Annotated in this window: 52 protein-coding genes (1 of these 52 running past the window's edge); 22 read left to right on the plus strand and 30 right to left on the minus strand. The window is 56.3% G+C overall.

The genetic code is table 11. From position 1 onward, the window contains the following. Positions 1–238: 238 nt before the first annotated feature. On the minus strand, positions 239–1,612 hold the full coding sequence (locus ABIE02_RS14500; RefSeq protein WP_032614082.1) for a PTS transporter subunit EIIC: 1,374 nt from the start codon (positions 1,610–1,612) through the stop codon (positions 239–241). Between the two features lie 275 nt (positions 1,613–1,887). On the opposite strand from ABIE02_RS14500, the gene ABIE02_RS14505 reads away from it, so the two are divergent. Next, on the plus strand, positions 1,888–3,087 hold the full coding sequence (locus ABIE02_RS14505) for an enolase C-terminal domain-like protein (RefSeq protein ID WP_032614084.1): 1,200 nt from the start codon (positions 1,888–1,890) through the stop codon (positions 3,085–3,087). Here ABIE02_RS14505 and ABIE02_RS14510 read toward each other — a convergent pair. Then, entirely contained in the window at positions 3,075–3,794 is a 720-nt protein-coding gene (locus ABIE02_RS14510) for a GntR family transcriptional regulator (RefSeq protein ID WP_032614086.1), read from the minus strand. The genes ABIE02_RS14505 and ABIE02_RS14510 overlap by 13 nt on opposite strands. 35 nt (positions 3,795–3,829) lie before the next feature. Beyond that, a complete protein-coding gene (locus ABIE02_RS14515; RefSeq protein WP_419720661.1) occupies positions 3,830–4,669 on the minus strand; it encodes an alpha/beta hydrolase in 840 nt (279 codons plus the stop codon). A gap of 190 nt (positions 4,670–4,859) precedes the next feature. Between ABIE02_RS14515 and ABIE02_RS14520 the strand changes: the two genes are divergently transcribed. Next, entirely contained in the window at positions 4,860–7,763 is a 2,904-nt protein-coding gene (locus ABIE02_RS14520) for an autotransporter domain-containing protein (RefSeq protein ID WP_336994992.1), read from the plus strand. A 118-nt stretch (positions 7,764–7,881) separates the two neighbouring features. Further along, entirely contained in the window at positions 7,882–8,529 is a 648-nt protein-coding gene (locus ABIE02_RS14525) for a DUF2238 domain-containing protein (RefSeq protein ID WP_077226762.1), read from the plus strand. 79 nt (positions 8,530–8,608) lie between these two features. Here ABIE02_RS14525 and ABIE02_RS14530 read toward each other — a convergent pair whose 3' ends face one another. The 6 genes from ABIE02_RS14530 to ABIE02_RS14555 form a co-directional block, all read right to left on the minus strand. Then, the gene (locus ABIE02_RS14530) at positions 8,609–9,757 is read right to left on the minus strand and encodes an acyltransferase family protein (RefSeq protein WP_163604255.1); all 1,149 of its coding nucleotides are present in this window, start codon (positions 9,755–9,757) and stop codon (positions 8,609–8,611) included. A gap of 356 nt (positions 9,758–10,113) precedes the next feature. Further along, positions 10,114–11,091 carry an ABC transporter ATP-binding protein gene (locus ABIE02_RS14535; RefSeq protein WP_336994991.1) on the minus strand — a complete coding sequence of 326 codons (978 nt, stop codon included), beginning with the start codon at positions 11,089–11,091 and terminating at the stop codon, positions 10,114–10,116. Next, a complete protein-coding gene (locus tag ABIE02_RS14540; protein ID WP_077226759.1) occupies positions 11,088–12,065 on the minus strand; it encodes an ABC transporter ATP-binding protein in 978 nt (325 codons plus the stop codon). Before ABIE02_RS14540 ends, ABIE02_RS14535 begins: the two co-directional genes overlap by 4 nt. Then, a complete protein-coding gene (locus tag ABIE02_RS14545; protein ID WP_032614097.1) occupies positions 12,058–12,903 on the minus strand; it encodes an ABC transporter permease in 846 nt (281 codons plus the stop codon). Before ABIE02_RS14545 ends, ABIE02_RS14540 begins: the two co-directional genes overlap by 8 nt. Before the next feature lie 6 nt (positions 12,904–12,909). Next, positions 12,910–13,863, minus strand: coding sequence for an ABC transporter permease (locus ABIE02_RS14550; protein ID WP_336994990.1), 954 nt, complete (start codon positions 13,861–13,863; stop codon positions 12,910–12,912). Between the two features lie 58 nt (positions 13,864–13,921). Then, positions 13,922–15,511, minus strand: coding sequence for an ABC transporter substrate-binding protein (locus ABIE02_RS14555; RefSeq protein ID WP_336994989.1), 1,590 nt, complete (start codon positions 15,509–15,511; stop codon positions 13,922–13,924). 257 nt (positions 15,512–15,768) lie between these two features. On the opposite strand from ABIE02_RS14555, the gene yghU reads away from it, so the two are divergent. Beyond that, the gene (gene yghU / locus ABIE02_RS14560; RefSeq protein ID WP_336994988.1) at positions 15,769–16,638 is read left to right on the plus strand and encodes a glutathione-dependent disulfide-bond oxidoreductase; all 870 of its coding nucleotides are present in this window, start codon (positions 15,769–15,771) and stop codon (positions 16,636–16,638) included. Positions 16,639–16,715: 77 nt separating this feature from the next. On the opposite strand, the gene ABIE02_RS14565 is transcribed toward yghU, so the two are convergent. Beyond that, positions 16,716–17,414 carry a molybdate ABC transporter substrate-binding protein gene (locus ABIE02_RS14565; protein ID WP_336994987.1) on the minus strand — a complete coding sequence of 233 codons (699 nt, stop codon included), beginning with the start codon at positions 17,412–17,414 and terminating at the stop codon, positions 16,716–16,718. Next, a complete protein-coding gene (locus tag ABIE02_RS14570) occupies positions 17,414–18,466 on the minus strand; it encodes an ABC transporter substrate-binding protein (protein WP_336994986.1) in 1,053 nt (350 codons plus the stop codon). The genes ABIE02_RS14565 and ABIE02_RS14570 overlap by 1 nt, the downstream gene beginning before the upstream one ends. A gap of 166 nt (positions 18,467–18,632) precedes the next feature. Between ABIE02_RS14570 and ABIE02_RS14575 the strand changes: the two genes are divergently transcribed. Then, a complete protein-coding gene (locus ABIE02_RS14575; RefSeq protein WP_032614143.1) occupies positions 18,633–19,616 on the plus strand; it encodes a sensor domain-containing diguanylate cyclase in 984 nt (327 codons plus the stop codon). Beyond that, positions 19,613–20,329, plus strand: coding sequence for an L-fucose operon activator (fucR, locus tag ABIE02_RS14580; RefSeq protein ID WP_285126336.1), 717 nt, complete (start codon positions 19,613–19,615; stop codon positions 20,327–20,329). The genes ABIE02_RS14575 and fucR overlap by 4 nt, the downstream gene beginning before the upstream one ends. Here the strand turns inward: fucR and ABIE02_RS14585 are convergent. Further along, positions 20,326–21,873 carry a methyl-accepting chemotaxis protein gene (locus ABIE02_RS14585; RefSeq protein WP_117386435.1) on the minus strand — a complete coding sequence of 516 codons (1,548 nt, stop codon included), beginning with the start codon at positions 21,871–21,873 and terminating at the stop codon, positions 20,326–20,328. The genes fucR and ABIE02_RS14585 overlap by 4 nt on opposite strands. A gap of 516 nt (positions 21,874–22,389) precedes the next feature. Here ABIE02_RS14585 and ABIE02_RS14590 point away from each other — a divergent pair. Continuing rightward, positions 22,390–24,972, plus strand: coding sequence for an autotransporter outer membrane beta-barrel domain-containing protein (locus tag ABIE02_RS14590; protein WP_280713513.1), 2,583 nt, complete (start codon positions 22,390–22,392; stop codon positions 24,970–24,972). 43 nt (positions 24,973–25,015) lie between these two features. On the opposite strand, the gene yghX is transcribed toward ABIE02_RS14590, so the two are convergent. Next, entirely contained in the window at positions 25,016–25,903 is an 888-nt protein-coding gene (gene yghX, locus ABIE02_RS14595; protein ID WP_336994985.1) for a YghX family hydrolase, read from the minus strand. Between the two features lie 82 nt (positions 25,904–25,985). On the opposite strand from yghX, the gene ABIE02_RS14600 reads away from it, so the two are divergent. Then, positions 25,986–27,026, plus strand: coding sequence for an aldo/keto reductase (locus ABIE02_RS14600; RefSeq protein ID WP_032614104.1), 1,041 nt, complete (start codon positions 25,986–25,988; stop codon positions 27,024–27,026). Positions 27,027–27,138: 112 nt separating this feature from the next. On the opposite strand, the gene ABIE02_RS14605 is transcribed toward ABIE02_RS14600, so the two are convergent. Together ABIE02_RS14605 and ABIE02_RS14610 are read right to left on the minus strand one after the other, a co-directional pair. Beyond that, entirely contained in the window at positions 27,139–27,627 is a 489-nt protein-coding gene (locus tag ABIE02_RS14605) for a TIGR00645 family protein (protein ID WP_032614105.1), read from the minus strand. Positions 27,628–27,708: 81 nt separating this feature from the next. Further along, complete coding sequence (locus ABIE02_RS14610; protein ID WP_032614107.1) at positions 27,709–28,212, minus strand: ESA_00282 family adhesion-associated protein; 504 nt, start codon at positions 28,210–28,212, stop codon at positions 27,709–27,711. 105 nt (positions 28,213–28,317) lie between these two features. Between ABIE02_RS14610 and ABIE02_RS14615 the strand changes: the two genes are divergently transcribed. From ABIE02_RS14615 to ABIE02_RS14625, 3 genes are all read left to right on the plus strand, one after another. Continuing rightward, positions 28,318–28,722, plus strand: a complete 405-nt coding sequence (locus ABIE02_RS14615; protein WP_032614110.1) for a hypothetical protein — start codon at positions 28,318–28,320, stop codon at positions 28,720–28,722. Further along, positions 28,715–29,176: a cytoplasmic protein gene (locus ABIE02_RS14620; protein ID WP_336994984.1), complete on the plus strand. Its 462-nt coding sequence runs from the start codon at positions 28,715–28,717 to the stop codon at positions 29,174–29,176. The genes ABIE02_RS14615 and ABIE02_RS14620 overlap by 8 nt, the downstream gene beginning before the upstream one ends. Before the next feature lie 118 nt (positions 29,177–29,294). Further along, complete coding sequence (locus tag ABIE02_RS14625; protein ID WP_032614114.1) at positions 29,295–30,191, plus strand: SDR family oxidoreductase; 897 nt, start codon at positions 29,295–29,297, stop codon at positions 30,189–30,191. Positions 30,192–30,302: 111 nt separating this feature from the next. Here the strand turns inward: ABIE02_RS14625 and exbD are convergent, their stop codons facing one another. Both exbD and exbB read right to left on the minus strand, forming a co-directional pair. Next, a complete protein-coding gene (exbD, locus tag ABIE02_RS14630) occupies positions 30,303–30,728 on the minus strand; it encodes a TonB system transport protein ExbD (protein WP_032614116.1) in 426 nt (141 codons plus the stop codon). A gap of 6 nt (positions 30,729–30,734) precedes the next feature. Continuing rightward, a complete protein-coding gene (gene exbB / locus ABIE02_RS14635; RefSeq protein WP_032614119.1) occupies positions 30,735–31,466 on the minus strand; it encodes a tol-pal system-associated acyl-CoA thioesterase in 732 nt (243 codons plus the stop codon). A 251-nt stretch (positions 31,467–31,717) separates the two neighbouring features. Here exbB and metC point away from each other — a divergent pair, with 251 nt between their 5' ends. After that, positions 31,718–32,905: a cystathionine beta-lyase gene (metC, locus tag ABIE02_RS14640; RefSeq protein ID WP_103792842.1), complete on the plus strand. Its 1,188-nt coding sequence runs from the start codon at positions 31,718–31,720 to the stop codon at positions 32,903–32,905. 141 nt (positions 32,906–33,046) lie between these two features. Next, positions 33,047–33,706 carry a DedA family general envelope maintenance protein YghB gene (yghB, locus tag ABIE02_RS14645; RefSeq protein WP_032614124.1) on the plus strand — a complete coding sequence of 220 codons (660 nt, stop codon included), beginning with the start codon at positions 33,047–33,049 and terminating at the stop codon, positions 33,704–33,706. 70 nt (positions 33,707–33,776) lie between these two features. Here yghB and ABIE02_RS14650 read toward each other — a convergent pair whose 3' ends face one another. Further along, the gene (locus tag ABIE02_RS14650; RefSeq protein WP_336653823.1) at positions 33,777–34,673 is read right to left on the minus strand and encodes an AraC family transcriptional regulator; all 897 of its coding nucleotides are present in this window, start codon (positions 34,671–34,673) and stop codon (positions 33,777–33,779) included. Positions 34,674–34,868: 195 nt separating this feature from the next. Between ABIE02_RS14650 and yqhD the strand changes: the two genes are divergently transcribed. Continuing rightward, on the plus strand, positions 34,869–36,032 hold the full coding sequence (gene yqhD, locus ABIE02_RS14655) for an alcohol dehydrogenase (RefSeq protein WP_336994983.1): 1,164 nt from the start codon (positions 34,869–34,871) through the stop codon (positions 36,030–36,032). A 106-nt stretch (positions 36,033–36,138) separates the two neighbouring features. Then, positions 36,139–36,966, plus strand: coding sequence for a 2,5-didehydrogluconate reductase DkgA (dkgA, locus tag ABIE02_RS14660; protein ID WP_032614132.1), 828 nt, complete (start codon positions 36,139–36,141; stop codon positions 36,964–36,966). 41 nt (positions 36,967–37,007) lie between these two features. Here dkgA and ABIE02_RS14665 read toward each other — a convergent pair whose 3' ends face one another. From ABIE02_RS14665 to ABIE02_RS14690, 6 genes are all read right to left on the minus strand, one after another. Next, positions 37,008–37,409: a carboxypeptidase-like regulatory domain-containing protein gene (locus ABIE02_RS14665; RefSeq protein ID WP_191152200.1), complete on the minus strand. Its 402-nt coding sequence runs from the start codon at positions 37,407–37,409 to the stop codon at positions 37,008–37,010. Between the two features lie 141 nt (positions 37,410–37,550). Next, on the minus strand, positions 37,551–39,725 hold the full coding sequence (locus ABIE02_RS14670; protein ID WP_032614136.1) for a YgiQ family radical SAM protein: 2,175 nt from the start codon (positions 39,723–39,725) through the stop codon (positions 37,551–37,553). 458 nt (positions 39,726–40,183) lie between these two features. Beyond that, positions 40,184–41,596, minus strand: a complete 1,413-nt coding sequence (gene ftsP, locus ABIE02_RS14675; protein ID WP_032614145.1) for a cell division protein FtsP — start codon at positions 41,594–41,596, stop codon at positions 40,184–40,186. A 59-nt stretch (positions 41,597–41,655) separates the two neighbouring features. After that, positions 41,656–42,393 (minus strand): 1-acylglycerol-3-phosphate O-acyltransferase, encoded by a 738-nt coding sequence (gene plsC, locus ABIE02_RS14680; RefSeq protein ID WP_032614146.1) that lies wholly within the window; start codon positions 42,391–42,393, stop codon positions 41,656–41,658. 194 nt (positions 42,394–42,587) lie between these two features. After that, positions 42,588–44,846: a DNA topoisomerase IV subunit A gene (gene parC / locus ABIE02_RS14685; protein WP_163604265.1), complete on the minus strand. Its 2,259-nt coding sequence runs from the start codon at positions 44,844–44,846 to the stop codon at positions 42,588–42,590. 120 nt (positions 44,847–44,966) lie between these two features. Beyond that, complete coding sequence (locus tag ABIE02_RS14690; RefSeq protein WP_032614149.1) at positions 44,967–45,368, minus strand: YgiW/YdeI family stress tolerance OB fold protein; 402 nt, start codon at positions 45,366–45,368, stop codon at positions 44,967–44,969. A gap of 138 nt (positions 45,369–45,506) precedes the next feature. Between ABIE02_RS14690 and qseB the strand changes: the two genes are divergently transcribed. The 6 genes from qseB (at position 45,507) to ABIE02_RS14720 (ending at position 49,739) form a co-directional block, all read left to right on the plus strand. Further along, the gene (gene qseB, locus ABIE02_RS14695; RefSeq protein WP_032614151.1) at positions 45,507–46,166 is read left to right on the plus strand and encodes a quorum sensing response regulator transcription factor QseB; all 660 of its coding nucleotides are present in this window, start codon (positions 45,507–45,509) and stop codon (positions 46,164–46,166) included. Beyond that, positions 46,163–47,512 (plus strand): quorum sensing histidine kinase QseC, encoded by a 1,350-nt coding sequence (gene qseC / locus ABIE02_RS14700; protein ID WP_336994982.1) that lies wholly within the window; start codon positions 46,163–46,165, stop codon positions 47,510–47,512. Before qseB ends, qseC begins: the two co-directional genes overlap by 4 nt. Before the next feature lie 105 nt (positions 47,513–47,617). Beyond that, the gene (locus ABIE02_RS14705) at positions 47,618–48,199 is read left to right on the plus strand and encodes an NAD(P)H-dependent oxidoreductase (RefSeq protein ID WP_032614156.1); all 582 of its coding nucleotides are present in this window, start codon (positions 47,618–47,620) and stop codon (positions 48,197–48,199) included. A gap of 29 nt (positions 48,200–48,228) precedes the next feature. Continuing rightward, positions 48,229–48,543, plus strand: a complete 315-nt coding sequence (locus ABIE02_RS14710) for a putative quinol monooxygenase (RefSeq protein WP_032614615.1) — start codon at positions 48,229–48,231, stop codon at positions 48,541–48,543. Positions 48,544–48,732: 189 nt separating this feature from the next. Beyond that, positions 48,733–49,173: a peptidoglycan-binding protein LysM gene (gene lysM / locus ABIE02_RS14715; protein ID WP_032614158.1), complete on the plus strand. Its 441-nt coding sequence runs from the start codon at positions 48,733–48,735 to the stop codon at positions 49,171–49,173. A gap of 38 nt (positions 49,174–49,211) precedes the next feature. Continuing rightward, on the plus strand, positions 49,212–49,739 hold the full coding sequence (locus ABIE02_RS14720; protein ID WP_163604267.1) for a hypothetical protein: 528 nt from the start codon (positions 49,212–49,214) through the stop codon (positions 49,737–49,739). 21 nt (positions 49,740–49,760) lie between these two features. Here the strand turns inward: ABIE02_RS14720 and ABIE02_RS14725 are convergent, their stop codons facing one another. The 3 genes from ABIE02_RS14725 to ABIE02_RS14735 are packed head-to-tail and all read right to left on the minus strand — an operon-like array spanning position 49,761 to position 54,061. Further along, positions 49,761–50,948, minus strand: coding sequence for a glycoside hydrolase family 88 protein (locus ABIE02_RS14725; RefSeq protein ID WP_336994981.1), 1,188 nt, complete (start codon positions 50,946–50,948; stop codon positions 49,761–49,763). A 28-nt stretch (positions 50,949–50,976) separates the two neighbouring features. Next, on the minus strand, positions 50,977–52,221 hold the full coding sequence (locus ABIE02_RS14730; protein ID WP_072250816.1) for an oligosaccharide MFS transporter: 1,245 nt from the start codon (positions 52,219–52,221) through the stop codon (positions 50,977–50,979). Positions 52,222–52,252: 31 nt separating this feature from the next. Further along, positions 52,253–54,061 carry a DUF2264 domain-containing protein gene (locus tag ABIE02_RS14735; protein WP_336994980.1) on the minus strand — a complete coding sequence of 603 codons (1,809 nt, stop codon included), beginning with the start codon at positions 54,059–54,061 and terminating at the stop codon, positions 52,253–52,255. 166 nt (positions 54,062–54,227) lie between these two features. Here ABIE02_RS14735 and ABIE02_RS14740 point away from each other — a divergent pair, with 166 nt between their 5' ends. Then, complete coding sequence (locus ABIE02_RS14740) at positions 54,228–55,067, plus strand: AraC family transcriptional regulator (RefSeq protein WP_336994979.1); 840 nt, start codon at positions 54,228–54,230, stop codon at positions 55,065–55,067. Between the two features lie 94 nt (positions 55,068–55,161). Here ABIE02_RS14740 and parE read toward each other — a convergent pair whose 3' ends face one another. The 3 genes in view from parE to cpdA are tightly spaced (at most 28 nt apart) and all read right to left on the minus strand, a layout consistent with a single transcriptional unit that may run on beyond the window. Then, positions 55,162–57,054 carry a DNA topoisomerase IV subunit B gene (gene parE, locus ABIE02_RS14745; RefSeq protein ID WP_032614175.1) on the minus strand — a complete coding sequence of 631 codons (1,893 nt, stop codon included), beginning with the start codon at positions 57,052–57,054 and terminating at the stop codon, positions 55,162–55,164. A gap of 28 nt (positions 57,055–57,082) precedes the next feature. After that, positions 57,083–57,664 (minus strand): esterase YqiA, encoded by a 582-nt coding sequence (yqiA, locus tag ABIE02_RS14750; RefSeq protein ID WP_032614177.1) that lies wholly within the window; start codon positions 57,662–57,664, stop codon positions 57,083–57,085. Beyond that, a protein-coding gene (gene cpdA, locus ABIE02_RS14755; protein ID WP_032614179.1) for a 3',5'-cyclic-AMP phosphodiesterase crosses the window boundary here: on the minus strand, positions 57,664–57,671 show its 3' end. 820 nt of this gene lie beyond the right edge of the window; the window shows 8 of its 828 coding nt (coding positions 821–828); its start codon lies off the right edge, out of view — the gene reads right to left on this strand; its stop codon occupies positions 57,664–57,666. The genes yqiA and cpdA overlap by 1 nt, the downstream gene beginning before the upstream one ends.

A 57,671-nucleotide genomic window follows, 5' to 3' on the forward strand; every position in this document is an offset into this window, starting at 1 on the left:
ATTATTTCACGCTTTTCTCTTCAACCGGCCCGGCTGTTTGTGTGAAGTGATTCACATCTGCCGTGTCGATGGAGGCGCATTATAGGGAGTTCTCTTCAGGCCGCAACCCTTAAATGACAGAAAAATGACTGACTGCTGCATTCCCCAGCAAAACCCCGCCTTATACGCATTTGCCCACAGAGTTATCCACAAACACACTCAGATTCCCTGCGACATACACGCTAAGACGGGGCCAGAATCACTCTGCGACTTGCTCTTTCCTCACCAGAATGGTGGTTAAGGTAAAGGAAAGCACCAATGAGATCGCCACCCCTGCCAGAGCAAAGACAAAATACGGGCCTATATAAGCAGGCAAACTGAAGATGCTCGACAGAATGTAGCCATAGAGACGCACACCGAAGAAGGCAATAAAGGCTGAAGCCAGGGAGCTGGCCACCGTCGCGGCGATGAACGCTTTCTTGTAACGCGTCAGAACACCAAAGAGTGCCGGCTCGGTAATGCCCAGCAGCGCAGAGATGCCTGCCGATAGCGTAACGGTTCTTTCCTGACGGTCCCGGCTCAGACGCCAGATAGCAAATGTCGCCCCCGCAATCGCCATATTGGCCATAAACATCATCGGCATCAGCATGTCGTAGCCGCGGTCGCTAAAGTTTTGCAGAGCAATCGGCGTCATCGCATGGTGCATCCCGGTCAGGATCGCCACCGGGCGGATGGCACCAACGATAAGCCCGGCAAAGCTGGCCGACACGCTAAACAGCCCCTCTATAAAGAAGGCGAGTCCTTTACCGAGCCAAATTCCAATCGGGCCGATTACCACCAGCGCCGCCAGCGCACCTATAAAGAGGGTAAGCGTGGGCGTGAACACCGTTTTCAGAACATCCGGCATGATGCTGTCTACCCAGCGATGGATATAGCTCAATGCCAGCACGGAGAAGATCACCGGTATGACGCTCGAGGCATAGTTAAAGACGGAGACCGGGATCGCATTCATTAACCAGAGGGCACTAACCGCCCCCTCCTGATGGGTCGCCAGGGCTTTCGCTGCTTCTATTAAAGAAGGGTACATCAGACAGGCGGCCACTGCCGCGGCGAGATACTCGTTGGTCTTAAAGATCTTCGCCGCCGACACAGCAAGAAAGAACGGCAGGAAATAGAAGACGCCGCTGGCGATCAGGTCGATAACCATGACGGTGTCGCTTTTCGCCGAAACCACCTTCAGCGCGATCAGCCCGGCCAGCAATCCTTTGATCATCCCGGCACCGGCAATAGCCGGAACAATCGGGCCAAACACCCCCGAGACGGTATCCATAAAGAGGGACACCAGGCTTTTACGCCCCTTTGTCGCCGTCGGCGCTTTCTCATTCCCCTGCCCGAGCACATTAAGCATTTGCTCGTACCAGCTGTTTACCTTTGGCCCAATAATCACCTGAAACTGATCGCTCTGGAGCTGCGCGCCGAGTACGCCAGGCAGATTTTTGATTGCGGTCTGGTCAACCTTATTATCGTCGATTAAATCAAACCGTAGCCGCGTCATACAGTGCCAGACTTTATTAATATTCCCCTGGCCGCCTACCAGACGAATAATATTATTGATGGCTTCTTGCGTCCCCATAAAGACTCCTGCCGGTATGGTTGTTGTTTTAGTGATGCCACGAGAATAGATAAACCATCCAGACAAAACAAACCAATAAAAGTTGATGTCGCTCACATTTAACCACTACCAGAGCCATAAAACCGCTATCAATCCAAAATTGGTATGGTTTTTAATTAAAATACATTCAAATAACTGACCAAAATAAATATTAAAAAAAACGGTTTACCTGTAAACATTTTTAGGGCGATGATATTCCTGTTCCGTATTTCCACAGCGCAGCAAAGGAGTTTTTCGTGACGCCTGTGATTATCAATAATATCGAGTGTTTTATTACCCGGCCGGACCGACATAACCTGGTGACTGTCCGGGTAACTACCGGGCAAGGGCTGGTAGGACACGGTTGTGCCACCTTTCAGCAACGCCCGCTGGCGGTTAAAACGCTCGTGGATGAATACCTCAAACCGCTGCTGGTAGGCCGGGATGCCAGTAACATCGAAGATCTGTGGCAAATGATGAACGTTAACGCCTACTGGCGTAACGGCCCGGCGATGAATAATGCCATCTCCGGCGTGGATATGGCCCTGTGGGATATTAAAGGGCAGCTGGCTGGCATGCCGCTGTATCAGTTGCTGGGCGGTAAATCCCGCGATGCGATCCCGGCTTACAGCCACGCCAGCGGCGAAACGCTGGAGGAGCTTTTTACCTCCGTCGATCAACTGGTGGCGCAAGGCTATCGCCACATCCGCTGCCAGCTTGGTTTTTACGGCGGCACGCCATCGGCATTGCATGCCCCCGAGAACCCGACCCCGGGTGCGTGGTTCGATCAGCATGAATATATGCGTAATACCGTGGAAATGTTCCGCGCCCTGCGCGAAAAATATGGCTGGAAGCTCCATTTCTTACATGACGTCCACGAACGTTTATTCCCGCAGCAGGCCGTACAGCTGGCAAAACAACTGGAGCCTTACCAGCCCTACTTTATCGAAGATATTTTGCCGCCACAGCAGAGCGCCTGGCTGGAACAGGTTCGCCAGCAGAGCTGCGTGCCGCTGGCAATGGGTGAGTTATTCAATAACCCAGCTGAATGGCACGATCTTATCGTGAATCGCCGCATCGACTTTATTCGCTGCCACATCTCGCAGATCGGCGGTATCACACCCGCGCTGAAGCTGGCGCACCTGTGTCAGGCTTTCGGCGTACGTCTCGCCTGGCATGGCCCCGGTGATATGACCCCCATCGGCGTGGCGGTGAATACGCATCTGAACATTCACCTGCATAATGCGGCTATTCAGGAATTTATCCCGCGCTCCGCCACTACCGACAGCGTGTTCCCTGGCGCGCCAGAGGTGAAGGACGGGTTTATCTATCCCCCAACAGCGCCCGGCATCGGCACAGGCTTTAATGAAGAGCTGGCTCTCGCGCACCCGGTGGTCTATCGCCCACACGAGTGGACGCAAAGCCGCCTGCCGGACGGCACCCTTCATACGCCCTGATTTTGTCGCCAGGCTAAATTATCGCGGTTATACGGGCTGACCCAGGTGCAGGTGTAGTTGATATCAATAATATCGCTCACTTCGAAGACCCGGCCTCCCTCCAGTATCCCGCGATTATTAATATGCATTGCCGGGCTGCCTTTTTTGCAGCCCAGAATGACTGCCTGTTCACGACTGACGCTGACCGCCCGGTAGGTCGTCAGCATATGTGAAATGATCAACCCTTTGCTAAGTACGTACTGCTGGATGGAACGCTCAATCGCCTGCTGATTAAGGTCCGGGAAATCTGCAACCGGCATGCTGGACACTTCCAGCTGTACAGGCTGGTCATCGACGTAGCGCAACCGGCAAAAGTGCCAGATAAAACTCTCTTCATCGATGCCGAAGATTTGCTGCGCCACGCGATCGGGCCTCTTCTTATGCAGGCTAATCATCCGGTAGCGCATCTGATCGAATCGTTTTTCAGTGATCGAGTTGTAAATCAGCGGGTTATTACGCGCATGCTCGTTGATCCAGATCCCCGATCCCTGCACGATCCGCACCACGCCAATACTGACCAATTTTTCCAGCGCCTGGCGGATAGTAAAACGCGAGACACCATACTCTTCAGCCAGCTGTCTTTCAGGGGGAAGCTTACGTGGCCCCGCCGTGGTGTCCTGGTAGATTTTGCTCAGCAGATCCTGGGTGACAAACTCTTTCTTTTTCATTGTTTGGTCCTGACGTCATTCACGTTGTTCACACCTCAGCACTCCGGCACTCCCTGTGCCAGTAATCCCGGCCAGACTGCCCCCCAATCCGAACCATGCTCCATTCCGCTGACCACTTCCGTTTGCACGCACTTCCCCCCCACTGCCTGTTGAAAACGTCGGGCGACAGCAGGCGGCACGGTGGTGTCGGCCCCGCCACTGTAATGTATCTGCGGCAGGGCGCGAAGCGCGGGAGCACGATCGATTGCATTCTCAGCCGTGGGCATCGGCGTGACATGGTGAATGGCATTCACATACGCCACATCGAGATTGCCTGCCACCGTGCGCAGAGAACGCACATCGCTCCGGCGTTCCGCCAGCAGCGCAGCAATATTGCCGCCCCCGGAGTAACCCACCAAATCGAGCTGTACCCCAGGATAGCGCAGCACTATCTGGTTGAGCGCCTCGCTCATTGCATCAATCACCACGGGGGAGAAGCGGTCCTGCGTCCAGATATTTACGCGGCAGTTATCCGGTAAGGGCGGCCCAATGAACTGGCAGGGCCGGGCAAGATAAAACACATTTGCCTGCTTATCTGCCGCAGCCAGCTTCAGGCCCGTGGGATTACGCGGCGTCGGATTATCGGACGGGGTTGTGCGGCTCTTCCAGGCAAAGCCATCTCCTTCGATGTAAACCCGCAGGGAGTGAACCGGCGGCGTGATTCGATGCCATGTCACAATCGGGAAAAGCTCTGTGTCAAATTTCTCACTGGTAAGACCACTATCGCTGGCTATTTTTTGCGCAGAGATGTACGGATCGACGGAAATACACCCTGCCAACAATAAAGATAAATTAATCAATACCGTTCCCTGCAAAAAGTGAGGATATATCCTCATACCGCCACCAGCCTTAACGCAAATTACTCACATGACAATTTATTGAGAATAAATTCAAGCGGAAATAATTAAGCACTGCTTATTGTTTTCGGCAATGAAATGTATATTCTGCGCCCGAAGATATCGGATTAATCCGAAGAAATCACCGCTGCATTTTGCAAAAACATCGCAACTTTAATGATGGTACACCATGGAAAAGAAACGTCTTAGCCAGCTTATCTCTCTGCTGGTGGCATCAACGACCGCGCACGCCTACGCGACATCTCCAGAATTAATTATCAGTGCCCCGACCAGCAATGTGCAGATCGCTGACGCCAAAGAGTTAGTGCATATCACTCAGGCGGGAAGTGTCACTGGTGCCCCGGGTTCAGCATTAGACGTTAATTCGGGCGTGAGTGTCACCACGCTAACCAATGATGGTTCCATCACCGACGTGATTAATACCCCCTTGTTCTTAAGCAGCCATGTGGTGCAGATTGATGGGACAGTAGGTGAGCTTAACAATAACGGAACCATTGCCAGCCTTAATCAGTACCAGAATGGCAGAGTGGTTGCGGTAGGTGAATCAGGTGTAATTAACACCTTCACCAACAGTGGCACCATTAAGGGTGTTCAAAACGTCTATAACTACTACGACTCAAATTCCAATAATAACGGCACGATAGACAATGCCGGGACCATTACTACTTTACTGAATACCACCGAAGGTAAAATCTTCGGTACTCGCGCCATCAGTAACCAGGGAACCATTGATAACCTGACCAATGCCGGTCTGATCGCTTTTACCCCATCCGAAAATAATATTTACTCGGGTCAAAACAGCGCCATTTTCAATAATGGGACGATCGGCACGTTGCACAACACCGGTACGATTGACGGTGGGACTTCTGATGATTACGACCGTTCCGGGATATATAATAAGGGCACCATTAATACCCTCATCAACGATAATAAGATTAATGGCAGCTTCACCGGTATCTATAGTAACGGCGGCATTAGCGAGATCGTTAATAACGGTGAGATATCAGGCAAGTCGAATGGTATGTATCTCTGGAATTATTACAACCAGAGCGCAGCGGTGCACATTGTCAACAATGGCCAGTTAACCGGCAGTGATTTTGCGCTGCTTGTCGGCAGTAATAACAGCGATGGCGCGACCCTGACCAACACTGGCGATATTGCCGGTAATATTTTCGCCTTGAATGGGACACCATTAATCATTAACGGTGGCACCACTACCACGGGCACGCTGGCCGGTATCGACGGCGCGACAGGCACCCTTATCGGCTCAGATATCATCTTTGGCTCCGGCTCCCTGCTCCTGAACGATAATATCGTGACCAGCATGCCTGAATACGGCCTGATGTCACTGCAGATGAGCGATGAAAGTCCTGCATCAAACGGCACCGTGGTGAACGAAGCGGCTTCCCTGCAGGTGAACAACAGCATCAATATCGCCGGTGATTACCATCAGAAAGCAGCCGCAACGCTGATTTCCGGTGTCTCCGATCTGACGGATGCCCGCGGCGATCTGCTTGCCGATACTGGCTATGGCCGTCTCAACGTTAGCGGCAATGCCATTGTCGATGCAGGTTCCAGCATTAAACTGCTGCGCACCGGCAGCACTTACCAGTTTGCTGAAGGCCAGCGTTATGTGGTGATCAATGCCACCGGCGCAGAAACCGACTACCACGCCGATCGGCTGAATTATAAAGCCCTCGGCTACCGGGGTACGGTCAATGGATCTGTTTATGACGCTACTGATAGCAAGGCCCTGGTATTAACCCTGGGCGCAGAGCCGGTCGTTATCGCGCCGGTAGAACCTCAGCCTGAGCCAACGCCAGAGGTTACGCCGCCGGTAGTGACAGAACCCGACGTCACCACCCCGATCGTTACGGTGCCAACACCGCCGACGCCGCCAGCGGAACCGACTCCGGCTCAACCGACTAAACGTGGCTATGCCACTATCCCGAGCGCCACGGCAGCACTCGGCGGGCTGGCGCGCTACTCCGGTATCGCCTCCCCGCAGCTGTTAGATCTCTACAACGCCTCTCTGGCGATTGAAGGTAAACAGGAAGCAAACCGCGCAGGCGAGCGTCTGTCCACCAGCCAGAATCTCAACACCAGCGCCGCAGCCACCGTGGCGACGTCCACCGCGCAGGCAGTGGTGGGTGCTCACATTGATGCCGTGCGTAACCCGCAAGCCTCCGGCGTCAGCGGCGTGGCGACCGGTGATGACTACGCCAACAACTGGATCGTCTGGGGTCAGCCGTTCGGTGGTTATGCCCGCCAGGACAGCACCGACAACGTTAGCGGTTACACCGCGAAATTTGGCGGCCTGATCATCGGTGCCGATCGCGCGCTGGGTGATGACTGGCGTCTGGGCGCTGCCCTGAACTACAGCAACACCTCCGTACACGGGAAAGACAACCTGAGCGGCAACAACTCCACCGCCGATAACTACGGGGTGATTGGTTACGCGGGTTACACCGGCAATCCGTGGTACCTGAACCTCTCTGCGGGTCTCAACCGTCAGAACTACAGCTCGGTGCGTCGCGCTGATTTCACCGGCTTCTCCGGCGCCGCCCACGGCAAGTTCAACGGCCAGTCCATCACCCTGCAAAGCGAGCTTGGCTATCCAATCACTCTGCCGACTGACGTGGTGCTGACCCCGCTGGCGGGCCTGACCTATGGCTATCAGCATGTGGATGGTTACAGCGAAACTGGCGGCAACGGCATGGCGCTGGATGTTAGCAGCACCCACTCGCAGTCTGTGATGAGCGACATCGGCGCCCGCATCGAGAAGACCTTCGCCACCGGCATGGGTAACCTGACGCCGTTCGCCCAGGTCTCCTGGATCCACCAGTACGATAACCGTCAGGTCAGCAGCCATGCGACCTACGCCGCCGATGCCATCGGTGAAACCAGCTTTATCACCAAAGGCGCTTCTCCAGTAGAAGATATGGCAGGCGTGGCCGTAGGCACGACCCTGTATAACGCCAACGATCTGAGCCTCGACGCACGTTATGACCTGCAGGCCGGCGACCGCTACCAGGCGCACACCTTCAGTCTGCGTTTACGCAAGTCGTTCTGATTGTTATCAATAATAACGGGGCCGTGAGTGGCCCCGTTTTTTTATGCTTCTTCGCCAAACATTGTGTTTTTCGCCGCGTCGGTCAATAGTGTCTGTTTTTACTCAACAGTTAACGCTCATGACGCAAACTGCACTCTCCTCTGGATTAAAGGTCGGCGCGCTGCTTCTGCTGCTGATCCTGATTTACACCGGTCTGTATACCTCGGACCGCATCACCTGGCTGATGGAGGTGACGCCGGTCATCATCATCGTGCCGCTGCTGCTCGCCACCCAACGGCGCTACCCGCTGACTCCCCTGCTCTACACGCTGATCTTCTGGCACGCCATTATTCTGATGGTGGGCGGAATGTACACCTACGCCAAAGTGCCCATCGGTTTTGATGTTCAGGAGATGTTCCACCTGAGCCGCAACCCGTATGACAAGCTGGGGCACTTTTTCCAGGGTCTGGTTCCTGCGCTGGCAGCCCGGGAGATCCTGGTGCGCGGCGGCTACGTCACTGGCCGCAAGATGACGGCTTTTCTGGTGTGCTGTATTGCGCTGGCGATAAGCGCCACTTACGAGCTGATCGAGTGGTGGGCGGCGCTGGCGATGGGCCAGGGCGCGGATGATTTCCTGGGGACGCAGGGCGATCCCTGGGATACGCAGTCCGATATGTTCTGCGCCCTGCTCGGTGCACTTACCACGGTGCTGGTGCTGGGACGCTGGCATCAGCGCCAGTTAACACACCTCAGAGCAGCCGATAAAAGAGGTACTGGCGATTATTGATGATAATGAACGCGGTATGTCTGCGTCATGCCTGGTGATTCAGGCATGACGTTTACCAATGCAGGTGGCTAGCGTTCTTTCAAATTGGCGATCGGGTCTCCGCTTTTTTTGCCGAACGCATCGAGAGCTGGATAAAAGGTTTCTCGATATATTTGTAAGTTGCTGCGGAGAGCAACAATATCGTGATAAACCCAACTGATGAGAAAATCATATAGATTTTAACATCCACACTCAGGCCAGAACTTTTCAGGGCATAATTCATGCAGTACCAGCCGATACCATGCAGAAGATAGATGCTATAACTGATCTCTCCAAGCCTGACAATAGCCCGGTGAGTTAATAAGCCAAACAAATCCGCGCCATTAACAATAAAAATAAACAATAACGTCAGAGCCGGGAGTGAATAAAGGCTATACGGGGTGTTGTAGAATAAGAAAGCCAACACGACACACACTACTGCGCTGAGATCGTAATGTAATTTCGTCATTGTGAACGAAGGAACGAACGCCCGCGCTAAAAATCCGCATGAAAAACAAGCCAGGAAGACACCGTATCCGGGATTTATTCCATGCACAACATATGCGGAAAGGAATAAACAGATTAACGCGCCGGTTAAGGGCATAGCTTTCTGTCTCAACAGGATCACTAATGGTAAACTGAAATACAATGCCCACTCCCAGAACAATGTCCAGGTCACGCCCGCATTAATCAGCGTCGCATCAGCCATTCCCAGCACGGCAGGCTTCACACCCGTTACGCCGCCATCAAACCAGAACAGGATAGTGTATCTAAAATCAGTAAAATCCAGGTTATGTCGTCTCGTATAAGCTGCGATTGCTACGCAGCATAACGATGAAACAATGAAGATCGGCACAATGCGCAGAACTCTTTTAAAATAAAAGAGATCCCAGCGTTCGGGCTTCATACCATAAAATAAATATCCAGAGAGAATAAAGAACATCATCACGGCTGCAGAGCCTATCCGAAGATTGAGAGGATAATCATTCAGATTTTCCAGAACCCAACCCTTACCCTCGAAATAAAAATAACTGAGGCCGTAATGGTGAAAAACCACAAATACGGAGAGAAAAAAGCGCAGGCCATCAAGGTTCTTTCTGCGGCTATCATTGTTAGCATCAATAAAACGAAAAAATTTACTACTGAAAATACAGCAAGATACAACAAGAATAGAAATCATCCACAGCAATAACGCACCTTGTTCAGGCATTTATTTTAACCCTCATTAATACTTACCAGAGAAGCATTCTTTTTTGCATCAGGAGCAATCAAGCATTGATGCAGGCTATCATTCAGGCGAGAGCTTACCACATCTGATTCGTTTCGATAGGCGTCGTGAATGCCGCTACCCCACGCAGCATCTGGTATTTAAAGGGTGTCAATATCCGCGCAATTGCCCATCGGATTGTCTCTTAATCCGTAAGTAGAGTCCGGTGCTGACTTATTCCATTATCATTTCGCTGGCAGCATCGAGTGACCGTAATTTTTTGCCATTAAACAGACGTCAGAAGTGCCCTTGCGCATATTCAGTGCCTGTAGGTGCGCCATCTGCTGCTCTTAATGCCCTCACACCTTAAACAACCAGCAGGCCGTGAAATGGCCTGGGGCGATCTCCTGCATCGCGGGCGCTTCGCGTCGGCATACCGGCATGACGTGCGGACAGCGGCTGCAAAACTTACAGCCCGGCAGCACGGAGGTCGGGCCGGGGATCTCCCCGCGCAGGGTAGCCTGCTCCAGATTGCGGATCCGCGGATCGGGCTGCGGCACCGAGGCTAACAAAGCCCGGGTATAGGGGTGCGCCGGATGCTGATACAGGGCGTTGGCAGGGGCCACTTCCATCAGCTTGCCGAGGTACATCACCCCGATACGGGTTGAGATATGGCGCACCATCGACAGATCGTGGGCGATAAACAGATAAGTCAGCCCCAGCTCCTGCTGCAGATCCTGAAGAATATTCACCACCTGCGCCTGCACCGAGACATCCAGCGCCGACAGCGGCTCGTCGCACAGCACAAACTCCGGGCGCACCGACAGCGCGCGGGCAATGCTGATGCGCTGGCGCTGGCCGCCACTGAACTCATGCGGAAAACGCTGAAGATGTTCCTGCTTAAGCCCGACTTTATAGAGCAGGGTTTCAGTACGCTCCCGCTGCTCCTCGCGGCTATAACCGTGGATCTGCATCGGCTCGGCCACCAGCTGCTGCACGGTCATTCCCGGATTCAGCGAGGAGTAAGGATCCTGAAAAATGGCCTGCATCCGCTTGCGCAGCGGCTTGAGCTGTTTTTCGCTGGCCTGGGCAATTGCCTGTCCGGCAAAATCAATCTCGCCGGAAGTGATATCAAACAGACGTAAAATGGCGCGCCCAAGGGTCGATTTCCCACAGCCGGACTCCCCCACCAGGCCAAAGGTCTCCCCCTGCTGAATCTCAAAGCTGACGCCATCCACCGCTTTGACTGCCACTCCTTTGCGCAGCAGACCGCCGTTAAGGGTAAAGTGTTTATGCAGGTCCCGCACGCTTACCAGCGGGGTATGTTGTTCGCTCATGCCTGCACCTCCTTATCGGCCAGAAGCCAGCAAGCTGCACGATGCCCGGGGTCCGTGATGTAAAACGCGGGCTGGCGCTCACACTGCGGCATTCGGTGTGGGCAGCGTTCAGCAAACGGGCAGCCCGGGGGCGGATTCAACAACCCTGGCGGCGAGCCTTCGATAGGCGACAGGCGATGGCTGGTCTGTTCCGGGTGCGGCAGGGATGCCAGCAGCCCCTGGGTATAGGGGTGCGCCGGGCGATAAAAGATATCCTCCACGCTCCCCTCTTCCATCACCAGCCCGCCGTACATCACCACCACCCGGCTGCACACCTGGGCCACCACGCCCAGATCGTGGGTGATCAGCAGGATGGCGGTATGGGTTTTCAGTTGCAGGCTTTTTAACAGCCGCAGGATCTGCGCCTGGATGGTGACGTCCAGCGCAGTGGTAGGTTCGTCGGCGATCAGCAGTTTGGGATCGCAGGAGAGCGCGATAGCAATCATCACCCGCTGGCGCATACCGCCGCTGAACTCGTGCGGGTACTGATCGTAACGGCGCTCTGCTTCGGCAATGCCCACCTTCTCCAGCATGGCGATGCTCGTCGCCCGTGCGGCTTTTTTGTTTAAGCCTTTATTGCGCATCAGGATCTCAGACATCTGTCTGCCGATAGTCACCACCGGATTGAGCGCGGTCATCGGATCCTGAAAAATCATCGCGATCTGGTTCCCGCGAATGGCGCGCATCTGCTTCGGGGTTTTCTGCGCCAGATCGTCATTGTCGAAACGGATCTGTCCCCCGGTGATACGCCCGTTGCTCCCCAGCAACTGGATGATTGACTTGCAGGTGACACTCTTCCCGCAGCCGGATTCGCCGACAATGCCAACCAGCTCTCCCGGCTGCACGTGAAAGCTCACCCCGCGCACCGCGTGGACATCGCCATCGCGGGTGCGGAAGGTGGTTTGCAGGTTGTCGAGTTCAAGTAAGTTATTCATCGCGGTTCGCTCCCGGCTCAAAGGCGGTGCGGAACACGTCGCCTAACACGTTAAAACTGAACACCGTCAGCAAAATCAAGATGCCGGGGAACATCGCCAGCCAGGAGGCTTCGCCGATATACGATTGGGCGTTATTAAGCATGCTGCCCCAGGACGCGGCGGGAGCCTGCACCCCGAGTCCAAGGAAACTGAGGGTCGACTCCATCAGAATGGCCGAAGCAATATTCAGCGTGGCGGCGACAATAATGGTCGGCAGTACGCCAGGGATGATATGGCGCAAGATAATCCGCAGCGGATGTTCCCCCGAGGCGCGGGCATAGAGCACATACTCGCGCTCTTTGACGGACAGCGTTTCGGCACGCACCAGTCGGGACATATTCATCCACGTCAGCAGGCTGATGATCATGATGATGTTATCCACGCCGGGCTTCAGGTAAGCATTAAGCACCAGCAGCAGGAAGAAGGCCGGGATCGCCATCAGGATATCCACCGCGCGCATCATCAGGTTATCCAGCCAGCCGCCGAAGTAGCCGCTCAACGTGCCGACCAGGGTGCCGATCAGCGTCGAAAAGAGCATCGCCAGACTGCCGACCATGAGCGAGATCTGGCCGCCGTAAAGCGCGCGGGTAAAGTAGTCGCGTCCGTATTCGTCGGTGCCGAACCAGTGGGCACCATCGGGCGGCAGCGTGCGCGCCCCCAGCGACATCTGATCCGGATCGTAAGGACTCAGCCCCGCGCACAGGGCGGCAACGACAAAAATAAAAAGTACAAACAGAGAGAACTGCGCCGGACGATTGCGGCGCAACTGGTGACGAACCTGTTGCCAGCGTCTGCTCATCCGGGGTTACCTCAGGGTACGTATGCGGGGATCGGCGAAGCGATAGAGCAGATCGGCGATCAGGTTACCGACGATCAGCATCAGCGACGAGAGCATGATGATCGCCATAATCAGCGGGTAGTCGAGGGAGGTGATCGACTGGATCCCCAGTAATCCCATGCCCGGCCACGAGAAGACGCTCTCGGTGACATAGGCCCCTACCACCAGCTCGCCAAACGACAGGCCAAACAGCGTGAACACTGGCAGCAGCACGTTTTTCAGTACATGCCGGAACAGGATACTGGAACGCGTGGCCCCGTAAGCCAGCTGGGTCTGCACGTAGTCCGCAGAGAGCTGCGAGAGGGTGTTGGATCGGATGTAGCGCATGTAGCTGGAGAGGTTATAGAAGGTCAGCGCAATGCAGGGCAGCACGCCGTGGCGCACCACATCCAGCCAGTTGTCCTCCATGCCAATGGTGCGCATCCCCATGCTGGGGAACCAGTTGAGCTGCACGGCAAAGACGGTGATCAGCAGAATGCCAAACCAGAAGATCGGCACCGAGATGCCAATATAAGCGAACAGGTTCAGAACATGATCCAGCCAGCGGTGCTTAAACGCGCCGGCCAGCAGCCCCAGCGGGATAGCGAGGATAATCGCCATCAGCAGCGAAGCCCCCATCAGGCCTAACGTGGCGGGAATACGCTCACCAATCATTACTAACACCGGGCGGTGATAGATCAGCGAATACCCCAGATCGCCCTGCACTATGTTTTTCAGCCACAGAAAATATTGCGTCACCAGCGGCTTATCCAGCCCCAGACTCTGGCGGATACGCTCAATATCCTCGGGTGCCATGCGCGGGGTGATGTAGGCCGCCACCGGATCGCCAGGGGCGAGTTTGACCAGCAAAAACGCCACCAGCGAGATAAAGAACAGCATCGGCACCAGTTGCAGCAGGCGACGCATCAGTAATGTGTTCACGACATGCCCTTACGACTTACCCCACACAAAGCCCCGATCGGTTGACCGGGGCGACAGCTTATTTTTGATAGATTTTTGACAGATCCTGGAACAGATAGACCGGCTTCGGTTCCGCCTCTTTGGTGCCGCCAAAGCGTTTATCTACCGCAACGGTGGCGTTGGTATAGGCAATCGGGTAGTACGTCATGTCGTTGGCCACGGTTTGCTGAATTTGCTTGTAGATATCAGCGCGTTTTCCGGTGTCGGTTTCTACCGCACCTTTATCCCACAGGGCATCGAACTGCGGGTTCTTATAGTGGGCATAGTTGTAGGCTTCATTGCTCATGAACAGCGATTTGTAACCATCCGGCTCGGCACCCATGATGTAGCCACCGAGGTTCAGCTCCCAGGCGGTGTTGTTCATGTCGAGGCTGCGCTGGGACATGGCGTTAGAGTCGAGCGGCATCAGCTCCACGTTCACCCCAATCCCCTTCAGCGCCTGCTGAATGTAGAGCGCCTGGCTCTCCTGGGTTTTGTTGGTGTTGACGTAGGCCAGACGTAGCTTGAGGTTTGCCGGTGCGCCGGAGGCCTTCAGCAGGTCTTTGGCTTTTTGCTGATCGAAGGTGTACTGCTCAACGTCATTGGTCTGATAGAGCGTATCCGGTGTCAGGAATGAGGCGGCCGGTTTGGCGTAATCCAGGGAGGTGAACGCGGTCTGGGTCAGCTCGTCTTTATTAATGGCGTAGGCAATGGCCTGGCGCAGTTCCTTACTCTTCATCACCGGCACATTCTGGTTGAAGGTCATGTAGGCCAGACGCCCTTCCGGGTAGACCACAAAGTCAAACTTGCCGGTGTTCTTCAGGCGCGACACATCCTGCGGATCGACCATTTTCAGGTTGATCTCGCCGTTTTGCAGCGCAAGGTTGGCGGAGTTGCTGTCTTTGGCGAAACGGTAGGTTACGGCGTCGAGCTTCGCTTTACCGTTCCAGTAGTCGTCAAAGCGGGTCAGAGCATAATACTGCCCGGCGCGGTACTCTTTAAATTTGAACGGCCCGGAACCGACCGGGGCATCGTTTTTGGTGCTCTTTTCCAGATCGGCTTCATTCGCGAAGACGTGCTGCGGGATCGGGTAGATCTGCACCAGGGTACCGGTGAAGGCGGCGCTCACCTGCGGCAGCGTGAACTTGACGGTGCGATCGTCCACCTTGCTCACCGCCACCGGCTTGCCGCCGTAGGTAAACATACTGCGGAAGAAACTGTGCTGTTTCTCCTCCAGCAGTTTATTGAAGGTGAAGACGACGTCGTCGGCGGTCAGCGGCTGGCCGTCCTGCCATTTCAGATTGGGTTTTAGGGTCAGGGTGTAGCTGAGGTTATCGGCAGAAGGCGTCAGGCTTTCGGCCAGACCCCATTCGATTTTGCCATCGTTAAAGCTGTAGAGCGGAGCATACAGCGCCTGCATGATCGTCAGGGTGGTTCGGTCGCTGGCATACAGCGGGTTAACCGCTAACGGATCGCCGGAGGTGATGCCGATAATCAGTGAGCCGCCCTCTTTTGGCGTATCGCTTTTGGCAGCCGGGGCCGACGCAGCGTCGTTATTTTTGGCATCATCACAGCCCGCGGCGACCAGGGCCAGCGCGACCAGAACAGCAGAAACGAATGGCTTACGCATATCTCACTAACTCCTTGCCTTGAAAGTTTTTTTAACTGCTCATTTTTATTTTTTACCGATATCTGTTTGCGCATCATATTCAGCTTTAGGCGCTTTCGCATTAACAATGAAAATGCGATTTTTGATTAAGCTTATAACGAATTTGATATATATAAGCGCAATGCGGAATAGCGCATAACCTTATGCGCTCAGTTCGTTAAACCGTTCACGGATCTCCTGCTAAACTGCCTCAACACATCCCAAAAAGGCAGATCAACATGTCCGACAACAACTACCAGCCAGCGAAAGTCTGGGAATGGAAGCAGAACCCCAACGGTGGCGCATTCGCCAGCATCAACCGTCCGATCTCGGGCGCTACCCATGACAAAGTGCTGCCAGTCGGTTCGCACCCGCTGCAGCTGTATTCTCTGGGCACGCCAAACGGCCAGAAGGTGACGATTCTGCTGGAAGAGTTACTGGCGCTGGGCGTGACCGGTGCGGAATATGACGCATGGCTGATCCGTATTGGTGAGGGGGATCAGTTCTCCAGCGGGTTTGTTGAGGTCAACCCGAACTCCAAAATTCCGGCCCTGCGCGACCACTCCACCACACCGCCAGCCCGCGTGTTTGAATCCGGCAATATCCTGCTTTATCTGGCGGAGAAATTCGGTCACTTCCTGCCAAAAGATCCGGCGGGCCGGGTAGAAACCCTGAACTGGCTGTTCTGGCTGCAAGGCGCCGCCCCGTTCCTCGGCGGCGGTTTTGGGCACTTCTATCACTATGCGCCGGTGAAAATTGAGTACGCGATTGATCGCTTCACAATGGAAGCCAAACGCCTGTTCGACGTGCTGGATAAACAGCTGGCGCGCGGTCGCTACGTGGCGGGGGAAGAGTACAGCATCGCGGATATCGCCATCTGGCCATGGTTTGGCAGCGTGGCGCTGGGCCAGGTCTATGGCGCGGCGGAGTTCCTGGATGCCGAAAGCTACAAGAACGTCCAGCGCTGGGCGAAGGATGTCGCCAGCCGTCCGGCGGTGAAGCGTGGGCGTATCGTCAACCGCACCAACGGCGAGTTGAACGAGCAGCTGCATGAGCGTCATGCGGCAAGCGATTTTGATACCAACACCGAAGACAAACGTCAGGGTTAATCTGTACGGCCTGATGCCCTCTCCCACCGGGAGAGGGTGCAAACACCTCTAACGGCAACCCTGTTGCCGTTTTGCATTTATCCTGTCGTACCTCCCGGCAAAAACCCCGCCTGGTGCAGGATCGCTTGTGCCGTATCTGACTGTAAAAACGCCATCAGCCGTTGCCCCTGCGGCGTTATTACCGCACAGGCATACTCCGCACGCGGATTAAAGTGCGCCGGGATGTCGATGACCGTCAACCCTGCTATCGCCCGCAATGCTGGCGCGTAGCTGGCGTATCCGATAAACACCTCCGCCTGTCCACCCTGGATAAGCCACTCTGCTGCCAGCCTGCCCGCCGGAACCGGCGCAGATCCCCGGCCTCCCACCAGGGCCATTGCCCGCTTCCTCACGGCCTCGCCAGCATTACCCATACGGGTAAACAGCGTCTGGGTGTAATCCCCGGACGGATCGGCTCCCGCCGTCGAGGTGGCAATGCGCAAGTCATCCCGGGTAAGTACAGAGAGCCAGTCGTCACTGTCGCGCAGCACATCACTGCGCACGGTCAGACAGAGTGTATTGCTCGCGAAAGACGCCACGGATTGCGCCAGCCCCATAGCGTGCAGCGCCTGCGGATGGGCAAGATTGGCCGAGGCGAAGAGATCGCAGGCCTCGCCCGATGCAATACGCTCCCGTAGCAGCCCTGCCGGGCCAAACTGGGTCTCAACCTGTTCCGGGAAATGAGCCATTAATTGCGGCCACACCCGCCGCAGGCTCCCTGCCGCCAGCACGCGCATCAGTCTTTCCCCTGCCAGGTGGTGCGATAGAAACGCTGATACCAGTCGTTGGCCAATTTGCGCATATCTATGTCTTTAAATTTCTCCGGATAGAGCTTTTTAGCCATCCACAGTTCGCCGATCCCCATCGCCTCCGGCATCGGGTAACCCCAGGCTTTGGCATAGTCTGGCATCAGGTAGACACGATGATTTTTCACCGCGTCAATGGTCTGCCACTGCGCGCCGGTCTTGATCTCGTTGACCACGGAAGGGTAGCGGTCCTGCACAAAAATCACCTGCGGGTTCCAGGCGATCACCTGCTCCATCGCCACGGTTTTGAAACCCTGAATGGTCGCCGCCGCCACGTTAACCGCCCCCGCATGGGCCATCATCAGCCCGGTATATTTACCGGAGCCGTAGGTAGTGAGTTCCGGGTTCGCCATGTAGGCGCGAACACGTTTTTCCGCCGGGAGAGTATTCAGGCGGTCGCTGACCCTCCGGCGGCCTTGATCGACGGCGTTAATCAGCGCCTTCGCTTCCGGCTGCTTGTTAACAATCTCGCCAATCAGCGCGATCCCTTCGCGCAGCCCGCGATCGTAAGCCTGCTCTTCATCGTTCATCGTAGGGTTCATTTTCGCTTTCTCACCCGCGGCATCGTGGCGCAGGGAGATAGCGACTACCGGAATACCCAGGCTGCTGATCTTGTCGATCATCTCCTGCGGCGCGTAGTTGGTGACAAACACCACCTGCGGTTTCAGGGCCACCAGCTTTTCCGGGTCAACGTGGGTGAGATCGCCCAGCATCGCTTTGTGGTTCAGTTCGGGAGCCAGACGCGCGTAGCCGTCGCCCAACTGCTGTTTCCAGTTTGCCATCACCCCCACGATCTTATCGGTGGCGTTCATTTGCACCAGTAAGTTCAGCGTCTGATGCTGAAGCACCACCACGCGGTCAACCTCATCGGGGAGAGTGACCTGACGGCCAATCTGGTCGGTGATCAGGCGGGAGGCCTGAGAAGAGAGGGGCAGTAAAGCCACTACGCCTAAGGTTAAGGCTTGCCAAAATTGCTGTTTCATCATGTTCTCGCATTCGTTATATATTTTATTATACAGCGATGCGGTTATGCCGTCGTGCCTCCTTTAGAGGTAAAAGCCCTAACGTAAATCCCTCTCTTTTTTCAACGGCATATTTACAACCATCCGGTAAACTGGCATGAATAATTTCTTTCTTCAGATTATTCGCATGTCAGAAAAGGCGCTGAAACAACAGATTCAGAATCTTAAAAAGCATAATGCCCGGCTTGCCAGGCTGGCGCGTGACGCCCGTAGCAAGCTCAGTGCGGCGCTCGACGGGACCGGTCTGTGTTTATGGCAACTCGATGTTCCGACCGGGAAGCTGATTATTTATAACCGCCGCTGGGGTTCCATGCTGGGCTATCAGCCTAAGGAGCTGAACGCACAGTTTGAGATCTGGCGTGAGCATCTGCACCCTGATGACAAGCAGAACGTGCTCGACGCGTTCTACGATCATCTGCACGGCAAAACCCCCTTCTACGAGGCGCTGCACCGGATGCAGCACAAAAACGGCACCGTCACCTGGGTGCTGGATCGTGGCCGCGTCACCGAATGGGATGAGCAAGGTAATCCCCTGAAGGTGACCGGTACGCACATCGATATGACCAAAGAGAAGCAGTACGAGGAGCAGCTTGCCCAACTGGCCAATCACGATCCGCTCACCGGTCTTGCCAACCGCCATGCGCTGCTTACCCACTTCGCGCAGCTAAAAGCCCAGGGGCCACTGTGCATTGCCTTTATCGATCTGGATGATTTTAAAACGGTGAATGACACCTTTGGCCACCGCAGCGGCGACGAGTTACTCATCCAGCTCAGCCAGCGTCTGCGCGACGCCTGCCCGCCGGGGGCGGTTGTCGGGCGTCTGGGCGGGGACGAGTTTGTGCTGCTGCTGCCCTTCCCGCTCGCCAGCCTGCTGGTGAACAGCACCGCGCACCACTGCCTGAACGCAGCCCTGACGCCGTTCGAATTGGATAATGGCCAGGCGAAGGTCGGAGCCTCGGTGGGGATTGATGAGGTGCAGGAGGAGGATGATTTCGTCAATGCGCTGCGCCGCGCCGATCGGTCGATGTACCAGATTAAACACACCGGCAAAAACGGTGTGGCGATTGGCCAGACGCTGCTCTCGGTCTCCCGCACCGGAACCTACCCATGAAAAGCACCCGTCACCAGGAACTGATCCGCCTGCTGGCCGCGTCGGACTGGCTGACGACGGACGCTCTTGCCGCTGAGCTTCGCGTCAGCAAAGAGACCATTCGCCGCGATCTGAAACAGCTTCAACAGCAGGGACGGATCGTGCGCCATCACGGGCGGGCGCGAGCGATCCACCCGGATCATCGCGACGGCGGCGAGCCATTTGGCGCGCGGCTGAAAAGCCATTACGCTGATAAAGCCGACATTGCCCGCCACGCCCTCGACTGGGTCAGCGAAGGGATGACCCTGGCTCTTGATGCCAGCTCAACCTGCTTTCACCTGGCGCGTCAGCTACCGGATATCGCCCTGACGGTGTTTACTAACAGCCTGCCCATCTGCCATGAAATGGCGAAGCGCGAACGCATCACCCTGATCTGCTCGGGCGGGACGCTGGAGCGCAAATATCGTTGCTATGTGAACCCGGCCCTGGTGACGCAGCTGAAAGCGCTGGAGATCGACCTGTTTATTTTTTCCTGTGAAGGGGTGGATGAGCAGGGTGTGATGTGGGATCCCACCCCGCACAGTGCCGGATTTAAGTCGCAGCTGCTGAGTCGTGCCAGCCAGTCCCTGCTGCTGATCGACAAAAGCAAATTCCAGCGTTCCAGCGAAGTGAAAATAGGTCACCTTTCGCAGGTGACCCAATTGATCAGCGACGTGCAGCCCGGCAGCCGCTAGCTTGCCAGGCGGAACTTCTGCACCGAGCGTTGCAGTTCTTCGGTCTGACGCTCCAGGGCAGAGGCCGCGGCTGACACCTGCTCCACCAGCGAGGCGTTCTGCTGGGTCACGCCGTCCATCTGGGTGATCGCCACCCCCACCTGCGAAATGCCTTTGCTCTGCTCTTCCGAGGCGGCGGCAATCTGCTTCATGATGGTGGTTACGCCGGTGATGTCGCGCAGCACGGCGTTCATGGTGGTGCCGGTATCGTTCACCAGTCTGGCCCCCTCCTCCACGCGGGACACGGAGTCGGTAATAAGCCCTTCGATCTCTTTTGCCGCACTGGCGCTGCGGCTGGCGAGATTACGGACCTCCCCCGCCACCACCGCAAAGCCACGCCCCTGCTCACCCGCGCGCGCCGCTTCGACTGCCGCGTTGAGGGCCAGAATATTGGTCTGGAAGGCGATGCTATTAATGACGCTGGTGATCTCCGCGATTTTCTTCGAGCTGACGGAGATGCCGGTCATGGTGTTGACCACGTTCTCCACCAATGCCCCGCCGCGGCTGGCGGTGAGAGACGCCACATCCGCCAGATCGCTTGCCTGACGGGCATTGTCTGCATTCAGCTTCACCGTGGCGGTGAGTTGCTCCATGCTGGCGGCGGTCTCTTCCAGCGCCGCTGCCTGCTCTTCGGTACGCGATGAGAGATCGTTGTTGCCGCTGGAAATTTCCGTAGCGCCACGCCAGATATTCTCGCTCCCGGCGCGAATGGTACTGACCGCTTCGCGCAGGCTGTCCTGCATCGCCGTCAGCAGCGGCACCAACTGGCCCACGCAGTTACGGCCAAAGGGAACAATCGGCTGGCTGAGATCGCCTTGGGCAATCTGACGAAAATGATGACGGATTTGATCCAGCGGTTTCACCAGCATCGCAACCAGGTAGCGATCGGCGAAGAGCAAGATCAGCAGGCCAATCAGGGTCGCGGTAATGATCACCGTGCGGGTGGAGCCGGTAAGGCCATCTACCGTCACGCGGGTGCTGTCGAGAATGCTGTCGGCAGCTTTATTGAACTGTCCGGCACTCTCACCAAAGGCGCGACTTAACGGCGGGGTGACGTTATTCGCCTGCTGGCGATAGCCGTCGAGATTGCCCTGCTGCGCGAACTGCATCTGAGGCTTTACGCCGTTCTCCAGCAGCGCCTGCCAGTTGGCGATCACCTTAGCGGAGATCTGCGCATCCATCGGCCCCGGCGACATGGCTTTCATCTCATCGAGCTTGTTGCTCATCGCCTCCAGCGCCTGCTGAACGGAAGTGAGATCTGCCGTACCGCCTGTTGCCTGCACGTCCATCGCCCGGCTCAGTCGAGTGACAAAGCGAAAGTATTGATCGTTACCCTGGCTGAGCACCGTCATCTGTTTGACCAGTTGCCGATCGACGTCATTGCCATCCGCCACGCGCGAGAGCGCCCAGGAGCTGTACAGCCCGACCGCCGCCCACATTAAACAGAAAATGCCCAGAATCGTCAGCATGACGAACCGGATCGTGAAATTACGAAACACTTGCATATTTATTTCCTTGCCATGAGGGAGAAATCGCCCGAAGGCGAGTCTTATCCTCGTTATCGGCAATAAAATGCGAAGCAATACCTTTTATCGGGTAATTTTATAAAACTTTTCATTTCTGTTTACCGGGTCGGAAAATGATAATCATGCTAAGGAAAATACCCCTCCGAATAACGTGTTATTAGATTTCATACAATTTACAAATGTAAATCACACTCTCCATTCATTACCCTCATAATCCCAAAGGATTATCATTACCTTTCTTCTTAACGAAGAGTTTTCCTGTTCCCCCCAGAAAAGTCTCACTTTTAGTACGTTAATAAAACTGCAACATTCACAGAATGGATGCATTTAAAAAAATCAATCATTTGCTTTTATTAAAATGGTCACTTAATCGCTTGATATAATTTCAAATTTCATTACATCCTTTTCGCCTAAGAAAGTTCTTGATTACGCATAACTGGTTTAAAAAGAGCGCACGTTGATCCGGTTATAAGAGATGAAGAAATGCGTATTTCAATGAAAAGAACCTTATTATCGCAGTGTGTATTACTGTCACTTGCATCCTTTGCTGCGCAGGCAGGCGAGACTCCGGCTACACCTTGCCAGAACGGTGACACCACCCAGACCTGCGGCCTGACAGAATATAAAGACGGCAGTTTCTATCAGGATCCTGGCGTCACTGATGCCGTGATGGCGAATGAAACGGCAACCAATATTTATATGGATGGCCACCGTGAAGCCGGCGATACGCAGACCTTAACCGTTACAGGCACTGACATGTCCGGTCATTATATTCAGGGGAGCAATGGTGGTACCGTGAATATTAACGTCACCGACAATGCTAAAGTGGATATGATCGAAGTCGGTTCTGCACTTCAGACCACCAACACCACGATCAACGTCAATGACGCCACGCTGAACGGCCAGAACAGCGACGGAACCTATCAGCGCAACAAAGATTATATGATGGGCGCCGCCATTTACCTCGATCCGCTGGATGAGGGATACCACAATGTGGATATCAGCAACGGCAGCGCACTGCATGGCAGTATTATCAGTGCCGGCCAGGGCACCCAAAACATCGCCATGAGCGATAGCCTCATGGATAATGGCGGTATCTACGTCGGCAGCGACAAATCAGATACCTCCCTTACCCTGACCAACGCTACCGTGGATGCGACCAACAGCCAGGTGGCGCAAAATCTCGATACCATCGTAGAAAAGCTGAGCCAGTACAAACCTTTCCAGAATATCAACGTCGATGCCTTTAGCGACCTGGCCGTGGCCATGTACGGTACCACTCAGGATACGCTGGCGCTGAATAACAGCACCGTGACCGGTGATATCGGTGTCATTAACGAAAAAGGCCAGACCAACCTGTCGTTCACCAATAACAGCGTTGTGAACGGCACTGTTACGCTGAGCGGTAACTCCACCAATACCCTTCTGGTGGATAACAGCACCATTAATGGCGATCTGAATGCCAGCCAGAACAGCGGCGATACCACCATCACGCTGCAAAACGGTGCCAACGTTGACGGCAATATTACGACCGGCGCAGGCAATGACACCGTGGTGCTGGTGAATGATTCCCACGTCACCGGCAATGTCACCGGCGGGGACGGCGACGATACCCTGTCGATGGATGCGGGCAGCTCTATTTCCGGTCAAATAAATCAGTTTGAAACCGTGAATACCACCAGCGACAACAGCATCACCCTCGACACCATTAACGATTCAACCACCTGGAGTCTGCAAAACGGCTCCACCCTGACCGCCGCCACTACCGGTAGCAATGCTGAAGTGAGCATGAGCACCGACAGCCGGGTCAACTTCGGCACGATCACGGGCTCCCGTAATGCCGTGGTGGTCAATAACATCACCTCTTCGGCGATCAATCAGCAAAATATCGTGCTGGGGTCCTTTACGACGACTACGGCAACTACCGCGCCGCAAACGGCCGCCAATGCGACCTTCAGCAACGGTCAGCAGGAGGTGGAAAACCGCAGCGCGGCCTACAACTACAACAATGACCTGAGCATTGTGCCCGCGGATACGGCGCCGCAGGGCATGCTCACCGCCGATAGCAGCCAGAACTGGAATATTGTCTTCAGCAGTTCACGCGGCTCCCTGGCCAGCGATGTCCAGGGATTAGTCGCCGGGCTGGATGCGGCCGAACAGGCGGGCCATCAGGTCACTGACGACATCACCAGCCACATGGATCGCCTGCACTTTGCTGGCATGACGGGTGAACAGCAGGAAGGGGCGCAGCTGTGGGGCGATTTCCTCTATCAGAACGGTAACTTCAGCAACGATGTGGATTACAAGAGCATCACTCAGGGCGCACAGGGCGGCGTTGACTGGACGGCGTACCTCGCGAACGGCGACAGTGTGACCGGCGGCGTGGCGCTGGCCTGGACCCGCAGCCGCGTTGAAGATACCGCCAGCGGCCCGGACAGCTTCAAGGACACCGTGTATGGTAACTACTACAGCCTGTACGGCGGCTGGCAGCAGGCGCTGAACGGTCGTCAGTGGGGACTGTTCGCCGACGGCAGCTTCAGCTATGGCGATATGCGCTACTCCCTCTCCGCCCATAACGTCACCGGCGACACCAGCGGAATGACCGAAGCGCTGCATGGCTCCACTGACGGTAGCCTGTATATGGCTCAGGCGCGTACCGGGGTGAACGTGCTGCTGCCGGGCGACACCTTACTGCAACCGTACGCCATCCTCGGCTGGGATCAGACCAAAGCGAACGGCTTCTCCGACAGAGAAGTGACTTTTGCTGACAGCCAGGTCTCCTCCTGGAACGGCGGCGCGGGTCTGCGTCTGACCACCACCCTGACCGATCTGAACAAAAACGTGCAGATCATGCCATGGCTGGATGTCCGCATGCAGAAAGAGTTCAGCGATGATACCGATATCCAGGCAGCGGATTATCACAACACCGAAGGTCATAACAACAGCATGGGAATGTTTGGTGCGGGCGTGAACGCCACTATCGCGCACAACTTCTCGGTGAATACCGGCATTTACTATGGCACAGGCGATGTCGATAACGACGCCAGTGTTCAGGCAGGTATGAGCTACAGCTTCTGATGACCACGCCTGTCCGGCAGCCTGAGGCTGCCGGACATTCTGGTTAACTCAAATATTTCTCAAACCATTCCAGGGTTCGTTTCCAGGCCAGCTCCGCAGCAGGCTCATCGTAACGCGGGGTAGAATCGTTGTGGAATCCGTGGTTTACGCCAGGATAGATCCAGGCCTCGTACACCTTGCCGTTAGATTTAAGTGCGGCTTCATAGGCAGGCCATCCCTCGTTAACGTTCTTGTCGAGTTCCGCATAGTGCAGCAGCAGGGGCGCTTTAATTTTGGCCACGTCTGCCGTGGGAGGCTGGCGGCCATAGAAAGGCACGGCGCAGGCCAGCTCCGGCCAGGCGACCGCCGCGGCGTTAGATACGCCACCGCCGTAGCAGAAGCCGGTGATCCCCACCTTACCCGTGGCGTCCGGGTGTTTTTGCATAAATTCGACGGCGGCAAAGAAGTCGTTCATCAGCTTCGTCGGATCGACTTTCTGCTGCAGGATCTTCCCTTCCTCATCGTTGCCGGGATACCCGCCCACCGAGCTTAAGCCGTCCGGTGCCAGTGCGATGTACCCCGCTTTCGCCACCCTACGCGCCACGTCCTCAATGTAAGGGTTAAGGCCGCGGTTTTCGTGCACCACGACCACCGCCGGTACTTTGCCGGTGGCTTTGGCCGGTTTCACCAGATAGCCGCGTACCTGTCCATGGCCGTCCGGCGAGGGATAGGTGATGTATTCGGGCAGAATGTCGGGATCGGTGAACTTTACCTGCTCAGCGAGGGCGTAATTGGGTTTGAGCATATTAAACAGCGCCAGCGCCGTGACGCCACCGACAGCATAGCGGGCAGCCAGATTGAGGAACTCACGTTTGTTGATTTTGCCGTGAGCGTAATAATCGTAGTAGTCGAGCAATTCCTGAGGAAAGTCTTTGGCGGTCATACGCGTCATCGCATATCTCCATGAATTGTGAACGAACTAAGGATAGAATAGAAACGCTGTTTCGAAAATCAATCACTAAAAAGGAGACATCATGCCCTGGAACGCCTCACCGGACCGCTACGAGACCATGCAGTACCGATACTGCGGGAAAAGTGGCCTGCGTCTGCCCGCCCTGTCACTCGGCCTGTGGCACAGCTTCGGCCACGTCCACGCCCTCGATTCCCAGCGCGCCCTGCTGCGAAAAGCCTTTGACTGCGGCATTACCCATTTTGATCTCGCCAATAACTATGGCCCACCGCCAGGCAGCGCGGAGGAAAATTTTGGCCGCCTGCTGCGCGATGATTTCGCGGCGTATCGTGATGAACTGATTATCTCCACCAAAGCGGGCTATGACATGTGGCCGGGGCCGTACGGTGCGGGCGGTTCGCGCAAGTATCTGCTCGCCAGCCTCGACCAGAGCCTGAAGCGGATGGGACTGGAGTACGTGGATATCTTCTACTCGCACCGGGTAGATGAAAACACGCCGATGGAAGAGACCGCCTCGGCGCTTGCGCAGGCGGTGCAGAGCGGGAAGGCGCTGTACGTGGGCATCTCCTCCTATTCGCCGGAACGCACCCAGAAGATGGCGGAACTGCTGCGCGAGTGGAAAATCCCTCTGCTTATCCATCAGCCCTCCTACAACCTGCTCAACCGCTGGGTGGATAAGAGCGGTTTACTGGATACGCTGGAAGCCAATGGCACCGGCTGTATCGCCTTTACCCCGCTGGCGCAGGGGCTGCTGACCGGGAAATACCTGAACGGCATTCCTGACGGCTCCCGCATGCAGCGTGAGGGCAAAAAGGTGCGTGGCCTGACCGAAAATATGCTGACCGAGGCTAACCTCAATAGCCTGCGCTTACTGAACGAAATGGCGCAGGCGCGCGGTCAAACCATGGCGCAGATGGCCCTGAGCTGGCTGCTGAAGGATGAGCGCGTCACCTCGGTACTGATTGGCGCAAGCCGGACGGAACAGCTGGAGGAGAACGTGCAGGCCCTGAATAACTTGCACTTTAGCGAGGATGAGTTGCAGCGGATTGACCAGCACGTGGCTGACGGGCAGTTGAATCTGTGGCAGGCGTCGTCAGATAAGTAGTTTTGCTTTATGGCATTCGAAGCAATGAATTCATCACATGGGATGAACGGGCTGACCCTGACGCCCTGATCCCGGCCCTCTCCCACAAGGGAGAGGGCACCGTCCGTGCCGCTTACTTGCGACTCAGCTTATCCAGATATCCCATCACAAACGCCGACAGCACAAACGTCAGGTGGATAATCACATACCACATCAGTTTGTTATCCGGGATATTTTTGGCGTCCATAAACACCCGTAGCAGGTGAATCGACGAGATTGCCACAATCGAGGCGGCCACTTTGTTTTTCAGCGACGAGGCGTCCATTTTGCCAAGCCAGCTCAGCTTCTCTTTGTCTGAGGCGATATCCAGCTGCGAGACAAAGTTTTCGTAGCCTGAGAACATCACCATCACCAGCAGGCCGCCCACCAGGGTCATATCCACCAGCGACAGCAGGAGCAAAATCAGGTCGGATTCTGCGACGCTGAAAATATGCGGCAGAACGTGAAAAATTTCCTGGAAAAATTTAATACAGAGCGCCACCAGCGCCAGCGAGAGGCCAAAATAGACCGGGGCTAACAGCCAGCGGGAGGCGTACATTGCGTTTTCAAAAAAGCGTTCCATAGAGTCCTGTCTGCAAACGAAACCAGCGTGCAGTATATCGCAACGCGACAAAGTGTTTGCAACAACAAAACAACAAAGACCCTACACTTGCTCAGGCTTAACCACAGGCCGTTGATATTCCGGCCAAACCAGCACCACCAGCGACGGATAAGCCTCAAGGCTGAATTCGCGGAAGCACTGGCGCAGGTTCATGACTTCCAGATCGGAATGAGAAACTTTCTCCCCATTCAGGCAACGCTTCTTGATATTGTCGTAATATTTATACACCGCCGAGTTAAGGTCACTGCAACGACGCTGCGCCTCAAACAGGTCAGGAATACTATTTATTTCCACCATATTCATTCGTTTTATTGTGGCATGGAGGAAATCAATATATTCATGATTAACACGCCAGTACCAGACCGGCGTAATCGCATTCATTAACACAGAAAAATGGTCTTCGCCCTCTTCTTTTGACATCCGTTCTGGCTGGGCAGGGGTGTGCGTGTTCTCAGCGTCGCTGCTTTTATTGAACTCGCGCATCAATAAAAGAACCACGGCAGTAAGCAATAACAAAGTAATGACAGTATAAAAAATGCTGTTCATATAGGCAGGCTCCATTTTTTTTGATTTTAAATTTGCCTCATGTTATTGTCAACGAATCTCACGCGCCAGACAACCCCACCCCGTTGAAATTAAAGGAAATATAAAATGTTGCCCGACAATCTGGTCCCGGCTAAGTTTCACATTTCCACCGTGGAACCGAAACCACCAGAAGCAGAAAGCAATGAAAATTTCACTAAGGGAAAAAGAACACTCGCTGATTACGCGCCTGATATATTAATTGGTGTTACCCGTACCGGTAACTCCCGCAATATGTTGCTCGAAGAGCACGACCGTCATATAAAGGATCGTTTATTCCGCGTCATTAAAATCGAGGTGTTTGCCCGCCTGCTCAATGACCTGCAAGCGGAAGGGGAAATAGACGCGCAAGCACTAAGTCAAATATTGACGGAAAAAACCGATGAGATAAACGAAGCCGGTAATGACATCTGGCTCAATCTAATTACCTGTGAAAAAAACACGCCCATTTTTTATAAGCTAGAGGATGAATAACGTGAAGGATGTTGATAACAACAACGTTTATTTAGCTTTAGATGATAAAAAGAGCGATGAATTTATCTTAGAGCAAAACCTGGCTGCGCTGAAAGAGATTAAAAATGCTGAAATACAGCGCATTGCGAAACAGCTGCTCTCTATTCCAGCAGGCCTGGTGCGCCTGAAATGGCAGAACCGTCGTGAAATTTATCCTCTTCAGGTTAAAGAAGAGATCTACGGCGCGACAATAAACGTCATTATGCAGCAGCGCCCAGACCTGAAAGATAAAATTCTGGCCCGGCTGGAGACCAACTACCAGTATTTGCTGGCGCGTGAAACCGCCACGCTGCGCGTGACCCGTAAGCTGGCCGATGAAGGCTATCGTACCACCAGCGTGACGACCGTCGCCCTGGATGAAGAGGCGCTGGCCGCGAAATCCACCCCGCCAGCACCAGCACCGCAAAAGCCGTAACCCCCCTTCCTACCGCCTCGCCTGTTGCTGTTGATTTAAGGATTATCCTGAATAATCTGCACTTCCCGGTTGATTCTCCTAAGCTTAAAGACCGATCACCCACTCAAGGAGAACCTTAATGGCAAATTCCCAGAGCGAAATCCAGAACCCTACCACCCAGTACTACACCGGCGAATATCCGCAGCAGAAGCAGCCGGTACCCGGGGTGCAGAGCAAGATGGATCCGGTGCCGGATTGCGGTGAAAAGACCTATAAAGGCAGCGGCAGACTGCAGGATCGTAAGGCGCTGGTGACAGGAGGCGACTCCGGCATTGGACGCGCTGCCGCCATCGCTTACGCGCGTGAAGGCGCAGACGTCGCTATTAACTATCTGCCCGCCGAAGAAGAGGATGCGCAGCAGGTTAAGCAGTTGATAGAAGAAGCCGGACGCAAAGCGGTGCTGATCCCCGGCGATCTGAGTGATGAAAAGTTTGCCCGTTCTCTGGTGCATAAAGCCCATCAGGAACTGGGTGGGCTGGACGTGCTGGCGCTGGTGGCCGGTAAGCAGGTGGCGGTCGAGAAGATTGCCGACCTGACAACGGAGCAGTTTCAACAGACCTACGCCGTGAACGTGTTTGCGCTGTTCTGGATCACCCAGGAGGCGCTGCCGCTGTTGCCTGCCGGGGCGAGCATCATCACCACCTCGTCGATTCAGGCGTATCAGCCCAGCCCGCACCTGCTGGACTACGCGTCCACCAAAGCCGCTATCCTTAACTACAGCCGCGGGCTGGCGAAACAGGTAGCAGAGAGCGGCGTACGCGTTAACGTCGTAGCGCCGGGGCCTATCTGGACGGCGCTGCAAATTTCCGGCGGTCAGCCGCAGGAGAAAATCCCGCAGTTTGGTCAGCAGACACCGATGAAGCGTGCAGGGCAGCCTGCGGAGCTGGCGCCGGTGTATGTCTACCTGGCAAGCCAGGAATCAAGCTATGTAACGGCGGAAGTACACGGTGTGTGCGGCGGGGAACATCTGGGGTAGTTGTTATGCAGGGCCGGGTGACGTTAACTTACCCGGCCTGACTGCCCTGCCCCTCTCCCAAGGGAGAGGGAATGACCATAAAAAAAGGCAACTTACGTTGCCTTTTTGCTTTTATTTCGCTGCCGCTTTCTCTTCGCCTACCAGGCCAATCTTCAGGTAACCCGCCTGATGCAGCGTGTCCATTACCTTCATCATGGTTTCGTAGTCGACGGTCTTGTCGGCCCGGAAGAAGACGGTGGTGTCTTTCTTGCCGTTGGTCAGGGTATTCAGCGCCGGGATCACCGACTCATCCGTCACCGGATCATTCCCGAGGAACATGGATTTATCGGCTTTCACGGACAGATAAATCGGTTTTTCCGGGCGCGGCTGCGGCTGGCTGGAGGAGGCAGGCAGATTCACCTTCACGTCCACCGTCGCCAGGGGCGCTGCAACCATGAAGATAATCAGCAGAACCAGCATGACGTCGATAAACGGCGTCACGTTGATTTCGTGCATTTCGCCGTTATCGTCCAGGTTTTCATTAAGACGCATTGCCATGGCGAATCAACCTAAGTGTAATTTCTGAGCAGAACGGACCGGCTTCACTGAACTGGCGCTGAGGTCCAGATCGCGGCTTTGCAGCAGCAGAACCTGAGCGGCAACGTCGCCGAGGGTCGCTTTGTAGCTGCCGATCATACGGGCGAAGATGTTATAAATAACGACTGCCGGGATAGCAGCAACCAGACCAATCGCCGTCGCCAGCAGGGCTTCTGCGATGCCGGGCGCCACAACCGCGAGGTTGGTGGTTTGGGTCTGGGCGATACCGATGAAGCTGTTCATGATGCCCCAGACCGTACCAAACAGACCGACGAACGGCGAAATGGCACCGATGGTCGCCAGGTAGCCGTTGCCACGCCCCATGTGACGGCCAATGGCCGCAACGCGACGCTCAAGGCGGAAGCCGGTACGCTCTTTAATCCCTTCGTTGTCTTCGCTACCTGCAGAGAGTTCAAGCTCGTTCTGGGCTTCGTTGATCAACTGGGTGGTCAGGCTTTTGGCCTGGAAGGAAGAGGTCATATCGCTCGCCTGATTCAGGCTGCGGGCCTCGGCCAACTGCTGCTGCTCGCGCTTAAGACGACGCTTGTGCGAGATAAGCTCCACGCTCTTGCTAAAGAAAATAGCCCAGGTGACGACAGACGCCAGAATCAGACCGATCATCACAATCTTCACCACGATGTCGGCATGATGATACATACCCCAGACGGAGAGATCCGTCTGCATCAAATTATTACCCACTCGGTATCTCCAGGACACAAATCACAAAATCTGAGCATAATAATATCAAAACAGCATCGAATTGATAGTAGTTCTCATTAGTATTTACATAGTGCCGTAAATTCGTTTCATTTTCCTTGCGCTTACGCAGGAAAAATTTCCCGGAAACAAATTTTAAAAAATTTTCCGCTGTTCCCCCTACCCTTCTCGCGACCATTTTTACTTTCATGTTAGTGTGGACGTCCAGACGTATAAAAACAGGTTGCGCAGACATGAAAGAGAAGCATCTTGATACCACCCTTGTTCAGGCGGGACGCAGTAAGAAATACACCCTCGGTTCAGTGAATAGCGTCATTCAGCGCGCCTCGTCGCTGGTGTTTGATACCGTCGAGGCGAAAAAGCACGCCACCCGCAACCGGGCAAAGGGCGAGCTGTTTTACGGGCGTCGCGGCACGCTGACCCACTTTTCCTTACAGGACGCGATGTGCGAGCTGGAAGGCGGCGCAGGCTGTGCGCTTTTCCCGTGCGGCGCGGCGGCAGTGGCCAATACCATTCTGGCGTTTGTCGAACAGGGCGATCATATCCTGATGACCAACACCGCCTACGAGCCGAGCCAGGATTTCTGCACCAAAATTCTCAGCAAGCTGGGCGTCACCACCGGCTGGTTCGATCCGCAGATCGGCGCGAACATCGCCGATCTCATCCAGCCTAATACCCGGATTGTGTTCCTCGAATCGCCGGGCTCCATCACCATGGAAGTGCATGATGTGCCCTCCATTGTGCAGGCGGTACGCAGTAAAGCGCCGGACGCCATTATCATGATCGACAACACCTGGGCGGCGGGCGTGCTGTTTAAGGCGCTCGATTTTGGTATCGATATCTCTATCCAGGCGGCAACCAAATACCTGATCGGCCACTCGGACGGCATGATCGGCACGGCGGTTTCCAACGCCCGCTGCTGGGATCAGCTGCGTGAGAACGCCTATCTGATGGGGCAAATGGTGGATGCCGACACGGCCTACATGACCAGCCGCGGCCTGCGCACCCTGAGCGTCCGCCTGCGTCAGCATCATGAAAGCAGCCTGAAAGTTGCCCAGTGGCTGGCGCAGCATCCGCAGGTGGCGCGCGTTAACCATCCGGCGCTGCCGGGCAGTGTAGGTCATGCCTTCTGGCAACGTGACTTTACGGGCAGCAGCGGCTTGTTCTCGTTTGTGCTCAACAAGCGTCTGAGCAATGACGAGCTGGCAAACTACCTCGATAACTTCTCGCTGTTCAGCATGGCCTATTCATGGGGCGGCTTTGAGTCGCTGATCCTGCCGAACCAGCCAGAGCAGATTGCCGAGCTGCGTCCCGGTGGCGAAGTGGACTTTACCGGCACCCTGATCCGTCTGCATATCGGCCTGGAAAACGTGGACGATTTGATTGCCGATTTAGAGGCCGGATTTGCACGCATCGAGTAACACACGGCCATAAATCGTCTCCGCAGACACTTTTCTCCACAATACTTACGGAAAAGTCTGATTTGTTGCGCCTGCGATCAAAGCCCGCAGGCGAAATAGGGAGTACAATAGCCTTATATATGCTGTTCCACAGGAAAGCCCATGGCTGTTATTCAAGATATTATCGCTGCACTCTGGCAACACGATTTTGCAGCACTGGCGGACCCGCACGTGGTTGGGATTGTTTATCTGGTGATGTTCGCCACGCTGTTTCTGGAAAATGGGTTACTGCCTGCCTCATTTTTACCGGGTGACAGTCTGCTGCTGCTGGCGGGAGCGCTAATCGGTAAAGGGGTGATGGACTTTGCCCCGACGATGGTGATCCTGACCTCTGCCGCCAGTCTGGGCTGCTGGCTCAGTTATTTGCAGGGCCGCTGGCTGGGCAATACCCGAGTGGTTAAAAGCTGGCTGGCGCAGTTGCCGCATAAATATCATCAGCGCGCGACCTGCATGTTCGATCGCCACGGCCTGCTGGCGCTGCTGGCGGGGCGTTTCCTGGCCTTTGTGCGCACTCTGCTGCCCACCATGGCGGGCATCTCCGGGCTGTCTAACCGTCGTTTCCAGTTCTTTAACTGGCTGAGCGCACTGCTGTGGGTTGGCGTAGTGACGACCTTCGGTTATGCGTTGAGCATGATCCCGTTCGTTAAACGCCACGAAGATCAGGTCATGACCTTCCTGATGATCCTGCCGCTGTTCTTGCTGGTGGCAGGGCTGGTGGGCACTATCGTGGTGGTAATTCGTAAGAAATACTGTAGCGCCTGACAGTGAACCTCCTCACCTCTGCCCTCTCTGTCAGAGAGGGTCAGGGTGACGACAATAACCGATCCCCTCCCTACCCCTGCATCATCCTGATCCGCGCCGCATCTTCCCCTGGCGTGACGCCGAAATAGCGTTTGAACTCACGACTGAACTGCGACGCGCTTTCATAGCCCACCCGCAGCGCGGCTGCGCTGGCTTTCATACCGTCGTGGATCATCATCATCCGTGCCTTGTGCAGGCGATAGCTCTTAAGATATTGCAGCGGCGAGGTGCTGGTCACCGATTTGAAGTTATGGTGGAAGGCCGACACGCTCATATTGGCCTCTGCCGCCAGCTGATCGACGCTCAGGTTTTCGGTGTACTGGCTCTCGATGCGCTTAAGCACCCGGCTGATCAGGCTGAAGTGGGTCTGACGGCTAACCAGCGCCAGCAACGCCCCGCCCCCCGGCCCGAGCAACACGTGGTAGAGGATCTCACGAATAATCTGTTTACCCAGAATGCGCGCATCCAGCGGACGTTCCATTACATCCAGCAGGCGCTCAATGGCGCAGAGGATCTCATCCGTCAGCGTGGCGGAGTTGATCCCGCTTGCCGCCATCGACGGGCGAAACAGATCGTCCTCGCCAATATCCATGAGCAGCTCCTGGAGTTGCAGGATATCCACATTTAAACGCACCCCTGCCAGCGGCACGGCTTCTGTCGCGAAGGTTTCACATTCAAAGGGTAAAGGTACTGTCAGAAGCAGGTATTCGCTTGGGTCATAGCGGAATACGCGCTCGTTGATATAGCCAATTTTATGCCCGGAAAAGAGAAAAATGATACCTGGCTGGTACATCACTGGCGTGCGGGTGCCGGGCTGGGTGCCGTACAGCAGGCGCACGTCGGGCAGCACCGTGCTGAGAGTATTTGCATTATCTTTCAGTCTGTTAATTTGCGCCGTTAGTTGCAAGCAGGTTTGATCGCGGTTCATCTTTGCTCATTCCGGGTAGGGTTTCCGACGTTTGCAGTGTGCGCGGTTTTTCGCATTTTCTCCAGCACCCTGTAGAAATGGGCAAGACAACGGCAGGAATGTGCATTGAGAGGAGCCTGCGCGCTCGCCACAATGGGCACCATCAGGCAGCCCTCCGTGCCGCCGGTTTTTTTCACCCACCTAAGGGAACGAACAATGAACAATTTTAATCTGCATACCCCGACCCGCATTCTGTTTGGTAAAGATGCTATCGCCGATCTGCGCGGACAGATCCCGGCGGATGCCCGCGTGCTGATCACCTATGGCGGCGGCAGCGTGAAGAAGAACGGCGTGCTGGACCAGGTCTACAGCGCCCTGCAAGGTCTGGACGTGCGTGAGTTTGGCGGCATCGAGCCGAACCCGTCTTACGAAACCCTGATGAATGCCGTGAAAATCGCCCGCGACGAGAAGATCACCTTCCTGCTGGCAGTGGGTGGCGGCTCAGTGCTCGACGGCACCAAATTTATCGCCGCAGCGGCGCACTACGATGAAGGTATCGACCCGTGGCACATCCTGCAGACTGGCGGCAGCGACATCAAAAGCGCCATTCCGATGGGTTCTGTGCTGACCCTGCCCGCCACCGGCTCCGAGTCCAACAAAGGTGCGGTGATTTCCCGCAAAACCACCGGTGACAAGCAGGCCTTTATGAACGAGCACGTGCAGCCGGTCTTTGCGGTGCTGGATCCGGTTTACACCTACACCCTGCCGCCGCGCCAGGTGGCGAACGGCGTGGTGGACGCCTTTGTCCATACCGTTGAGCAGTACGTGACTTACCCGGTAAACGCCAAAATTCAGGACCGCTTCGCCGAAGGCATTCTGCTGACCCTGATCGAAGACGGCCCGGTGGCGCTGAAAGAGCCAGAAAACTACGAGGTGCGTGCCAACGTAATGTGGGCCGCGACTCAGGCACTGAACGGCCTGATTGGGGCTGGCGTGCCGCAGGACTGGGCGACCCACATGCTGGGCCACGAGCTGACGGCGATGCACGGTCTTGATCATGCCCAGACCCTGGCGATCGTGCTGCCCGCGCTGTGGAATGAAAAACGCGACACCAAACGCGGCAAACTGCTGCAGTACGCTGAGCGCGTCTGGGGTATTACCGCCGGTTCGGAAGAGGAACGCATCGATGCTGCCATCGCCGCCACCCGTAACTTCTTCGAGCAGATGGGCGTGCCAACACGTCTCTCCGGTTATGGCCTGGATGGCAGCTCCATCCCTGCTCTGCTGGCGAAACTGGAAGAACACGGCATGACCCAAATCGGTGAGCATCACGACATTACCCTCGAGGTGAGCCGCCGTATTTACGAGGCCGCTCGCTAAGTGATTTTTCACCCTTACCTTTCGTTTTTCGGCATTTAGGCCAGGCTTAATGCACATACGCCACCAGGGGAAGTACCTCTGGTGGATGTCCCATGAAGGAGGAAAAATGGCAAACCAAACCGTAATCAAGCTTCAGGACGGCAACGTAATGCCCCAGTTGGGGTTAGGGGTATGGAAAGCCGGTAACGACGAGGTCGTCTCCGCCATTCATAAAGCACTGGAAGTCGGCTATCGCTCCATTGATACCGCAGCCGCCTATAAAAATGAGGACGGCGTGGGCAAAGCGCTGGCCAGCGCTGGTGTGTCACGCGATGAGTTATTTATCACCACCAAACTGTGGAATGATGACCAGAAGCGTCCCGCGGAGGCACTCCAGGAGAGCCTGGACAAGCTGCAACTTGATTTCGTGGATCTGTATCTGATGCACTGGCCAGTGCCGGCAATCGATCACTATGTCGAGGCCTGGAAAGGGATGATTGACCTGCAAAAAGCCGGGCTGGTGAAGAGTATCGGGGTCTGTAATTTCCAGGTCCACCATCTGCAGCGCCTGATTGATGAGACGGGTGTTGCCCCGGTCATCAACCAGATCGAACTGCACCCGTTGCTGCAGCAGCGCCAGCTGCACTCATGGAATGCGACCCACAAAATTCAGACCGAATCCTGGAGCCCATTGGCGCAAGGTGGCGAAGGGGTCTTCGATCAGAAAATTATCCGCGATCTGGCCGATAAGTATGGCAAAACCCCGGCACAGATTGTCATTCGCTGGCATCTGGACTGCGGCCTGGTGGTGATCCCGAAATCCGTGACGCCGGCGCGTATCGCGGAGAACTTCGCGGTGTGGGATTTCCGTCTGGATAAAGACGAGCTGGGTGAGATTGCGAAGCTGGATAAAGGCAAGCGTTTAGGGCCGGATCCCGATCAGTTTGGCGGGTAATGCCTCAAACGAGCCCGGTCTTCCGCCGGGCTCGTTTTAATCTATAAACCGGACTGACATATCGCCTCTCCGGGCAGGTCATGCAATGTGCAAATGACGTTATACGCTTTGCCTTCAAGTTCATGTGGTCCACCGGGACCGCCGCCTAATTCTGCTTCATATTCCTTTCCGTTGGCACTCATCTGGAGCGAGGTGTGATACATCCAGTCCAGCGGACCTATCGGCAGAAAAAAGATCCACTCATGCTGGCCCTGAAAACCAAAACGCCCCTTGTCGTCAGAAAGCGTCTGCTCACGCTCTAACGTTATTTTAGCGCCCGGCACTGGCTTACCTGTGCGGTCGATTAGTCGTCCTTCCACCTCTGGCTGTGTCTGGCGGTGCATTATGCAACTGCTTAACGTCAGAGCAATCAACATCGCCCCTGCTATCTTCCCTGGTTTCATTTTGGGTCTCCTTCCCTTGTGCTGCTATCTGAATTTCCCAGTCCGGAAGACAAAAAAAGCCGGGTAGCGGCTTCGCCTTACCCGGTCTGAATGTCGGAATGTAGGCCCGGTAAGCGCAGCGCCACCGGGCATTTTTACCGTTTAACCGATCTTACGTTTTACACCCTTCTTCGCAGTCGCCCCGGCGTTCGAACGTTGATGCACAATCGGCGTGTGCTTGGTCAGGGCCGGACGGGTGTTGCGGTTCTGGCGACGCGCTTCGCGCATTTCATCCAGCGTAGGCGCAGGCACCAGGCAGTCGCGACGTGAGCCGATCAGGTGCTTTTTCCCCATCTCTTCCAGCGCCTGGCGGATCAGCGGCCAGTTAGCCGGATCGTGATAACGCAGCAGGGCTTTATGCAGACGACGCTGTTTGTCACCTTTCGGGATCACCACATCTTCACTCTTATAACCAATCTTGCCCAGCGGGTTCTTGCCGGTGTAATACATGGTGGTCGAGTTCGCCAGCGGTGACGGGTAGAAGTTCTGCACCTGATCCAGACGGAAGCGACGCTGCTTCAGCCACAGCGCCAGGTTCACCATATCCTCATCACGCGTACCCGGGTGGGCAGAGATGAAGTATGGGATCAGGTACTGCTCTTTCCCGGCCTGTTTCGAATAGGTATCGAACAGCTCTTTAAAGCGGTCATAGCTGCCCATCCCCGGCTTCATCATCTTCGACAGCGGGCCTTCTTCGGTATGCTCAGGGGCAATCTTCAGATAACCGCCCACGTGGTGGGTGGCCAGCTCTTTGATGTAGCGCGGATCTTCCACGGCGATGTCGTAGCGCACCCCGGAAGCGATCAGGATCTTCTTGATGCCTTTCAGGTCGCGGGCGCGACGGTAGAGGTTGATCGTCGGCTCGTGGTTGGTGTCCATGTGCTCGCAAATGCTCGGATAGACACAGGACAGACGACGGCAGGTCTGCTCCGCACGCGGTGACTTACAGCGCAGCATATACATGTTGGCCGTCGGGCCACCCAGATCGGAGATCACGCCGGTAAAGCCCGGTACGGTGTCGCGAATGGCTTCGATCTCGTTGACAATCGACTCTTCGGAACGGCTCTGGATAATGCGGCCTTCGTGCTCGGTAATGGAGCAGAAGGAGCAACCGCCGAAGCAGCCGCGCATGATGTTGATCGAGAAGCGGATCATCTCGTAGGCCGGAATGCGGCTGGTACCGTATGCCGGGTGCGGTACACGCTTGTACGGCAGAGCAAAAACGCTGTCCATCTCTTCGGTAGAGAGCGGGATCGCTGGCGGGTTGAGCCAGATATAACGCTCGCCGTGTTTTTGCATCAGCGCACGGGCACAGCCCGGGTTGGTTTCATGGTGCAGAATACGGGAGGCGTGAGCGTAGAGCACTTTGTCCGCTTTGACTTTCTCAAAAGACGGCAGCAGCACGTAGGTCTTTTCCCACGGCTTTGGACGCGGAGGCTGAACGGTGATGGCTTTCGCTTCGGCTTTCTTCGGCTCAACAGGCTTGTTATCCGCACACGGCAGATCTTCGCCGTACGGGTGCGGGATCGGGTCGATTTTGCCTGGCATATCGATGATACGGGAATCTACCCCGCTCCAGCCCGGCAGAGCCTCTTTCACCATGATCGCGGTGTTGCGCACGTCGCGGATGTTACCTACCGGCTCGCCCTGAGACAGACGGTGCGCCACTTCTACCAGCGGACGTTCGCCGTTGCCGAAGATCAGCATGTCGGCTTTGGAATCCACCAGCACCGAACGGCGCACGGTATCAGACCAGTAGTCATAATGCGCGGTACGGCGCAGGCTCGCTTCGATGCCACCCAGGATGACCGGCACGTCTTTCCATGCTTCTTTGCATCGTTGGGTGTAGACGAGCGTCGCGCGGTCCGGGCGTTTACCCGCCACGTTATCGGGGGTGTAGGCGTCGTCGTGACGCAGTTTGCGGTCGGCAGTGTAGCGGTTGATCATCGAGTCCATGTTGCCCGCGGTGACGCCAAAGAACAGGTTTGGTTTACCGAGGCGCATAAAGTCCTCTTTGCTGTTCCAGTCCGGCTGGGCAATGATCCCGACGCGGAAGCCCTGGGCTTCAAGCATGCGACCACAGATCGCCATGCCAAAGCTCGGGTGATCGACGTAGGCGTCGCCGGTCACCAGAATAATGTCGCAGCTGTCCCAGCCAAGTTGGTCCATCTCTTCACGAGACATCGGCAGGAAGGGTGCCGGTCCAAAGCAGGCCGCCCAGTACTGGGGCCAGGAGAAGAGGTCACGATCCGGCTGGATCAGGGAAATGGCGCTCATAATGCTTCCGAAGAAAAAATAGACAAAAGGAGCGGGATTATACGCTGGATCATTGGGGGAATTGAAGGAGTATTGTGCGGGGTGTTGTCCCCTCACCCCGGCCCTCTCCCCAAAGGGGCGAGGGAGAAAGAGGGCACCGAGCAGTTCCCTCTCCCCAAAGGGGCGAGGGAGAAAGAGGGCACCGAGCAGTTCCCTCTCCCCAGAGGAGCGAGGGTGAAAGCGTGCACCGGGCAGTTCCCTCTCCCCAGAGGAGCGAGGGTGAAAGCGTGCACCGAGCAGTTCCCTCTCCCCAGAGGAGCGAGGGTGAAAGCGTGCACCGGGCAGTTCCCTCTCCCCAGAGGAGCGAGGGTGAAAGCGTGCACCGGGCAGTTCCCTCTCCCCAGAGGAGCGAGGGTGAAAGCGTGCGCCGATCGGTCCCCTCTCCCCTTTGGGGAGAGGGTTAGGGTGAGGGGAAAAATTTACGGCGCTGGATTGATTAACATTTGCCCAACCGAACCGCGATCCATCATCTCCAGCGTCTGGCTGTGGAACAGGAACGGGAAGTGTGGCCAGGAGGGCTGACCGTAATAAACCAGCAGTTCAACCTGCCCGTCGACCCAGACGGTATCTTTCCAGCCTCTGTCTTCCGGGAATGGCATGGCGCCGTTGACGTTGCGCACCAGGAATTTCACCCCTTCGATATGGAACGACTGCGGCATGTCGGCACGGACCGTCCAGCGTTCCCAGGTGCCCTGTTGAGCGGTGATATCAATGCGGTTCACATCCCACAGCTGGCCGTTAATGCCTGGATCGTCACCAAGGCTGATATCCCGGCTGCGCACCGGCGTCCCGCTCAGCACGTCTTCCGGCAGCAGGCGCATCGGCAGGGTATCGGTCACCAGCGGCAGAAGGCCGGTTGGACGCAGGGTCAACACCAGGGTCGAGATCAGAATGCTCGACGGTTCAAAGAAGCCGCGCAGACGGTCAACGATGCTCGCCGCCTCGCCACAGGTGATCGACACTTCGTCGCCGTTGGTCATATCCACCAGGATTTCGCGGCGCTCGCCCGGCGCCAGCGCCAGCTGTTTAACCGGCACCGGGGCCGGTAAGAACCCCTGATCCCCGGCAATCACGTGCAGCGCCCGGCCATCACTCATCTGCAATTGATAGCGCCGCGAGTTGGAAGCATTCAGCAGACGCAGGCGCACCCAGCCGCGGGATACCTCGACATAGGGACTTTGCGCGCCGTTCACCATCAGCGTATCACCGACAAAACCGCCGCTGCCCGGCTCGCTGTACTCCGGCGTACCGAAGTTATCCAGCCGCTTATCCTGAATAATGATTGGGAAGTCATCAACCCCGTAGTGATTCGGGATCGGCAGGGATTTGCTGATCTCATCCTCCACCAGCCACATCCCCGCCAGGCCGGTATAGACCTGCTGCGCGGTGCGGTTTGGAGTGTTAGCGTGATACCAGAGAGTCGCCGCGTTCTGGCGAACGGGCAGTACCGGCGCCCAGTCAGCGCTCGGGGACATCATGCGCGGCGCACCGCCCAGCAGCGGGCCTGGTACCTGCAAACCGCTGATGGTCATGGCGACGTTCTCTGCCAGGCGGTTGCTGTAGATCAGTTTGACGTCATCCCCGCTCCAGACGCGAACGGTCGGACCAAGGTAACGCCCGTTAACGCCCCAGACGTTCGCCCGCGTCCCCTGGGTGAACGACCAGTGGGTACGCTGCAACGTCAGGAACAGCGGCTGACCGCGGCGGGATTCGAGTAACGGCGGGATGGGCAGCGGTTGCTGCTGCCCGGCGGCGTTTGCCCTCAGCGGAACCGCACCTGCACAAAGGGCGATACCCGATGCCTGAATAAACTGACGGCGACTGAGTGACATATTAGCTCCATGTATAAACGTACTAACAACGCGGGAAGTCGTTTTCCCTGCAAACCGGCTTAAACCCTGCCAGCGGCTTCGCGTTCTGCGACTTCTTTATCGAGTTCAGCGATTTTGTTCAGCATTAATTCGCGGCAATGGGCCGCCAGCTCACGCACCTGATCTTTGCCATATTTACTGACATCGACCGGTGGCAGCATCTCGACGATAACCAGGCCGTTATGCAGGCGGTTCAGGTTAATCTTATTCGATGTGTTGGAAACACACACCGGAATAATCGGTACACCTGCCGCAATTGCGGCGTGAAACGCGCCAGTTTTAAACGGCAGCAGGCCGCGACCGCGGCTACGGGTCCCTTCCGGGAACATCCAGATGGAGATTCTGCGTTTTTTGAAGTGGTTTACCACCTCAGCAATGGTGCCGTGCGCTTTGGCGCGGTTGTTACGGTCGATCAGCAGGTTGCCGGTCAGCCAGTAGAGCAGGCCGAAGAACGGCACCCACAGCAGGCTTTTTTTGCCCACGGTGACGGTAGGTGGCTGAACGATTTTTGCCGCGGTCACCATATCGTAGTTGTTCTGATGGTTGCCGATATAGATAGCGTTGCCATGTTTCTCTGCCCCTTCTGGCAGACGCGTTTCGACTTTCAGGCCAAACAGCGGCCCCAGACGGGCAAACATGTGGCCAAACGTGGCAACATGCTTTGGATTACGCGGGCTGAACAGGCAGTAAATACAGCCGAAGATACAGACCAGAATGCAGTAAATAACGGCAAGAATAGAACGAACAATTAATAGCATAGCGACCTCAAAAACCCCTGACAGTTGACGATTATACTGCAACTATAAGCGGTTAACTGCTTTGATTTTATACCCGTCATACTTATGTGCAGGACAAAACGGTAAACCGTTTTGTCCTGCATCTCGCATTGTTTAGGGGTGTATAACGGATGTTTTTTTACGGCTCCCCCTCCTGAACGAAGGGGGAAGCGCGGTTACGCTTCGTTGTCGTCCGCGGTCGCCCGCTGCGGAGAGTCGATCTCCACGCGGTCAATGCGTTGCAGGCCGCGCATCAACGACCCTTTACGTCCACGTTCGCCCACCACTTTTTGTAGCTCTTCCGGGCGCAGTTTGATTTTGCGTTTACCCACGTGAATGGTCAGGGTGCTCTGCGGCGGCAGGATAAAGAGGTGCGCCAGGCTATCTGCGCCTGAGGCCGCTTCTGCCGCCGAGATGTTGATGATCTTGTTGCCCTTGCCTTTCGACAGCTGCGGCAGGTCGCTGAGCGGGAACATCAACATCCGGCCAGCAGCGGAGATCGCCAGCAGCATATCGCTCTCGTTCTCAATCACCAGCGGTGCCATCACCCGGGCGTTATCCGGCAGGCTAATCAACGCCTTGCCCGCGCGGTTACGCGAGATCAGATCGTTAAAGGTACAGATAAAGCCGTAGCCCGCATCGGAGGCGAGCAGCAGCTTCTGCTCCTCGCCTTCCATCATCATATGCTCAATGGTCGCACCCGGCGGCAGCGTCAGCTTGCCGGTCAGCGGCTCGCCCTGCCCGCGCGCCGACGGCAGCGTGATCGGATCGATGGCGTAGCTGCGCCCGGTAGTGTCGATAAAGGCCACCGGCTGGTTGCTCTTACCCTTCACCGCGGCTTTGAAGCTGTCGCCCGCTTTGTAACTCAGGCCCGGCGCGTCGATATCGTGCCCCTTGGCGCTACGAACCCAGCCGCTTTGAGACAGCACGATGGTCACCGGCTCGGACGGCTGCATGTCATGCTCGCTCATCGCTTTCGCTTCTTCGCGCTCGTGCAGCGGAGAACGACGGTCGTCGCCAAACGCGTCGGCGTCGGCCTGCAGCTCTTTTTTCAGCAGGGTGTTCATCTTGCGCTCGGACGCCAGAATCGCCTGCAGCTGATCGCGCTCTTTTTCCAGCTCGTTCTGCTCACCGCGGATTTTCATCTCTTCCAGTTTGGCGAGATGACGCAGCTTCAGCTCGAGGATGGCTTCCGCCTGGGTTTCGCTGATACCAAAGCGCGACATCAGCGCCGGCTTCGGCTCATCCTCAGTACGGATGATCTCGATCACTTCGTCGATATTCAGGAACGCCACCAGCAAACCTTCGAGGATATGCAGGCGCTTAAGCACTTTCTCCAGGCGATGGTTCAGACGACGGCGCACGGTATCGCGGCGGAACGTCAGCCATTCAGAGAGGATCTCCAGCAGATTTTTCACCGCCGGACGACCGTCCAGCCCGATCATGTTCAGGTTGATACGGTAGCTTTTTTCCAGATCGGTGGTGGCGAACAGGTGATTCATCACCGGCTCCATGTCCACACGGTTGGAGCGCGGCACGATCACCAGACGGGTCGGGTTTTCGTGGTCGGATTCGTCGCGCAGGTCGTCCACCATTGGCAGCTTTTTATTGCGCATCTGGGCGGCGATCTGTTCCAGCACTTTCGCGCCGGAGACCTGGTGTGGCAGCGCAGTGATCACTACCGCGCCGTCCTCTTTCGTCCACACCGCACGCATGCGCACGGAGCCGCGACCGTTCTGGTAGATTTTGCGGATCTCCGCGCGGGAGGTGATGATCTCCGCTTCGGTCGGATAGTCCGGCCCCTGGACGATATCCAGCAGCTCGTCCAGCGTGGTTTTCGGCTGCTCAATCAGGGTGATCGCCGCTTTCGCCACTTCACGCAGGTTGTGCGGCGGGATATCCGTCGCCATCCCCACGGCAATACCGGTGGTGCCGTTCAGCAGAATGTTCGGCAGACGGGCAGGCAGCATCTTCGGCTCCTGCATGGTGCCGTCGAAGTTCGGTACCCACTCCACGGTGCCCTGGCCCAGCTCGCTGAGCAGCAGTTCGGCATATTTAGAGAGACGGGATTCGGTGTAACGCATCGCCGCGAACGACTTCGGATCGTCCGGCGCACCCCAGTTACCCTGGCCGTCCACCAGTGGATAGCGGTACGAGAACGGCTGGGCCATCAGCACCATCGCTTCATAACAGGCGCTGTCGCCGTGCGGATGGTATTTACCCAGCACGTCACCCACGGTACGGGCGGATTTTTTAAACTTGGCGCTGGCATTCAGACCCAGCTCAGACATCGCATAAACGATGCGGCGCTGAACGGGTTTCAGCCCATCACCGATAAACGGCAACGCCCTGTCCATGATGACGTACATGGAGTAGTTCAGGTAGGCGTTTTCCGTGAATTCATGTAGCGCGAGGCGCTCTGCCATATCGCTCATTAAATGGGATTCCTCAACTCAGAAACCAGTTGGTTTCAGGCAATATTGCCGCAGATACTACCTCATCTGGCGAGTCGAGTCACAGAGAAAAAGGGGCCGCACCGGCGGCCCCTTTGTGGGTTATTTATTCAGCTTGATAACCTGTTTCACGTCGATTTCGAAATCGTTCCACTCTTTGTCAACTTTACCCTGCAGCTCAACCTTATCCTGCGGGGTGACGGTCACGCCGTTCCAGCGCTTATTGTCGATCTCGACGTTCACCGTGCCGCTCTCATCGCGGAAGGTGTAGCGGTCGTCGGAGAGGCGCTCGGTGATGTTGCCGCGCAGTTTCACCCAGCTATCGTCCTTCAGATCCTTGACCTTTGCTGCGGTGGTGAGGTTGGCGTCGTTATCGACAAAACCGCCCTGCTGGGTTTGCGTCTGGGTTGCCGTCGCCGACGGGCCGTTAAACCCGCCCTGAGCCGCAAAAACCGGCGCAGTGGTGATCATCATGATGGCAGCAATAGCAGCGTATTTTTTCATCTTAACTCTCCCTTTAATGTCGTTTCGCAATCCATTAAACAGGGTAAACCTTAACAACTTCTTAAGCGGAAAATTTAAATTTTTTTACTGTACAGCGGAGCGTGACAGAGGGTTTACTGGCCTTATCAGGGAGGGAACATGCGCATTTTACTGGTAGAAGACGACAAGCTGATTGGCGACGGCATTAAGGCCGGACTGACGAAACTGGGCTTTAGCCTGGACTGGTTCACCGAAGGTGAAACCGGCAGAGCGGCGCTCTACAGCGCCCCCTATGACGCCGTGGTGCTCGATCTGACCCTGCCCGGCATTGACGGGCTGCAAATCCTGCGCGAATGGCGGGAACAGGGCCGCAGCGAGCCGGTGTTGATCCTGACCGCACGGGATGCGCTCAACCAGCGCGTCGAGGGGTTGCGTCTGGGTGCCGACGATTATCTCTGTAAACCCTTTGCGCTTATCGAAGTGGCCGCCCGCCTTGAGGCGCTGGTACGTCGCAGCCACGGGCAGGCGCGCAGCGAACTGCGCCACGGCGGCGTGACGCTCGATCCCAGCCGGTTGGTGGCCAGCCTCAATGGCGAAACCCTGGTGCTCAAGCCCAAAGAGTTCGCCCTGCTGGAGCTGTTAATGCGCAACGCGGGCCGCGTGCTGCCGCGCAAACTGATCGAAGAGAAGCTCTATACCTGGGACGACGAGGTCTCCAGCAACGCCGTGGAGGTCCACGTTCACCATCTGCGCCGCAAGCTCGGCAGCGATTTTATCCGCACCGTGCACGGCATCGGTTATACCCTGGGTGACGCATGAAACTGACCCAACGCCTGAGCCTCAAGCTGCGGCTGACGCTGCTGTTCCTTGCCCTGTCGCTAACCGCCTGGTTTGCCGCCAGCCTTGTCGCCTGGCAGCAGACCCGCGATACGCTCGATAAGCTGTTTGACACCCAGCAGATGCTGTTTGCCAAACGGCTGCTGACCATGGATCTGGACGAAATCCACGCCCCGGAACGGATGCGCGAGGTGCCAAAGAAAGCGAAACATGGGCGCCTGGACGACGATGCGCTGGCCTTCGCCATTTACACTCCCGACGGCAGGATGGTGCTGAATGACGGTGAAAACGGGCGCGACATCCCGTATCACTATCGCCGGGATGGGTTTGATAACGGCCAACTCAACGACGATAACGATGAATGGCGATTCTTATGGCTCACCGCGCCGGACGGCAAATACCGGGTCGTGGTCGGCCAGGAGCATGAGTACCGCCAGGAGATGGCGCTGGATGTGGTCAGATCGCAGTTTACCCCCTGGCTGGTGGCGCTGCCGATCATGCTGCTGGTGTTGATTGTCTTGTTAAGCCGTGAGCTCAGGCCGCTGAAAAAGCTGAGCCAAACCCTGCGCGCCCGCACTCCCGACGCCACCGACCGGCTGGCAACCCAGGGCGTGCCCATTGAAGTGCGCCCGGTGGTTGACGCGCTCAATCAGCTGTTTGCCCGCACGCAGGCGATGATGGCCCGCGAACGCCGCTTCACCTCGGATGCCGCCCACGAGCTGCGCAGCCCGCTCACCGCCCTGAAAGTGCAGACCGAAGTGGCGCAACTGTCGCTGGACGATCCGCAGGCGCAGGCGAAAGCCCTGACCCAACTGCACGCCGGCATCGACCGGGCCTCGCGGCTGGTTGAGCAACTCCTGACGTTGTCGCGCCTGGATTCGCTGGAGAGCCTGGACGATGTTGAGCCCCTTAACATGGCCGATTTACTGCAGTCGGTGGTGATGGACAGTTATCATCCGGCGCAGCAGGCCGGGATCGAGATCCGCCTGAACATCCTCGACCCACAGGTCACCCGCACCGGGCAGCAGCTTCTCCTGAGCCTGCTGGTGCGTAACTTGCTGGATAACGCCGTACGCTACAGCCCGCGGGGTAGCCGGGTGGAAGTCACGCTCGACACCCACAGCGTTATCGTGCGTGACAACGGCCCGGGTATTGCCCCTGATGCCCTGACGCGGATCGGGGAGCGTTTTTATCGTCCGCCCGGCCAGGATCAGACCGGCAGCGGCCTGGGTCTGTCGATTGTGAAGCGCATCGCCGCCCTGCACCGGATGACGGTCACGCTGGGCAATGGGCAGGACGGTGGATTTGAAGCCAGAATCAGCTGGTAGGCATTATTGCTTTTTCAGCAAAAGACTTTGCACATTTTGCTAATTTCACCGCACCGCTGTCGCGCGTAGAATGGCCCTCAGACTCGCTACTCTGAGGACAACTTAATGAGCAATATTCTGATTATCAACGGTGCGAAAAAATTCGCCCACTCCAATGGCCAACTGAATGACACCCTGACCGAGGTCGCGGATGGTTTCCTGCGCGACGCCGGGCATGATGTTAAGGTGGTGCGCACCGACGGTGAGTACGATATCCAGGCCGAAGTGCAGAACTTCCTCTGGGCTGACGTCGTTATCTGGCAGATGCCTGGCTGGTGGATGGGCGCACCATGGACCGTGAAAAAGTACATGGACGATGTCTTTACCGAAGGCCACGGCGCGCTCTATGCCAGCGATGGCCGTACCCGCTCTGATGCGTCGAAGAAATACGGCTCCGGCGGCCTGATTCAGGGAAAAAAATACATGCTCTCCCTGACCTGGAATGCCCCGATGGAAGCCTTCACCGAAGAAGATCAGTTCTTCCACGGCGTGGGCGTTGACGGTGTTTATCTGCCGTTCCACAAGGCCAATCAGTTCCTGGGGATGGAAGCGCTGCCGACCTTTATCACCAACGACGTAATCAAAATGCCGGATGTGCCACGCTATATCGCAGAATATCGCAAGCATCTCGCGGAAATTTTTGCTTAACTGGTGGCATGTTATCAGGAGAAATGACCATGCTTACCGTTATTGCTGAAATTCGCACCCGTCCTGGACAACATCACCGTCAGGCGGTGCTGGATCAGTTCGCAAAAATTATCCCGACCGTTTTAGAAGAGGCAGGCTGCCACGGCTACGCGCCGATGGTGGACACCGCCGCAGGCGTCAGCTTCCAGACCACAGCCCCGGACTCGATTGTGATGGTTGAACTGTGGGAAACCGTGGCCCACCTCGAAGCCCACCTGCAGACCCCACATATGAAAGCGTGGAGCGAGGCGGTGAAAGGGGATGTTCTGGAAACCCATATCCGTATTCTGGAAAACGGGGTCTAACCTCCCCGTATCGCCGGGCGGCGCTGCGTTTGCCCGGCCTGGGTTTTGCTGGTCCGGTAAGCGAAGCGCTACCGGGTAAAACGGCACCACATCGAAAGCCTGGTTGCGTAACGCTACCGGGCTTTTTTTATCACCGTGAGACTCACCTGCTATGCTTATTCCTGATTTCATTGTTATCTGGAGGAAGGAATGGGAATTTTTAACTTCGTTAAAGAAGCAGGTGAAAAGCTGTGGGACAACCTGACCGATCACAAAGGTCAAAGCGATAAAGTCTCTGAGCATCTTAAAAAACTCAACATCCCGGGTGCCGATAAGGTGCAGGTCAACGTCAACGACGGTAAGGCCGTAGTGACAGGCGACGGGCTCACCCAGGAGCAGAAAGAAAAAATTCAGGTCGCAGTGGGGAACATTGCGGGCGTCAGCGAGGTGGAAAACACCATCACCGCAACCGACACCCAGCATGAGGCCACCTACTACACGGTAAAATCGGGCGATACCTTAAGCGCCATCTCCAAAACCGTGTATGGCGATGCGTCGAAATACAACAAAATCTTTGAAGCCAACCGACCTATGCTCTCCAGCCCCGATAAAATTTATCCAGGGCAGACGCTGCGTATTCCTGAAGCCTGAAACGTAACGTCAATTTAGCGTCACATCGAGGGAAAAGGATGAAGATAGCCTGTCTGGGCTGGGGTTCATTGATATGGAAAAGCGGCCCACTCCCCGTCGCCGGGGAGTGGCAAACCGACGGTCCGTCGCTGCCCGTGGAATTTTCCCGGGTCAGCGATGGCGGTGAACTGGCGACGGCCATCTGTATGAACGCACCCGCCGTGCCGGTGCTCTGGGCGTGGCTCGACGCGGAAACGCTGAGCGTTGCCTGTCAGGCTTTGCGCGAACGCGAGGGGATCCCCGAGGAACGCTGTGACGGCATTGGCTCGTTGTTGATTGCTGGCCGCCCTACCGGTTTGCTCTCAGAATGGGCGGTGGAGAGAGGCATCGAGGCGGTGATCTGGACCGGGCTGCCGCCACGAAGCGCCTCGCTGGAGGGACGCGTCCCCACCGTAGACGAAGCCATTGTCTATCTGGACAGCCTGAGCGGTGAGGCCCGTCAGCACGCGCGGGACTATATTGACCAGGTGCCGGAACAAATCGACACCCCCTACCGGCGGGTCATCAAAGATGTGCTGGGGTGGTGATATCCTCACCCCAGCCGTTTTTTACCAGTACAATTTCCAGCTCTGGGTAAAGCGCACCAGGGCTTCAACGTAGAAGTAATCCCCCCAACTGGCGCACTCATCCACCCCTTTGTTGCTGGCGAGGTGATAGACCGAGTGCTTCAACAGGCCGTTGCCCTTCTCCTCTTTGCCCATCAGATAGTGCTTCGTCAGGGAGGACATAATCCCTTTCGCCCATGCCAGATAGCGCTCGCGGTCCGGGTCGGTCACCGGCAGATGCTTCACCAGCTCCAGCAGACCACACACCGCAATCGCCGCCGATGACGAATCGCGCAAGGCATCCGTGCCCACAAGGGCCAGATCCCAGTGACAGACGTAATCCTCCGGCAGGCGATTGAGGAAGTAGTTCGCCAGCCGTTTCGACAGGGCGATCATCGTCGCGTCGCCGGTATAGATGTAGCTCAGCAGGAAGCCGTAGATCCCCCACGCCTGGCCGCGCGACCAGCAGGAGTCATCCGCATAGCCCTGCTGGGTATTGCCGTAGCGCGGCGCGCCGGTAACTACGTCCATATAGTAGGTGTGGAAGGTCGAGGCGTCTTCGCGGATAAGGTAGGTTGCCGCCTGCATGACATGCGCTCTGGCGGCCTCGGCAAAGCGCGGATCGCCGGTCTGCTCGGTCGCCCAGTAGAGCAGCGGCAGGTTCATGTTGCAGTCGATGATCATCCGCCCGGCCTGTTCCGGGTCGGCCAGATCGCCCCAGGCCTGGATAATCTTCGCTTTTTCGTGGAAGCGTTCCAGCAGCGCTTCGGCGGCCAGCAGCGAGAAACCGCGCGCCTCACGGCTGCCGGTCAACCGCCAGTCTGCCACGCAGGAGAGCGTGTAGAGAAAGCCGAGATCGTGGGTGTTGGTGTCGCTGCGCCCGGCGATGCGCAGGCCAAACGAGCGGGTATGTTTCTCGGCCATGGCGCGGAATTTCTCCTCGCCGCTCATCTCCCACGCCAGCCAAAGCTGCCCGGTCCAGAAGCTGGTGGTCCACTCGACGTTCTCCGTCAGCGGGTAGTACCCCTCCTTGCAGGTTTCTGCCGGGAATTTGTCGCCGAACTCCGTTAAATGACGGCTAATCAGGTCGAGGACGTGGCTGCGCGCCGAGCTTAGCTCATCGCTAAACGCGCGTTCATCCACGGGCGCGGGAATATCGGCCAGATGTTCCTCGGTGATATGACTTAACATAATTCGATTCCTTCTTTGACGGCGTAAATTAGTGGTGTTCTGCAACGTTCAGCGTTTTAGCGCCGCGCCATTTGCTCTGGCAGGCGGATAACGTAAACGCAGAAATAAGGGTAAAGGTCAGCGCCGTGGCGCCCATGATGATATAGGTCTGCTCAAAGCCGATGCGGTCATACATATAACCGGCGGGTGACGACACCACGACGTTGCCGACGTAAAGCATCGCCTGATAGCCCAGCAGATACATGGTGGCGTTTACGCGCTTATCGAAATGCTCGGCAATATATTTGAATACCGACACCAGCAGGAGGCAGATTTCCAGGCCGTACAGCGGCTTAAGAACCGAAATTAACAGATGGGAGTCGCACATCCCGGAAATAATCAGTCGCGCCCCGACAATCAGACCGACGATCAATAATCCACGCTTCGCGCCGATAAAGTTCACGAACAGCGGGATCACCATATACATCACGAACTCCATGCCCGACTGCACGGTGCCGAGATAGCCAAATACCGCGTTGCCCTGGTGAACATCATCGAAGAAGGTAACGAAATAGCGGGAGAACTGCTGTTCGGCGATAAACATCATCCACGCCACGCCCGCCACATACAGGCAGAACGCCCAGAACTTGCGGCTGCGCAGTAAGGCATAGACATCAGCTGGCGCGATTTTCTCTTTGGTCAGCACCTCACCGGCATGCTCGGAGTTAGTATTCACCTTCAGGCTCAGCAGGACGATGAGCATAATCACCGACGCCACGCTGCCCATAATAAAATTGTACGCTGGCGAAAGGTTAAACAGCAGGCCGGAAAACGAGGAGGCCACCGCCCAGCCGAGCGATCCCCACATGCGGATCTGCCCAAACTCCATGCCATTCAGGCGGCTGAAACGGTCGGAATAGGATTCGCACGCCGCCACGCCCGCATACCAGGCGAAGCTTAAATAGAGCGCGCCGATAATAATCCCCAGCATGGTGTTAGACATTAATAACGGCTGGTAGACGTAAATAAAGAACGGCGCCATCAGGGCAGACATCGCTACCACAAAATAGAGCAGGTATTTGCTCATGCCGATCTTATCCAGAATATAGCCGTAGATCGGTTTGAGAATAACGGAGAAGATGCCGTTCACCGCAAATACGGTGCCGATCACCGACCCGCTGAGATTGGCTTTTTGTCCGAGCCAGATTGCCAGCAGACCAATACTTGCCGACCAGGTAAAGAAATAGAGAAAGATAAAACTGCTGATTTTGTAATATTCAGTTTTGTTATTCATACCATCCTCGCCGATATCCAGGGTAAGGGCTTTATAAAATGAACGACAGCTGACGTTCGCTTCCAGGCACGCGAATGACGACCTGGTTATTGTTGATGTCCAGTTGAGGGGGTTCTGTCCTGTTTTTATTGTTAACGGAGGCCGTCACCGCGCAGCAGAGCCAGCTCTCGCCCTGTGGAACTGTGGTGGCGAGTACCGGAATGGCGGCGCAGTCGGCAAACATGACGCTGCTGTTTGGCGGCGTTACTACGCAGTCCGGCTGGCGGGTAACGGCAGGTGAGAGATCGACAATGGCGCTGCTGCCGTTAGCTGCACTCAGATAACTGCCCCGTTCGCTCAGCTGCGGTTCGGTTTTCATCACCGCAAATCCACCTTCAACCGTTTGCAATGTGCGGGCGCTGTTGATGCGGTGCAGACGCAGATGCCACTCACCAAAGGGCACCAGCCAGCTCTCGATATGAACGTCATGCCACGGCGACCAGCGCGAAAAGATGTAATTCTCATCGATGCGGACCGCTTCGCACTCGCGGCGTCCGCGGAAGTAGTTATCGCCGTCGGCCAGCAGCAGCATGGAGTCACAGGCGGCATGCTTAAGGCCGAAACGCCCGCGCTCAATGGTGAAACCGAAACGGCTGGAGTAGGCAAATTTGGTGTATTTCGCCTCGGTGTTGACGTAGTTGTTCAGCTCCAGCTGCCCGGCGGTGAGCAGGGTGACATGATCGGTGTGGATCAGGATCTGCTGGGCATGGGGAATGACGCGCGTTTCAGCAAGCGTGGGCAGCGGCTGCTCGTCGGCCTGCCAGAACGGATGGCTCTCCGGCAGGGCCAGGATCAGATAGGTTTTCAGCGCCCAGTAGGGCGAACCAGGGGAGTTATAATCTTCGCACATCGCCAGGTTCGGGTAGGCAAAGCCGAGGGTCAGGATCCCGTCGCGATCGGTAATCGGCTGCTGCTGCCACCAGCGCAAATGACGGAGGATAATCCCCTTCACGATGCCCGGCGTGAACACCTCCAGCCCGGAGAAGGCCACTGCGCTCCAGAAGGCGACCATCGCGAAGCGGTAGGTCAGGCTGCGGCCAAAGGGCACCGAGGCGCCGTCGGGAGCAGACATATAAATAAAGTCTTCGGCAAACAGGGCGGATCGCTGACGCAGCACCTCTGACCGCGCCTCATCGCCGCTCAGAGTGGCGTAGATCAGGCCGTAGAAGTGAAACGCCATTGAGATGTAGTAATCCTTTGGCCGCCCCGGGCCGTCGGAGTACCAGCCATCGCCCAGATAATAGGCATCCATCATCGCAAAGCGGCGATCGATGGCCTGCTGGTCATAAGGCAGTCCGGCACGCTTAAAGCCGAGCTGTACCATGATGGCGAAGTAGTTCCAGTTGCTGTCCGGCATCGTCGCGTCGGTGATTTGGTTCAGCCAGGCGTGCAGGTTCATCAGTTCACGTTCGCTAAACCGTTCGGTAAGGTTCTCCTGCAACAGCGCCAGCCCCAGACCATAGGCCGCCATCTCCACCAGACGCTGATCGTAAGGCCCCGCCTCGCCCCAGTAACCTGCGCTGTGCGGGTCGGTGCCCTGTTTAATGGCGGCGATGTATTTGTCGCTGTACGGGGTGCTGTCGCCGGCGGCCATCAGCGGAAACAGCCCCCACAATACGCGGGACAGCCCCTCCATCTGCGCAACATCCGTGGCGTAGTGCGCGCTGGTGTCGCCCAGCGAAAAGCGAGAACGGCCCGCCGGGAACTGCGTGTCTACCGCCGCAAGCAGGGTGTTCAGTGCCGCCACCAGATCCTGGCGGGATGACAACGGATTTGATTTTTCTTTGTTTGCCGCGCACATAGGTCCATCCTCGTAATCAACTGCGGCAAAGAATAGTTAATCAGCAAGGTGCAGAAATGTTAGCCGGGTCACAGGAGTGAGAGATGAATAAACCCGCAGTTAAGGAAATTTAAAAAGGTGGTTTATAAAGTGACAAGGAAAGGGAAAAGTTGAGTTTTATTGCACTATGCGTGAGACACCCACAGCGGAACATCTGGAGCTTATCGCCCTTAACGACACCATCGTGTCGTTCAGTCGTTTGTTCGCCAACACCGTGCGCTATCATCACTGGCACCAGTGTCTGGAAATTCTCTATGTCGAAGAAGGCTTTGGCGTGGCGATTGTCGATAACCGCCACTACACCATGCGCCCGGGGCGGCTGTTTTTCTTTCCGCCCTTTACCCTGCATAAGGTGATGGTGGATCCGCAGGCCGAAGCCAACTACCGCCGCACCATTATTCATCTCGACCAGCATGCGGTAATGAAGGCGCTGCGCGATTTTCCGCAGACCCAGCAGCGGCTACAGAAGCTGTCGCAACGCGGGGGAGAAGCCTGGGTGGCGGATATGGCGCACTGCCACAGCCATCTCGATCATCTCTTCAGCTGTTACTCGCCGCCGATGAACAGCGAGCGGATCGCCAGCCTGCTGATCGGCCTGTTTGCCATGCTGCCGCATGACGATGAAGGCCAGCCCGGCAACAGCCGCGGCATCGCCAGCCAGGTGATGTTCTGGCTTGATGAGCATTATCAGCAAAAATTCAGCCTTGATGCGCTGGCAGACGAGCTGGGGAAATCCCGCAGCTATGTGTCGCGGAAATTTCACGCCGAAACGGGGGAGAAGATCCACGATTACCTGAATACGTTACGCCTGCGTAAGGCCTGCGAGAGTCTGCTGCACTCTGATGCCAGCGTGCGGGATATCGCCGCACGGGTGGGGTTTTCCGATGTGACCTATTTTATCAGCGCCTTTAAAAAGGGCATCGGTGAGACGCCCCTGCAATACCGGAAGAATCACGGTGCGGCCTGAGCGCCTCGCCCCGGCTCTGCCCTGCGGTCAGAGGATGCAAACATTAAAAAAGGCAACCTGGGTTGCCTTTTTGCTATTACCTTGCCAGAGAGGATCAGCCTTCGATATCCGCGAGGTCGCCCTTCTCCTGCAGCCAGTTGCGACGATCTTCCGAGCGCTTCTTGGCCAGCAGCATGTCCATCACCGCGTTGGTCTGCTGCTCATCTTCATCGCTGATGGTCAACTGCACCAGACGGCGGGTGTTGGGATCGAGGGTGGTTTCACGCAGCTGTAACGGGTTCATCTCGCCCAGCCCTTTAAAGCGCTGCACGTTCGGTTTGCCCTTCTTACGCTTGAGCTGCTCCAGCACGCCCGCTTTCTCTTCTTCCGTCAGGGCGTAATAGACCTCTTTACCGAGATCGATACGGTACAGCGGCGGCAGCGCGACGTGGACGTGACCGTTTTTCACCAGCGTTCTGAAGTGCTTCACAAACAGCGCACACAGCAGGGTAGCGATGTGCAGACCATCGGAGTCCGCATCCGCGAGGATACAGATCTTGCCGTAACGCAGCTGGCTCAAATCCTCGCTATCAGGATCAATCCCGATTGCCACGGAGATGTCGTGCACCTCCTGCGACGCCAGCACCTCATCGGAAGAGACTTCCCAGGTGTTAAGGATCTTACCCTTCAGCGGCATGATCGCCTGATATTCACGATCGCGCGCCTGTTTGGCTGACCCGCCTGCGGAATCCCCTTCCACCAGGAACAGTTCGGTACGGTTCAGATCCTGCGCGGTGCAGTCCGCCAGCTTGCCCGGCAGCGCTGGGCCGCTGGTGAGCTTTTTACGCACCACTTTCTTCGCCGCACGCAGACGCCGCTGGGCGCTGGAGATGGCCATTTCGGCCAGCATTTCCGCTGCCTGCACGTTCTGGTTCAGCCACAGGCTGAAGGCATCTTTCACCACGCCCGAAACGAACGCCGCGCACTGGCGCGAGGAGAGACGCTCTTTGGTCTGCCCGGCAAACTGCGGATCCTGCATTTTGACCGACAGCACATAGGCGCAGCGCTCCCAGATATCTTCTGCTGACAGCTTCACGCCGCGCGGCAGGATATTGCGGTATTCACAAAACTCACGCATCGCGTCCAGCAGGCCCTGGCGCAGGCCATTAACGTGCGTTCCGCCCTGCATGGTCGGGATCAGGTTCACGTAGCTTTCGGTCAGCAGCTCGCCGCCTTCCGGCAGCCACAGCAGCGCCCAGTCTACCGCTTCCGTATCACCGGAAAAGTTACCGATAAACGGTTTTTCGGGCAGGGTGGGCAAACCGTTTACCGCTTCGGCCAGGTAGTCATTCAGGCCATCCTGATAACACCAGCGCTGCTCGCTGTTGTTAACCTCGTCCTTGAAGGTGATCTCCACCCCAGGACAGAGCACCGCTTTCGCTTTCAGAATGTGCGTTAAGCGCGAGACGGAGAAACGTGGGCTATCAAAAAAGCTTTCGTCCGGCCAGAAGTGGACGCTGGTACCGGTATTGCGCTTGCCGCATGTACCGATCACCTGCAAATCCTGCACTTTATCGCCATTTTCAAAGGCGATGTTGTAGACCTGGCCGTCGCGGCGCACGGTGACTTCAACGCGTTTTGACAGGGCGTTGACCACGGAGATACCTACCCCGTGCAGGCCACCGGAGAACTGGTAATTTTTGTTGGAGAACTTGCCGCCCGCATGCAGGCGACAGAGGATCAGCTCAACCGCCGGAACACCCTCTTCCGGGTGGATATCCACCGGCATGCCGCGACCGTCGTCGATGACTTCCAGCGACTGGTCGGCATGCAGAATAACGTCGACGCGTTTGGCATGACCCGCCAGCGCTTCGTCGACGCTGTTATCAATTACTTCCTGGCCCAGATGGTTTGGGCGCGTGGTATCGGTGTACATCCCCGGACGGCGGCGAACCGGCTCAAGCCCGGTGAGTACCTCAATGGCATCAGCGTTATAGGTTTGCGTCATGATTTAAACTAGCAATTCGCAGCGATTGTCAGAGGCTGTGCAGACCAAGAAAATCGACAATCTGGGTGAAATGATCCTCAAAGCCCGTGAAGGCATGATTACCGCCCTCTTCTATAGTCTGGCGGCAGGAGGCGTAATACGCCACCGCCTGGCGGTAATCCAGTACTTCATCACCCGTCTGTTGCAGCAGCCAGATAAGGTCTGGCGCTTCCAGCGGATCAATCTGCATAACTTTGAGGTCGTAAATATGGCGTGACTCTAGCACATATTGCTGTCCGGTGTAGGGGTTCTCGTTGTGACCCAAATAGCCCACCAGCAGCTCAAAAGGCCGCACCGCCGGGTTGACCACCACCGCTGGCACCATAAAGCACTGGGACAGCCAGGTGGCGTAGTAGCCGCCGAGGGAAGATCCCACCACACCGAAGGGTTCGCCGCCGTGCTCCATGACAATCGCTTCCAGCATTTCGGCAGCCTCGGCCGGGTATGGCGGCAGTTGCGGGACGATCATCTGGATGTGCGGATGATGCACCTCCAGCCACTGTCGAAACAGCGTCGCTTTTGCGGAGCGCGGGGAACTGTTGAACCCGTGCAGATAGAGGAGCGCAGACATCAGTAGC

Origin of the sequence: Leclercia sp. 1548, from assembly GCF_050435045.1 — a bacterium.
GTDB lineage: Bacteria > Pseudomonadota > Gammaproteobacteria > Enterobacterales > Enterobacteriaceae > Enterobacter > Enterobacter adecarboxylatus.

Excerpts from the sequence above, each read along its gene's own strand:
- ABIE02_RS14500 (WP_032614082.1), bottom strand. The coding sequence starts at position 1,612 with ATGGGGACGCAAGAAGCCATCAATAATATTATTCGTCTGGTAGGCGGC.
- ABIE02_RS14510 (WP_032614086.1), bottom strand. The coding sequence starts at position 3,794 with ATGAAAAAGAAAGAGTTTGTCACCCAGGATCTGCTGAGCAAAATCTAC.
- ABIE02_RS14515 (WP_419720661.1), bottom strand. The coding sequence starts at position 4,669 with ATGAGGATATATCCTCACTTTTTGCAGGGAACGGTATTGATTAATTTA.
- ABIE02_RS14520 (WP_336994992.1), top strand. The coding sequence starts at position 4,860 with ATGGAAAAGAAACGTCTTAGCCAGCTTATCTCTCTGCTGGTGGCATCA.
- ABIE02_RS14525 (WP_077226762.1), top strand. The coding sequence starts at position 7,882 with ATGACGCAAACTGCACTCTCCTCTGGATTAAAGGTCGGCGCGCTGCTT.
- ABIE02_RS14530 (WP_163604255.1), bottom strand. The coding sequence starts at position 9,757 with ATGCCTGAACAAGGTGCGTTATTGCTGTGGATGATTTCTATTCTTGTT.
- ABIE02_RS14535 (WP_336994991.1), bottom strand. The coding sequence starts at position 11,091 with ATGAGCGAACAACATACCCCGCTGGTAAGCGTGCGGGACCTGCATAAA.
- ABIE02_RS14540 (WP_077226759.1), bottom strand. The coding sequence starts at position 12,065 with ATGAATAACTTACTTGAACTCGACAACCTGCAAACCACCTTCCGCACC.
- ABIE02_RS14545 (WP_032614097.1), bottom strand. The coding sequence starts at position 12,903 with ATGAGCAGACGCTGGCAACAGGTTCGTCACCAGTTGCGCCGCAATCGT.
- ABIE02_RS14555 (WP_336994989.1), bottom strand. The coding sequence starts at position 15,511 with ATGCGTAAGCCATTCGTTTCTGCTGTTCTGGTCGCGCTGGCCCTGGTC.
- yghU (WP_336994988.1), top strand. The coding sequence starts at position 15,769 with ATGTCCGACAACAACTACCAGCCAGCGAAAGTCTGGGAATGGAAGCAG.
- ABIE02_RS14565 (WP_336994987.1), bottom strand. The coding sequence starts at position 17,414 with ATGCGCGTGCTGGCGGCAGGGAGCCTGCGGCGGGTGTGGCCGCAATTA.
- ABIE02_RS14570 (WP_336994986.1), bottom strand. The coding sequence starts at position 18,466 with ATGAAACAGCAATTTTGGCAAGCCTTAACCTTAGGCGTAGTGGCTTTA.
- ABIE02_RS14575 (WP_032614143.1), top strand. The coding sequence starts at position 18,633 with ATGTCAGAAAAGGCGCTGAAACAACAGATTCAGAATCTTAAAAAGCAT.
- fucR (WP_285126336.1), top strand. The coding sequence starts at position 19,613 with ATGAAAAGCACCCGTCACCAGGAACTGATCCGCCTGCTGGCCGCGTCG.
- ABIE02_RS14585 (WP_117386435.1), bottom strand. The coding sequence starts at position 21,873 with ATGCAAGTGTTTCGTAATTTCACGATCCGGTTCGTCATGCTGACGATT.
- ABIE02_RS14590 (WP_280713513.1), top strand. The coding sequence starts at position 22,390 with ATGAAAAGAACCTTATTATCGCAGTGTGTATTACTGTCACTTGCATCC.
- yghX (WP_336994985.1), bottom strand. The coding sequence starts at position 25,903 with ATGACGCGTATGACCGCCAAAGACTTTCCTCAGGAATTGCTCGACTAC.
- ABIE02_RS14600 (WP_032614104.1), top strand. The coding sequence starts at position 25,986 with ATGCCCTGGAACGCCTCACCGGACCGCTACGAGACCATGCAGTACCGA.
- ABIE02_RS14605 (WP_032614105.1), bottom strand. The coding sequence starts at position 27,627 with ATGGAACGCTTTTTTGAAAACGCAATGTACGCCTCCCGCTGGCTGTTA.
- ABIE02_RS14610 (WP_032614107.1), bottom strand. The coding sequence starts at position 28,212 with ATGAACAGCATTTTTTATACTGTCATTACTTTGTTATTGCTTACTGCC.
- ABIE02_RS14615 (WP_032614110.1), top strand. The coding sequence starts at position 28,318 with ATGTTGCCCGACAATCTGGTCCCGGCTAAGTTTCACATTTCCACCGTG.
- ABIE02_RS14620 (WP_336994984.1), top strand. The coding sequence starts at position 28,715 with ATGAATAACGTGAAGGATGTTGATAACAACAACGTTTATTTAGCTTTA.
- ABIE02_RS14625 (WP_032614114.1), top strand. The coding sequence starts at position 29,295 with ATGGCAAATTCCCAGAGCGAAATCCAGAACCCTACCACCCAGTACTAC.
- exbD (WP_032614116.1), bottom strand. The coding sequence starts at position 30,728 with ATGGCAATGCGTCTTAATGAAAACCTGGACGATAACGGCGAAATGCAC.
- metC (WP_103792842.1), top strand. The coding sequence starts at position 31,718 with ATGAAAGAGAAGCATCTTGATACCACCCTTGTTCAGGCGGGACGCAGT.
- yghB (WP_032614124.1), top strand. The coding sequence starts at position 33,047 with ATGGCTGTTATTCAAGATATTATCGCTGCACTCTGGCAACACGATTTT.
- ABIE02_RS14650 (WP_336653823.1), bottom strand. The coding sequence starts at position 34,673 with ATGAACCGCGATCAAACCTGCTTGCAACTAACGGCGCAAATTAACAGA.
- yqhD (WP_336994983.1), top strand. The coding sequence starts at position 34,869 with ATGAACAATTTTAATCTGCATACCCCGACCCGCATTCTGTTTGGTAAA.
- dkgA (WP_032614132.1), top strand. The coding sequence starts at position 36,139 with ATGGCAAACCAAACCGTAATCAAGCTTCAGGACGGCAACGTAATGCCC.
- ABIE02_RS14665 (WP_191152200.1), bottom strand. The coding sequence starts at position 37,409 with ATGAAACCAGGGAAGATAGCAGGGGCGATGTTGATTGCTCTGACGTTA.
- ABIE02_RS14670 (WP_032614136.1), bottom strand. The coding sequence starts at position 39,725 with ATGAGCGCCATTTCCCTGATCCAGCCGGATCGTGACCTCTTCTCCTGG.
- ftsP (WP_032614145.1), bottom strand. The coding sequence starts at position 41,596 with ATGTCACTCAGTCGCCGTCAGTTTATTCAGGCATCGGGTATCGCCCTT.
- plsC (WP_032614146.1), bottom strand. The coding sequence starts at position 42,393 with ATGCTATTAATTGTTCGTTCTATTCTTGCCGTTATTTACTGCATTCTG.
- parC (WP_163604265.1), bottom strand. The coding sequence starts at position 44,846 with ATGAGCGATATGGCAGAGCGCCTCGCGCTACATGAATTCACGGAAAAC.
- ABIE02_RS14690 (WP_032614149.1), bottom strand. The coding sequence starts at position 45,368 with ATGAAAAAATACGCTGCTATTGCTGCCATCATGATGATCACCACTGCG.
- qseB (WP_032614151.1), top strand. The coding sequence starts at position 45,507 with ATGCGCATTTTACTGGTAGAAGACGACAAGCTGATTGGCGACGGCATT.
- qseC (WP_336994982.1), top strand. The coding sequence starts at position 46,163 with ATGAAACTGACCCAACGCCTGAGCCTCAAGCTGCGGCTGACGCTGCTG.
- ABIE02_RS14705 (WP_032614156.1), top strand. The coding sequence starts at position 47,618 with ATGAGCAATATTCTGATTATCAACGGTGCGAAAAAATTCGCCCACTCC.
- ABIE02_RS14710 (WP_032614615.1), top strand. The coding sequence starts at position 48,229 with ATGCTTACCGTTATTGCTGAAATTCGCACCCGTCCTGGACAACATCAC.
- lysM (WP_032614158.1), top strand. The coding sequence starts at position 48,733 with ATGGGAATTTTTAACTTCGTTAAAGAAGCAGGTGAAAAGCTGTGGGAC.
- ABIE02_RS14720 (WP_163604267.1), top strand. The coding sequence starts at position 49,212 with ATGAAGATAGCCTGTCTGGGCTGGGGTTCATTGATATGGAAAAGCGGC.
- ABIE02_RS14725 (WP_336994981.1), bottom strand. The coding sequence starts at position 50,948 with ATGTTAAGTCATATCACCGAGGAACATCTGGCCGATATTCCCGCGCCC.
- ABIE02_RS14730 (WP_072250816.1), bottom strand. The coding sequence starts at position 52,221 with ATGAATAACAAAACTGAATATTACAAAATCAGCAGTTTTATCTTTCTC.
- ABIE02_RS14735 (WP_336994980.1), bottom strand. The coding sequence starts at position 54,061 with ATGTGCGCGGCAAACAAAGAAAAATCAAATCCGTTGTCATCCCGCCAG.
- ABIE02_RS14740 (WP_336994979.1), top strand. The coding sequence starts at position 54,228 with ATGCGTGAGACACCCACAGCGGAACATCTGGAGCTTATCGCCCTTAAC.
- parE (WP_032614175.1), bottom strand. The coding sequence starts at position 57,054 with ATGACGCAAACCTATAACGCTGATGCCATTGAGGTACTCACCGGGCTT.
- yqiA (WP_032614177.1), bottom strand. The coding sequence starts at position 57,664 with ATGTCTGCGCTCCTCTATCTGCACGGGTTCAACAGTTCCCCGCGCTCC.